General features: G+C 60.4%; 60 protein-coding genes, 1 rRNA gene and 1 other RNA gene (1 of these 62 cut by a window edge). 29 read left to right on the top strand and 33 right to left on the bottom strand.

The window, feature by feature from the left end; translation table 11 throughout:
- A 5S ribosomal RNA gene (gene rrf, locus ACJ8IP_RS19940) occupies positions 1–107 on the top strand; the annotation flags it as partial.
- A 439-nt stretch (positions 108–546) separates the two neighbouring features.
- Complete coding sequence (locus tag ACJ8IP_RS19945; RefSeq protein WP_033644171.1) at positions 547–1,857, top strand: MFS family transporter; 1,311 nt, start codon at positions 547–549, stop codon at positions 1,855–1,857.
- Between the two features lie 36 nt (positions 1,858–1,893).
- Here the strand turns inward: ACJ8IP_RS19945 and pssA are convergent, their stop codons facing one another.
- From pssA to trxC, 4 genes are all read right to left on the bottom strand, one after another.
- Positions 1,894–3,249 carry a CDP-diacylglycerol--serine O-phosphatidyltransferase gene (gene pssA, locus ACJ8IP_RS19950; RefSeq protein ID WP_072627087.1) on the bottom strand — a complete coding sequence of 452 codons (1,356 nt, stop codon included), beginning with the start codon at positions 3,247–3,249 and terminating at the stop codon, positions 1,894–1,896.
- Positions 3,250–3,401: 152 nt separating this feature from the next.
- Entirely contained in the window at positions 3,402–6,050 is a 2,649-nt protein-coding gene (locus tag ACJ8IP_RS19955; protein WP_033644169.1) for a bifunctional acetate--CoA ligase family protein/GNAT family N-acetyltransferase, read from the bottom strand.
- Between the two features lie 48 nt (positions 6,051–6,098).
- On the bottom strand, positions 6,099–6,788 hold the full coding sequence (locus ACJ8IP_RS19960) for a tRNA-uridine aminocarboxypropyltransferase (protein ID WP_047573925.1): 690 nt from the start codon (positions 6,786–6,788) through the stop codon (positions 6,099–6,101).
- A 114-nt stretch (positions 6,789–6,902) separates the two neighbouring features.
- Positions 6,903–7,322 carry a thioredoxin TrxC gene (gene trxC, locus ACJ8IP_RS19965; protein WP_004928868.1) on the bottom strand — a complete coding sequence of 140 codons (420 nt, stop codon included), beginning with the start codon at positions 7,320–7,322 and terminating at the stop codon, positions 6,903–6,905.
- Positions 7,323–7,529: 207 nt separating this feature from the next.
- Here trxC and ACJ8IP_RS19970 point away from each other — a divergent pair, with 207 nt between their 5' ends.
- Entirely contained in the window at positions 7,530–8,618 is a 1,089-nt protein-coding gene (locus ACJ8IP_RS19970) for a tRNA/rRNA methyltransferase (protein ID WP_033644167.1), read from the top strand.
- Between the two features lie 60 nt (positions 8,619–8,678).
- On the opposite strand, the gene emrB is transcribed toward ACJ8IP_RS19970, so the two are convergent.
- From emrB to ACJ8IP_RS20005, 7 genes are all read right to left on the bottom strand, one after another.
- Entirely contained in the window at positions 8,679–10,217 is a 1,539-nt protein-coding gene (gene emrB, locus ACJ8IP_RS19975; protein WP_047025547.1) for a multidrug efflux MFS transporter permease subunit EmrB, read from the bottom strand.
- Between the two features lie 17 nt (positions 10,218–10,234).
- On the bottom strand, positions 10,235–11,407 hold the full coding sequence (gene emrA / locus ACJ8IP_RS19980) for a multidrug efflux MFS transporter periplasmic adaptor subunit EmrA (protein WP_108681821.1): 1,173 nt from the start codon (positions 11,405–11,407) through the stop codon (positions 10,235–10,237).
- A gap of 23 nt (positions 11,408–11,430) precedes the next feature.
- Positions 11,431–12,882: an efflux transporter outer membrane subunit gene (locus ACJ8IP_RS19985; protein WP_033644165.1), complete on the bottom strand. Its 1,452-nt coding sequence runs from the start codon at positions 12,880–12,882 to the stop codon at positions 11,431–11,433.
- A 28-nt stretch (positions 12,883–12,910) separates the two neighbouring features.
- Positions 12,911–13,429 (bottom strand): transcriptional repressor MprA, encoded by a 519-nt coding sequence (gene mprA, locus ACJ8IP_RS19990; RefSeq protein ID WP_004928879.1) that lies wholly within the window; start codon positions 13,427–13,429, stop codon positions 12,911–12,913.
- A gap of 162 nt (positions 13,430–13,591) precedes the next feature.
- On the bottom strand, positions 13,592–13,939 hold the full coding sequence (gene ygaH / locus ACJ8IP_RS19995; RefSeq protein WP_033644164.1) for an L-valine transporter subunit YgaH: 348 nt from the start codon (positions 13,937–13,939) through the stop codon (positions 13,592–13,594).
- A complete protein-coding gene (locus ACJ8IP_RS20000) occupies positions 13,929–14,675 on the bottom strand; it encodes an AzlC family ABC transporter permease (protein WP_033644163.1) in 747 nt (248 codons plus the stop codon). Before ACJ8IP_RS20000 ends, ygaH begins: the two co-directional genes overlap by 11 nt.
- Positions 14,676–14,796: 121 nt before the next feature.
- A complete protein-coding gene (locus ACJ8IP_RS20005) occupies positions 14,797–15,996 on the bottom strand; it encodes an MFS transporter (RefSeq protein ID WP_042785251.1) in 1,200 nt (399 codons plus the stop codon).
- Positions 15,997–16,101: 105 nt separating this feature from the next.
- Between ACJ8IP_RS20005 and ACJ8IP_RS20010 the strand changes: the two genes are divergently transcribed.
- The gene (locus ACJ8IP_RS20010; RefSeq protein ID WP_019455589.1) at positions 16,102–16,980 is read left to right on the top strand and encodes a LysR family transcriptional regulator; all 879 of its coding nucleotides are present in this window, start codon (positions 16,102–16,104) and stop codon (positions 16,978–16,980) included.
- Between the two features lie 27 nt (positions 16,981–17,007).
- Here the strand turns inward: ACJ8IP_RS20010 and proX are convergent, their stop codons facing one another.
- From proX to proV, 3 genes are all read right to left on the bottom strand, one after another.
- The gene (gene proX / locus ACJ8IP_RS20015; protein WP_123061928.1) at positions 17,008–18,009 is read right to left on the bottom strand and encodes a glycine betaine/L-proline ABC transporter substrate-binding protein ProX; all 1,002 of its coding nucleotides are present in this window, start codon (positions 18,007–18,009) and stop codon (positions 17,008–17,010) included.
- A gap of 69 nt (positions 18,010–18,078) precedes the next feature.
- On the bottom strand, positions 18,079–19,185 hold the full coding sequence (proW, locus tag ACJ8IP_RS20020) for a glycine betaine/L-proline ABC transporter permease ProW (protein WP_206358227.1): 1,107 nt from the start codon (positions 19,183–19,185) through the stop codon (positions 18,079–18,081).
- Entirely contained in the window at positions 19,178–20,380 is a 1,203-nt protein-coding gene (proV, locus tag ACJ8IP_RS20025) for a glycine betaine/L-proline ABC transporter ATP-binding protein ProV (RefSeq protein WP_042785248.1), read from the bottom strand. Before proV ends, proW begins: the two co-directional genes overlap by 8 nt.
- A gap of 126 nt (positions 20,381–20,506) precedes the next feature.
- Here proV and ACJ8IP_RS20030 point away from each other — a divergent pair, with 126 nt between their 5' ends.
- Positions 20,507–20,770 carry a hypothetical protein gene (locus ACJ8IP_RS20030; protein WP_127897172.1) on the top strand — a complete coding sequence of 88 codons (264 nt, stop codon included), beginning with the start codon at positions 20,507–20,509 and terminating at the stop codon, positions 20,768–20,770.
- A gap of 16 nt (positions 20,771–20,786) precedes the next feature.
- Here the strand turns inward: ACJ8IP_RS20030 and ACJ8IP_RS20035 are convergent, their stop codons facing one another.
- On the bottom strand, positions 20,787–21,473 hold the full coding sequence (locus tag ACJ8IP_RS20035) for a response regulator (RefSeq protein WP_033644157.1): 687 nt from the start codon (positions 21,471–21,473) through the stop codon (positions 20,787–20,789).
- A gap of 33 nt (positions 21,474–21,506) precedes the next feature.
- On the bottom strand, positions 21,507–23,099 hold the full coding sequence (locus ACJ8IP_RS20040) for an ATP-binding protein (RefSeq protein ID WP_042785247.1): 1,593 nt from the start codon (positions 23,097–23,099) through the stop codon (positions 21,507–21,509).
- Positions 23,100–23,425: 326 nt separating this feature from the next.
- Between ACJ8IP_RS20040 and ACJ8IP_RS20045 the strand changes: the two genes are divergently transcribed.
- Positions 23,426–24,781 carry a 2-hydroxycarboxylate transporter family protein gene (locus ACJ8IP_RS20045; RefSeq protein ID WP_033644155.1) on the top strand — a complete coding sequence of 452 codons (1,356 nt, stop codon included), beginning with the start codon at positions 23,426–23,428 and terminating at the stop codon, positions 24,779–24,781.
- 97 nt (positions 24,782–24,878) lie between these two features.
- On the opposite strand, the gene ACJ8IP_RS20050 is transcribed toward ACJ8IP_RS20045, so the two are convergent.
- Positions 24,879–25,850 carry a patatin-like phospholipase family protein gene (locus ACJ8IP_RS20050; protein WP_072627093.1) on the bottom strand — a complete coding sequence of 324 codons (972 nt, stop codon included), beginning with the start codon at positions 25,848–25,850 and terminating at the stop codon, positions 24,879–24,881.
- A 206-nt stretch (positions 25,851–26,056) separates the two neighbouring features.
- On the opposite strand from ACJ8IP_RS20050, the gene ACJ8IP_RS20055 reads away from it, so the two are divergent.
- From ACJ8IP_RS20055 to ACJ8IP_RS20075, 5 genes are all read left to right on the top strand, one after another.
- On the top strand, positions 26,057–27,001 hold the full coding sequence (locus ACJ8IP_RS20055; protein ID WP_442524502.1) for an MBL fold metallo-hydrolase: 945 nt from the start codon (positions 26,057–26,059) through the stop codon (positions 26,999–27,001).
- 153 nt (positions 27,002–27,154) lie between these two features.
- Positions 27,155–27,895 (top strand): SDR family oxidoreductase, encoded by a 741-nt coding sequence (locus ACJ8IP_RS20060; protein WP_042785246.1) that lies wholly within the window; start codon positions 27,155–27,157, stop codon positions 27,893–27,895.
- A 64-nt stretch (positions 27,896–27,959) separates the two neighbouring features.
- Positions 27,960–28,154 (top strand): DUF1289 domain-containing protein, encoded by a 195-nt coding sequence (locus ACJ8IP_RS20065; RefSeq protein ID WP_046897850.1) that lies wholly within the window; start codon positions 27,960–27,962, stop codon positions 28,152–28,154.
- 77 nt (positions 28,155–28,231) lie between these two features.
- Positions 28,232–28,519, top strand: a complete 288-nt coding sequence (locus ACJ8IP_RS20070) for a CopG family ribbon-helix-helix protein (protein ID WP_033639547.1) — start codon at positions 28,232–28,234, stop codon at positions 28,517–28,519.
- A complete protein-coding gene (locus ACJ8IP_RS20075) occupies positions 28,519–28,806 on the top strand; it encodes a type II toxin-antitoxin system RelE/ParE family toxin (protein WP_033639548.1) in 288 nt (95 codons plus the stop codon). Before ACJ8IP_RS20070 ends, ACJ8IP_RS20075 begins: the two co-directional genes overlap by 1 nt.
- A 43-nt stretch (positions 28,807–28,849) precedes the next feature.
- On the opposite strand, the gene nrdF is transcribed toward ACJ8IP_RS20075, so the two are convergent.
- From nrdF to ACJ8IP_RS20100, 5 genes are all read right to left on the bottom strand, one after another.
- Entirely contained in the window at positions 28,850–29,821 is a 972-nt protein-coding gene (nrdF, locus tag ACJ8IP_RS20080; protein WP_033639549.1) for a class 1b ribonucleoside-diphosphate reductase subunit beta, read from the bottom strand.
- A gap of 8 nt (positions 29,822–29,829) precedes the next feature.
- Positions 29,830–31,974, bottom strand: coding sequence for a class 1b ribonucleoside-diphosphate reductase subunit alpha (gene nrdE, locus ACJ8IP_RS20085; protein ID WP_071845116.1), 2,145 nt, complete (start codon positions 31,972–31,974; stop codon positions 29,830–29,832).
- Positions 31,956–32,360, bottom strand: coding sequence for a class Ib ribonucleoside-diphosphate reductase assembly flavoprotein NrdI (nrdI, locus tag ACJ8IP_RS20090; protein WP_004928930.1), 405 nt, complete (start codon positions 32,358–32,360; stop codon positions 31,956–31,958). Before nrdI ends, nrdE begins: the two co-directional genes overlap by 19 nt.
- Positions 32,361–32,369: 9 nt before the next feature.
- Positions 32,370–32,600 carry a redoxin NrdH gene (locus ACJ8IP_RS20095; RefSeq protein WP_108681809.1) on the bottom strand — a complete coding sequence of 77 codons (231 nt, stop codon included), beginning with the start codon at positions 32,598–32,600 and terminating at the stop codon, positions 32,370–32,372.
- 272 nt (positions 32,601–32,872) lie between these two features.
- Positions 32,873–33,304, bottom strand: coding sequence for a carboxymuconolactone decarboxylase family protein (locus tag ACJ8IP_RS20100; RefSeq protein WP_042785242.1), 432 nt, complete (start codon positions 33,302–33,304; stop codon positions 32,873–32,875).
- A 95-nt stretch (positions 33,305–33,399) separates the two neighbouring features.
- Here ACJ8IP_RS20100 and pdxR point away from each other — a divergent pair, with 95 nt between their 5' ends.
- Entirely contained in the window at positions 33,400–34,824 is a 1,425-nt protein-coding gene (gene pdxR / locus ACJ8IP_RS20105) for a MocR-like pyridoxine biosynthesis transcription factor PdxR (protein ID WP_072627097.1), read from the top strand.
- 67 nt (positions 34,825–34,891) lie between these two features.
- Here the strand turns inward: pdxR and ACJ8IP_RS20110 are convergent, their stop codons facing one another.
- On the bottom strand, positions 34,892–35,200 hold the full coding sequence (locus ACJ8IP_RS20110) for a DUF883 family protein (protein WP_004928950.1): 309 nt from the start codon (positions 35,198–35,200) through the stop codon (positions 34,892–34,894).
- 229 nt (positions 35,201–35,429) lie between these two features.
- On the opposite strand from ACJ8IP_RS20110, the gene asr reads away from it, so the two are divergent.
- Positions 35,430–35,780, top strand: a complete 351-nt coding sequence (gene asr, locus ACJ8IP_RS20115) for an acid resistance repetitive basic protein Asr (RefSeq protein ID WP_004928953.1) — start codon at positions 35,430–35,432, stop codon at positions 35,778–35,780.
- Between the two features lie 195 nt (positions 35,781–35,975).
- Here the strand turns inward: asr and ACJ8IP_RS20120 are convergent, their stop codons facing one another.
- Positions 35,976–36,356 (bottom strand): DUF4440 domain-containing protein, encoded by a 381-nt coding sequence (locus ACJ8IP_RS20120; protein ID WP_004928958.1) that lies wholly within the window; start codon positions 36,354–36,356, stop codon positions 35,976–35,978.
- Positions 36,353–37,735, bottom strand: a complete 1,383-nt coding sequence (locus ACJ8IP_RS20125; RefSeq protein WP_047025557.1) for an MFS transporter — start codon at positions 37,733–37,735, stop codon at positions 36,353–36,355. The genes ACJ8IP_RS20120 and ACJ8IP_RS20125 overlap by 4 nt, the downstream gene beginning before the upstream one ends.
- A gap of 105 nt (positions 37,736–37,840) precedes the next feature.
- On the opposite strand from ACJ8IP_RS20125, the gene ACJ8IP_RS20130 reads away from it, so the two are divergent.
- The 3 genes from ACJ8IP_RS20130 (at position 37,841) to ACJ8IP_RS20140 (ending at position 40,449) form a co-directional block, all read left to right on the top strand.
- Complete coding sequence (locus ACJ8IP_RS20130) at positions 37,841–38,737, top strand: LysR family transcriptional regulator (protein WP_033644145.1); 897 nt, start codon at positions 37,841–37,843, stop codon at positions 38,735–38,737.
- Positions 38,738–38,835: 98 nt separating this feature from the next.
- Complete coding sequence (locus ACJ8IP_RS20135) at positions 38,836–40,008, top strand: MFS transporter (RefSeq protein WP_042785238.1); 1,173 nt, start codon at positions 38,836–38,838, stop codon at positions 40,006–40,008.
- A gap of 102 nt (positions 40,009–40,110) precedes the next feature.
- Positions 40,111–40,449, top strand: a complete 339-nt coding sequence (locus tag ACJ8IP_RS20140) for a DUF2002 family protein (protein ID WP_042785237.1) — start codon at positions 40,111–40,113, stop codon at positions 40,447–40,449.
- Positions 40,450–40,474: 25 nt separating this feature from the next.
- On the opposite strand, the gene ACJ8IP_RS20145 is transcribed toward ACJ8IP_RS20140, so the two are convergent.
- Both ACJ8IP_RS20145 and ACJ8IP_RS20150 read right to left on the bottom strand, forming a co-directional pair.
- The gene (locus tag ACJ8IP_RS20145; RefSeq protein WP_033644142.1) at positions 40,475–40,921 is read right to left on the bottom strand and encodes a DUF1198 family protein; all 447 of its coding nucleotides are present in this window, start codon (positions 40,919–40,921) and stop codon (positions 40,475–40,477) included.
- Positions 40,922–40,988: 67 nt separating this feature from the next.
- The gene (locus ACJ8IP_RS20150) at positions 40,989–41,324 is read right to left on the bottom strand and encodes an MbeD/MobD family mobilization/exclusion protein (RefSeq protein ID WP_033644141.1); all 336 of its coding nucleotides are present in this window, start codon (positions 41,322–41,324) and stop codon (positions 40,989–40,991) included.
- Positions 41,325–41,508: 184 nt separating this feature from the next.
- On the opposite strand from ACJ8IP_RS20150, the gene smrA reads away from it, so the two are divergent.
- A complete protein-coding gene (gene smrA, locus ACJ8IP_RS20155) occupies positions 41,509–42,081 on the top strand; it encodes a DNA endonuclease SmrA (protein WP_033651604.1) in 573 nt (190 codons plus the stop codon).
- A gap of 50 nt (positions 42,082–42,131) precedes the next feature.
- Here the strand turns inward: smrA and ACJ8IP_RS20160 are convergent, their stop codons facing one another.
- Positions 42,132–42,545: a DoxX family protein gene (locus ACJ8IP_RS20160; protein WP_016929826.1), complete on the bottom strand. Its 414-nt coding sequence runs from the start codon at positions 42,543–42,545 to the stop codon at positions 42,132–42,134.
- A gap of 192 nt (positions 42,546–42,737) precedes the next feature.
- Between ACJ8IP_RS20160 and ACJ8IP_RS20165 the strand changes: the two genes are divergently transcribed.
- A complete protein-coding gene (locus tag ACJ8IP_RS20165) occupies positions 42,738–42,968 on the top strand; it encodes a (4Fe-4S)-binding protein (RefSeq protein ID WP_164106917.1) in 231 nt (76 codons plus the stop codon).
- Between the two features lies 1 nt (position 42,969).
- Entirely contained in the window at positions 42,970–43,248 is a 279-nt protein-coding gene (locus ACJ8IP_RS20170; protein ID WP_033644139.1) for a GNAT family N-acetyltransferase, read from the top strand.
- 32 nt (positions 43,249–43,280) lie between these two features.
- Here the strand turns inward: ACJ8IP_RS20170 and ACJ8IP_RS20175 are convergent, their stop codons facing one another.
- Positions 43,281–43,463, bottom strand: coding sequence for a YodC family protein (locus ACJ8IP_RS20175; RefSeq protein ID WP_016929823.1), 183 nt, complete (start codon positions 43,461–43,463; stop codon positions 43,281–43,283).
- Positions 43,464–43,583: 120 nt separating this feature from the next.
- Here ACJ8IP_RS20175 and ACJ8IP_RS20180 point away from each other — a divergent pair, with 120 nt between their 5' ends.
- Positions 43,584–44,099, top strand: coding sequence for a DUF1543 domain-containing protein (locus tag ACJ8IP_RS20180; protein WP_164106871.1), 516 nt, complete (start codon positions 43,584–43,586; stop codon positions 44,097–44,099).
- Between the two features lie 137 nt (positions 44,100–44,236).
- Complete coding sequence (locus tag ACJ8IP_RS20185; protein ID WP_164106872.1) at positions 44,237–44,737, top strand: GNAT family N-acetyltransferase; 501 nt, start codon at positions 44,237–44,239, stop codon at positions 44,735–44,737.
- Positions 44,738–44,796: 59 nt separating this feature from the next.
- Here the strand turns inward: ACJ8IP_RS20185 and ACJ8IP_RS20190 are convergent, their stop codons facing one another.
- Positions 44,797–45,531 (bottom strand): class I SAM-dependent methyltransferase, encoded by a 735-nt coding sequence (locus ACJ8IP_RS20190; RefSeq protein ID WP_164106873.1) that lies wholly within the window; start codon positions 45,529–45,531, stop codon positions 44,797–44,799.
- A 100-nt stretch (positions 45,532–45,631) separates the two neighbouring features.
- Here ACJ8IP_RS20190 and ACJ8IP_RS20195 point away from each other — a divergent pair, with 100 nt between their 5' ends.
- The 3 genes from ACJ8IP_RS20195 (at position 45,632) to ACJ8IP_RS20205 (ending at position 48,346) form a co-directional block, all read left to right on the top strand.
- The gene (locus tag ACJ8IP_RS20195; RefSeq protein WP_108682343.1) at positions 45,632–46,084 is read left to right on the top strand and encodes a GNAT family N-acetyltransferase; all 453 of its coding nucleotides are present in this window, start codon (positions 45,632–45,634) and stop codon (positions 46,082–46,084) included.
- Between the two features lie 118 nt (positions 46,085–46,202).
- Positions 46,203–46,613, top strand: coding sequence for a DUF2946 domain-containing protein (locus ACJ8IP_RS20200; protein ID WP_164106874.1), 411 nt, complete (start codon positions 46,203–46,205; stop codon positions 46,611–46,613).
- Positions 46,614–46,684: 71 nt separating this feature from the next.
- On the top strand, positions 46,685–48,346 hold the full coding sequence (locus ACJ8IP_RS20205) for a DUF2534 family protein (protein WP_199913448.1): 1,662 nt from the start codon (positions 46,685–46,687) through the stop codon (positions 48,344–48,346).
- A gap of 55 nt (positions 48,347–48,401) precedes the next feature.
- Here the strand turns inward: ACJ8IP_RS20205 and ACJ8IP_RS20210 are convergent, their stop codons facing one another.
- Positions 48,402–49,337, bottom strand: coding sequence for a LysR family transcriptional regulator (locus tag ACJ8IP_RS20210; RefSeq protein WP_164106875.1), 936 nt, complete (start codon positions 49,335–49,337; stop codon positions 48,402–48,404).
- A 135-nt stretch (positions 49,338–49,472) separates the two neighbouring features.
- Here ACJ8IP_RS20210 and ACJ8IP_RS20215 point away from each other — a divergent pair, with 135 nt between their 5' ends.
- Genes ACJ8IP_RS20215 through ACJ8IP_RS20225 form a run of 3 tightly spaced genes read left to right on the top strand, consistent with a single transcriptional unit; the run spans position 49,473 to position 51,655 of the window.
- The gene (locus ACJ8IP_RS20215; RefSeq protein WP_025303964.1) at positions 49,473–50,126 is read left to right on the top strand and encodes a DUF3313 domain-containing protein; all 654 of its coding nucleotides are present in this window, start codon (positions 49,473–49,475) and stop codon (positions 50,124–50,126) included.
- Positions 50,127–50,164: 38 nt separating this feature from the next.
- The gene (locus tag ACJ8IP_RS20220; RefSeq protein ID WP_025303963.1) at positions 50,165–50,509 is read left to right on the top strand and encodes a DUF3302 domain-containing protein; all 345 of its coding nucleotides are present in this window, start codon (positions 50,165–50,167) and stop codon (positions 50,507–50,509) included.
- 9 nt (positions 50,510–50,518) lie between these two features.
- Positions 50,519–51,655, top strand: coding sequence for an HlyD family secretion protein (locus tag ACJ8IP_RS20225; RefSeq protein ID WP_164106876.1), 1,137 nt, complete (start codon positions 50,519–50,521; stop codon positions 51,653–51,655).
- A gap of 132 nt (positions 51,656–51,787) precedes the next feature.
- Here ACJ8IP_RS20225 and ssrA read toward each other — a convergent pair.
- Positions 51,788–52,151: a transfer-messenger RNA gene (gene ssrA / locus ACJ8IP_RS20230) on the bottom strand.
- A 49-nt stretch (positions 52,152–52,200) separates the two neighbouring features.
- The gene (smpB, locus tag ACJ8IP_RS20235; protein ID WP_016929804.1) at positions 52,201–52,683 is read right to left on the bottom strand and encodes an SsrA-binding protein SmpB; all 483 of its coding nucleotides are present in this window, start codon (positions 52,681–52,683) and stop codon (positions 52,201–52,203) included.
- A gap of 161 nt (positions 52,684–52,844) precedes the next feature.
- On the opposite strand from smpB, the gene ACJ8IP_RS20240 reads away from it, so the two are divergent.
- The gene (locus ACJ8IP_RS20240) at positions 52,845–53,279 is read left to right on the top strand and encodes a type II toxin-antitoxin system RatA family toxin (RefSeq protein WP_004929096.1); all 435 of its coding nucleotides are present in this window, start codon (positions 52,845–52,847) and stop codon (positions 53,277–53,279) included.
- Positions 53,272–53,377 carry the beginning of an RnfH family protein gene (locus tag ACJ8IP_RS20245; RefSeq protein ID WP_004929098.1) on the top strand. It continues 179 nt past the right edge of the window, so 106 of the gene's 285 nt are visible here — the first part of the coding sequence; it begins with the start codon at positions 53,272–53,274; its stop codon lies beyond the right edge, outside the window. Before ACJ8IP_RS20240 ends, ACJ8IP_RS20245 begins: the two co-directional genes overlap by 8 nt.

Here is a 53,377-nt window from a genome sequence, read left to right on the forward strand (position 1 = left end):
AATAGCGCGGTGGTCCCACCTGACCCCATGCCGAACTCAGAAGTGAAACGCCGTAGCGCCGATGGTAGTGTGGGGTCTCCCCATGCGAGAGTAGGACACTGCCAGGCATCAAATAAAGCAAAAAGCCTCATGCGAAAGCATGGGGCTTTTTGTTTTGTCTGTTATCTGGCGTTCTGCTCGAGCATGGGCATGCGAAAGGCCCGTCGGGAACGGGCCTTAACGCCGCTTGCGGCGGCCCCGGAGGGGAGAGTCTCAGGATGAGACGAATTGTGTAGGACACTGCCAGGCATCAAATAAAGCCGAAAGCCCTGAACTGACGTTCAGGGCTTTTTGCTTTGCGTAAAATGGAAAATCCCCGTTGTAATCCGCTTCAGCTTTCATCGTACTGTTTAATATTCATCACAAAACCAACGCATTGTTTCTCTGAATGTCAGATATTCTTCGTCCGCTATTAAGTTTGGCTGTTAACTTGTAAGTAACAATAAAGTAACAACCAGGGCGACAGGAAGCCAAATTTCATCATTGTTATGGCTCGGAGAATACATCATGACAGAAACAACCTCGGCTCTTGGGGATGAGCACGGCGTCGAACAGGGGGCGCTGGATAACAAGAAACGCATTTTCGCTATCGTCGGGGCTTCATCAGGCAATCTGGTGGAGTGGTTTGATTTTTACGTTTACTCCTTCTGTTCCATTTACTTTGCCGCCTCGTTCTTCCCGGCGGGCAACAGCACCACGCAGCTGCTGCAAACCGCCGGGGTATTCGCCGCCGGCTTCTTTATGCGGCCGATTGGCGGTTGGCTATTCGGTTATATTGCCGACAAGCATGGTCGAAAAAATTCCATGCTGCTTTCGGTCTGTATGATGTGCGCCGGATCGCTGGTGATCGCCTGCCTGCCGACGTATGAATCGATCGGCAGCTGGGCGCCGGCGTTGCTGCTGATCGCCCGCCTGTTCCAGGGGCTGTCGGTAGGGGGAGAATACGGCACCAGCGCGACCTATATGAGCGAGGTGGCGATCAAGGGGCGACGCGGCTTTTACGCCTCGTTCCAGTACGTGACGCTGATCGGCGGGCAACTGTTGGCGCTGCTGGTCCTGGTGATCCTGCAGCAGATATTGCCCGCCGAAGAGCTGAAAGCCTGGGGATGGCGCATTCCGTTTGCCCTGGGTGCCGTGTTGGCGGTAGTTGCGCTGTACCTGCGCCGTTCGCTGAATGAAACCTCCGATGCGAAGACGCGTAACCACAAAGATGCCGGTTCGCTGACGGGGCTGTGGAAAAATCGCAAGGCGTTCCTGATGGTGCTGGGCTTTACCGCCGCCGGTTCGCTGACCTTCTACACCTTCACCACCTACATGCAGAAATATCTGGTGAATACCGCCGGTATGGACGCCAAGCTGGCCAGCGCCATCATGACCGTCGCGCTGTTCGTCTTTATGCTGCTGCAGCCTGCGGTAGGCGCGTTTTCGGACAAAATCGGCCGTCGCAGCTCGATGTTGATCTTCTCGGCCTTTGCCACGGTGTTGACGGTGCCGATCCTGTTCGCTCTGAAAGAGGTGAGTAATCCTTATATGGCGTTTGGCCTGATCGTGCTGGCGCTGTTCATCATCAGTTTTTACACCGCGATCAGCGGGCTGCTTAAAGCCGAAATGTTCCCGCCGGAGGTACGTGCTTTAGGGGTGGGCTTGTCTTATGCGGTGGCGAACGCCATGTTCGGCGGCTCGGCGGAATATGTGGCGCTGTCGCTTAAATCGTTTGGCGTGGAGAACGCCTTCTTCTGGTATGTCTCCGGCATGTGCCTGCTGGCGCTGCTGGTCTCGCTCCGGTTGCATCGCAAAGGCAAGGAGATACAGCTGTAATAAAAACCCCGGCCTTGGCCGGGGTCAGCATACCGCTTACAGGATACGGCTGATCAGCCGATCGATGCGGATACGGCGCAGACGCCGAATCAGCTTACGCACCTTGATCGGATACTGCTGAATGCTTTGCAGTTCCTGATAATGGCCGACTACAGTGGTATGAGTACGGATGCATTCCAGCTCTTTCTGCCGTTGCTCGCGCAGCTCTTGCTTGGGATCGTGGATCAGAATGGCGTTTTCCAGATCCAGCCGCCAGGCGCGCGGGTTGAGGTTATTGCCGGTAATCAGCTGCCACTCTTCGTCTACCCACATGCCTTTCAGGTGATAGCTGTTATCGCCATCCTTCCACAAACGCACGATCAGTTGGCCGGTGTCGATGTAACGCTGCAACCGGCTCAGGAAGCGGCGCAGGTTGATCTCATACAGGTAGGGCAGCGCGCCGATGATTTTGAACGGCTGGTCTTCCGGAATATAGAAATCGTTGGCGGTTTTATCGCCGACGATGATTTCCACCTGCTTGCCCTGTCGCAGCAGATAAATGATGTTGCGCACCAGCAGCGCCGGCAGGTTGAAATAGGGGGTGCACAGCGTCAGTTTCTGGTCGGTGCATGACATCAGGTGATGAATGGTTTTATTCAGCACGCTTTGTTTGCCTAGCCCAACCATCGGCGTCACCGCCAGCTCATCGTTGCCGGCTTTGCCGCGGAAGTGGTAACCGGCGCGGCGTAGGGCGAAACGGAACAGACGGGTTTCGTTTTTGATCTCCGGGCTTTTCGGCCGATCGCTGCGATCCAGGCGTTGTACGGCGCCGGCGGTGAGCAGATGCTGCTTGATGTAATCGATCAGAGTATCGGCCAGCACGCCGTTGGTGATCAACTGGTAGCGATCGTAACGGTATTTCTCATGCTGATGCAGATAGACGTCGTTGATGCTGGCGCCGCTGTAGATCACGGTATCGTCGACCACAAAACCTTTCAGATGCAATACGCCCAGTGCTTCGCGAGTATTGACCGGCACGCCGTAGATTGGCACCGATTGCTCCGGATGCTGGCTGGCCATGGCGCAGTACCAGTCGGCGTTGGTATTGGCGGCGGCGGCGCCGATGCGCCCGCGCTGTGCGCGGTGCCAGTCGACAAGCACGCAGATTTCCAGCTCGGGCCGCCGCTTCTTGGCTTGATACAGCGCGTTGAGGATCTCACGCCCGGCGTCGTCATGCTCCAGATACAGAGCCACCAGATAGATACGTTGGGTGGCGTTGGCGATGGAATCCAGCAGCGTGGCGCGAAAGTCGGACGGCGCGTACAGAGTACGAACATCAGCAACCGTCTGGGGGAGTTTGGGCAGTTGTGCAAGGTGTTGTTGATGTTTGCTACGTTTAAATTTTGACAACATCACAGTGCGCTTCTTCTCTCATGATTGATGGCCGGAACGCCACAGACTTAAAAACAATAAACCGAATAATCGGGCGATAATACCATTAGTTGCCTCGATTGTGCGTATGTTTTGGCGTTAAGTGGTGGATTCGTAGCGCATTGCGACGCAGGTCACTGCGCGTCGTCGGCCTGCAGCGGCAGCGTCAGATTGACGATGCCGTCCTCAAGCTGCACCTCGATGCCAAAGCCCAACCGCTGCGCCAGCGCGATCATGCCGCGGTTATTCGGCATGGTGATGCCGCTCAGGCGGGTCAGGCCATGCGCGCGCGCATAGGCGATCATTTTCTCCAGCAGCTGGCGGCCGAGCCCCACGCCTTTCAGGTCGGAACGCACCAGCACGGCGAACTCGGCATCGGTGTTGTCCGGATCGGACAGCGCGCGGGTCACGCCGATAATCTCGTCTGCCCGCACCGCCACAAAGGCCATTTCCCGATCGTAGTCGATCTGCGTCATGTTGGCCAAATCGTCATGGGTAAACTCGTTGATCTCGCTGAAGTAGCGGTAATAGAGATCTTCCTTGGTCACCCGGTCGATGAAATGCTTCAGCGCCGGCTCGTCTTCCGGCAGGATAGGGCGGAACAGGCATTGGCTGCCGTCTTTCAGCGCGATGGTTTCTTCCAGCTCATGCGGATAAGGCCGAATCGCCAGCCGCGCCTGCGGATCGCCGCTGAACGGTGCGAGCTGCATCGAAACGTCCAGCAGGGTGAACTCGCTGCCGGAAGCCAGCACCGGGTGAATATCCAGCCGGGCGATCTCAGGGCAGTCGAGGATCAGGTTGGAGACCTGCACCAGCAAACGGCTCAGCCCGGGGATATCTAAAGGCCGCAGTGCGCTGCGCCCGCGGATCTTGCCGCCTTTCACCGCCTGCAGCACCAGATAACGCGCCAGCGCCATATTCAACGGCGGCAGCGCGACCGCGACCTGATTTTCCTGGCGCCACTCTACGCCGCCTTCACCCAGCATGATCAACGGGCCGAAAATGGCATCCTGCTCCACGGCGATGCGCAGCTCCTGGGCGCCGGCGCGGTTGGCCATGCTCTGCACCAACAGGCCGTGGATGCGCGCCTGAGGATAGGTACGCTTCACGCGGTCGAGGATCGCCTCCGCCGCGCGTTGCACTTCGGTCGCGGTGCGCAGGTAAAGCATCACGCCCTGAACTTCCGATTTGTGCGGGATATCCGGCGAGCGCAGCTTCAGCGCCACCGGGTAGCCGATCTGCTCGGCGATGTGCACCGCTTCGGCGCTGTCTTCGGCGATCCAGGTCGGCAGGGTGCTCAGATCGTAGGCCTGCAGAATAGATTGCACCTCGTGGGTATCCAACTGGGTGGCGCCTTCGGCCAGCGCCTGATGAATCAGGCGGTGGGCATCGGCGGTATTGGCGGTCAGGCCGACCGGCAGCGCGGGCGTCTCCTTCAGTTGCTTCTGGTTGCGGCGGTATTCCACCATATGCATAAAGGCGGTGACCGCGCCTTCCGGCGTGCGGTAAGTCGGAATGGCGGCTTCGGTAAACAGCCGGCGCGCCTCTTGCGAAGAGTATTCGCCGCACCAGTTGGTCAGCAGCGTGATGCGCTTGCCGCGCGCATGGCGATGCAGCGCGTCGATCAGCCGCTGCGCCGTGGCGGTGCCGGGCGCAGCCGCGCTCGGCGCGTGGATCAGCAGCAGCGCGTCATAGTCGTGGCTGTCGAGCAGCGCTTCGAGAGCCGCCAGATAACGCTGCGGCGTGGCGTCGTCGCGCAGGTCGAGCGGGTTGCCGGCGCGAATGAAGTCCGGCAGCGCGTCGCTCAGCGTCGCCAGGCTCTCCTCGCTCAGCGTCGCCAGCTTGCCGTTGCGGCCGAGCAGTTCGTCCAAGGCCATCGCCGCCGGCGCCGCCCCGTTGCTGACGATCATCAGCCGTTCGCCGCGCAGCGGATGCATATGGCTGAGGGTTTCCACCGCCGAGAACAGCTCATGGGTATCCTGGACGCGCAGCAGGCCGGCGCGCTGGATGGCGGCGTCATAGGCGGCGTCCAGCCCCAGTTGGCTGTTGAGCAGTAATTGCGCCTGTTGGCTACGGCCGCTTTTGATCACCAGAATGGGCTTGTTGCGCGAGGCGCTGCGCGAGGCGGAGAGAAAGCGCCGCGCATCGCTGATGTTTTCCAGATACAGCAGGATGGCGCTGGTCTTGCTGTCGCGCGCCAAAAAGTCGAGCAGGTCGTCGACGTCGATATCCAGGCTGTCGCCCAGCGCGATGAAATAGGAGAAACCGACTTCGCGCTGCTGTGCCCAGTCGAGAATGGTGTTGGCCACGGCGGCGGACTGCGAGATAAACGCCAGCTTGCCCTTTTGGATCGGCACCGGCGAGAAGCTGGCGTTGATGCCTTGCCACGGCGCCAGCAGCCCCAGACTGTTGGGGCCCAGCAGCCGCATGGCGTAACGCTGCGCGCAGGCTTTGAGCTCGGCGAACTGTTCCGGCGGCGAAGAGAGCACGATGGCGGTTTTGCAGCCGCGTTGGCCCAGCGCTTCAATCAGCGCCAGATTACGGCTGGCGTGGGTGCAGATGATCGCCAGATCCGGCGTCAGCGGCAGGCTGGCGACGTCGGGATAGGCCATGACGCCGCATACCGCCTTGTAGCGCGGCGTCACCGGCAAGATGGGCCCGCCGAAACCGCCGGCCAGCAGGTTGCTCATCATCAGGTTGCCGGCGCGGCCCGGCTGCTGCGAAGCGCCCAGCACGGCGATCGATTTGGGACGTAGTAGCGCTTCTAACCCTCGCTGGCTCATGCACGGCTCCTTTTGGCAACGTTACGCCTGATTTTAGGCGCTTTATGGCTACATTGCTGTGACCGGTGCCTCCGGTCGGGTCGGTTTTCCCGCCAGATACTGTTGACGGAAATAGCGGAAATGCTGATTCAATCCGTCGGCGGCCGGCATATCGCCCGCCTGTTGCAGCAGGGCGGCGGCCACTTCCGCCGTGCAGTGTTGCTCGGCGCGGCTGGCTTCGCGCAGCTGGTAGGCCGATGCGGCGTCGACGTTGAGTGAAAACACCGGGAATTGATTGAGGTACGGGCTTTTACGGAACATTTTGCGCGCTTCCGCCCAGGTGCCGTCCAGCATGATGAACAGCGGCGGTTTGCCGCCGACGGGCAGTTCGCTGAACACCGGCCGCTCGGCGTCGGCGTAGGACGCGGGGAACACCACGTAAGGCTGCCGTGTCGGATCGTTGATGGCCGCCAACAGGGCGGGATCGACCTCGGTACGCGACCAGAGGAACGCCTGGGTGTCCGGCAGGATATCGGCGATCAGGCGCCCGGTGTTGCTGGGCTTGAGCGGCTCGGCGCCGAACATGATCAGGCAGAAACGGCTGCCGGCCTGCTGCGGGCGAATGGTGTCGCACAGGCAGTTTTTATGCGGCAGCAGGCAACCCTGACAACGCGCCACTCGGCAACCGCGCGCCAGAAAGGGGCGGGTGGCGCGGTCTAAACGGAATTGGCGCAGGCGAAGTACGGCGTTGTCGGTCATAACGATCCTGGGGAAAAACCGCTATTGTAACGCAGAAAAAAGCCCGCCGGGAGGGGCGGGCTCGATCGGGGCGCGTTCGCGCGCGATGGCGGGATACGGCCTATACTTGCCGAATCACACTAACTCGTTGAGCCAGTTGTCAAACGGCGCCTTCGGCATCGCGCCGTTGAGCATGTCGACCATCTTGCCCTGACGGAACACCATGATGGTCGGGATGCTGCGGATGCGGAAACGGGCGCTCAGTTCCGGCTCGGCTTCAGTGTTCACTTTCACGAAGCGCACTTTGCCGGCGCGCTCTTCGGCCACGTCTTCAAAGATCGGCGCAAAGCTGCGGCACGGGCCGCACCACGGCGCCCAAAAATCGACCACGACCGGCAGATCGTCCTGCAGCAACTGGTCCAGCGTGGCGGCGGTGGCGTTGATCACTTCACCGTCGAAGAGCTCATGGCCGCAGCGGCCGCATTTCGCGTTGTCCGCCAGACGTTCTTCCGGCACACGGTTGGTGGCATTGCAAGCTGCACAAACTGTATTCATGTTGACCTCGGGTACTGAGAAAGCCGGGTCCCCGCAACGCGGTTGCGGAGATGTTTCTTTAATGCTGACGATTATCGGCAAAACCCGGCGCATGAACAATGAGGTTTGTTCAATGGATGTGATAGTTGGGAGCTTTTAGCGCAAGTTGGTGGCTTCATGCACCAACATCAGGTAATCTTCGCGCCCTGCGCGTTGGTGGAGAAGACAATGAACGATTCATTTAGTGGCAAGAACGGTAAGGTCAAAGTGATGTACGTCCGCAGCGACGACGACAACGGCGACGACCGCAACAAGAATAAACGTCCGGCCGGCAAAGGCCGTCCGGCTGACGGTGCGCGCTCGGGCCGCACCGGTCAAGACAAGGCGCGCGGCGGCAATGACCGTCGCGGAGCCGATTCCCGCCGCAGTGAAAGCGATCGTCCTCGCCGTCCGGCGCGCTCTGAAGATCGCGGCGGCAACGAGTCGCCGTGGAGAACCGTGTCGCGCGCGCCGAGTGAAGAGCCGGCGTTCGATCACGGCGGCATCAGCGGCAAAAGCTTTATCGATCCGGAACAGCTGCGCCGCCAGCGCGCGGAAGAAACCCGCGTTTACGGTGAGAACGCCTGTCAGGCGCTGTTCGCCAGCCGCCCGGAAGCGATCGTGCGCGCCTGGTTCGTGCAGTCGGTCACGCCGCGCTTTCGTGAAGCGCTGCGCTGGATGGCGGCTAACCGCAAAGCCTACCACGTGGTGGATGAGGAAGAGCTGGCCAAGGCTTCCGGCACCGAGCACCACGGCGGCGTCTGCTTCCTGATCAAAAAGCGTCAGGGCCTGGATGCGCAGACCTACCTGAAAACTGCGCCGGCGACCGACTGCGTATTGGCGCTGGAAGAAGTCGGCAACCCGCATAACCTGGGCGCCATCGTCCGTTCGTGCGCCCACTTCGGCGTCAACGGCGTGCTGCTGCAGGATCCGGCGTTGCTGGAATCCGGCGCGGCGGTGCGTACCGCAGAAGGCGGCGCGGAGCACATCAAGGCGATCAACGCCGATGATTTCCTGTCGGTGCTGGATACCTTCCGCAAGGCGGGTTACACCATCGTCACCACCTCCAGCCACAAAGGCACCGCGCTGGCGCAGGCCAAGCTGCCGGCCAAGATGGTGCTGGTGCTGGGCCAGGAGCGCGACGGCCTCAGCGACAGCGCCTGGCAGCAGGGCGATATGAACGTGTCTATCGGCGGCACCGGCAAGGTAGAAAGCCTGAACGTTTCCGTGGCGACCGGCATTCTGCTGGCGGACTGGTGGCGTCAGAATCAGGCGTGATTTTCATTACGTCGAATAAAAAAACGGGCGCCTCAGGGCGCCCGTTTCGTTTATTGAAGCTTAGTGAGCGCCGCCGCCCCCGCCGCCGCCGGAGCTGAATGGCGGTTTCGCTACCCACACCAGCGCCAGCAGCACCAGGAATACCCCGGCCGACAGCCAGAAAATCTCGTTGGCGGAGATGATCAGCCCCTGTGCCGTGATCTCGTTGGCGATATACGCCGACGCCTGCTGCTTGCTCATGCCGAGCTGCTCGAGCTGCCGGTACATCTCCTGCGACTGCGGGTTGTACGGGTTGACGAACTCCGTCAGTTGCGAATGGTGCTGCGATTCGCGCTGCGTCCACAGGGTAGTGGTGATCGAGGTGCCGATCGAGCCCGCCAGGGTTCGCGTAAAGTTCGACAGGCTCGATGCCGCCGCCATGCGTTCCGGCGGCAGGCCGGACAGCGTGATGGTGGTCAACGGCATGAAGAAGCAGGCGATGGCGAAACCTTGAACGAACTGCGGCCAGGCCGAAGCGCCGAAGTCCATGCCCGGTTCAAACGTATAGGCGCGCCAGTAGAAGCACACGGCATACATGATGAAGCTGAAGGTCACCAGCTTGCGCATGTCGAGCCGGTTGCCGAACTTACCGATGATCGGCGACAGCAGCACCGGGATCAGCCCGACCGGCGCCGACGCCAGCCCCGCCCAGGTGGCGGTATAGCCGTACACCTCTTGCAGCAGCTGCGGCAGCAGAACGATGGCGCCGAAATACAGCATGTACGCCAGGCTGATGCACAGACAGCCGATGGTAAAGTTGCGCGACTTGAACAGCGACAAATCCACCACCGGATGATCGTCCGTCAGTTCCCAGACCACCAGGAACAGCAGCGCCACGACCGCCACGACGGTCAGGGTGATGATCTCGGTCGAGTTGAACCAGTCCAGCTCCTTGCCCTGATCGAGCATCACCTGCAGCGAACCGATGCCGACGATCAACAGCACCAGGCCGACGGTGTCGATCGGCTTGATCTCGGTTTTGGTTTCTCGCCCCTTCAGCGTCGCCATCGCCGCCAGGATAACGAAGGCGCCGATCGGGATGTTGATGAAGAAGATCCAACCCCAGTGGTAGTTGTCGCTGATGTAACCGCCGAGAATTGGCCCGAAGATCGGCGCGACGATCACGGTCATCGACCAGAGCGCCAGGGCCATCGCTCGCTTGGCGGGCGGGTAGTTGTTCAGCAACAGGCTCTGAGACAGCGGGATCAGCGGCCCGGCCACCACGCCCTGGATCACGCGGAAGAAGATCAGCATGCCGAGGCTGTTGGAGATGCCGCACAGCCAGGAGGCGAGAACGAACAGCGCGGTGGACCAGAGGAACAGCCGCACTTCGCCGATGCGCTTCGCCAGCCAGCCGGTGATCGGGATCGAGATGGCGTTCGCCACGCCGAACGAGGTGATCACCCAGGTGCCCTGCGAGTTGGAAGACCCGAGGTTACCGGCAATGGTGGGGATCGCCACGTTGGCGATGGTGGAGTCCAGCACCTGCATGAAGGTCGCCATGGCGAGCGCGACCGTCATCCAGGCAAGCTGGGCGCCTTCAAGCGGTTTCTGTGGCAAGATGGCCTCCCGCGCGCTTAGCCGGCGTTCGCATGGATCACGTCGGCGATCAGCTGGTTAACCGGCGCCAGATTCAACGCCAGCGCGTCGCTCTGATACAGCGGTTTGTCGCGCACCACGTCAGACAGCACGCGGCCGTCCAGGTTGGCGGTGTCGACGGTCACCAGCGTCGAAAGACCGATGCGCAGCGGATGATCGGCCACCTGCTTGGCGTCGAGCTCAATACGCACCGGCAGACGTTGCACCACCTTGATCCAGTTGCCGGTGGCGTTCTGGGCCGGCAGCAGCGAAAAGGCGCTGCCGGTGCCCATGTCGATACCGACCACTTTGCCTTGATACACCACGTCGTCGCCGTAGACGTCGCTGACCACCTTCGCCGGCTGGCCGATGCGCATATTGGCGATCTGCGTTTCCTTGAAGTTGGCGTCAACCCAGATGTGATCGGCCGGCACCACCGCCATCAGCGGCGAACCGGCGGCGATCTGCGCGCCGACCTGCACGCTGCGGCGCGAGACATAGCCGGTAATCGGGCTGATCACTTTGGTACGCTGCAGCGCCAGCCAGGCGTCGCGCATCTGCGCGGCGGCTTGCTGGATCGCCGGCTGCTGTTCCAGCGGGGTGTTCAGCACCATCGCCTGGTTGGCGTTGTATTGCTGCACCGCCACTTCCAGCGCGGCTTTGGCGCTGTCGACCGCATCGCGAGCGTGTTGCAGCTCTTCGCGGCCGATGGCGTCAACGCTGCCCAGCACCACGCGACGTTTCAGATCGTTCTCGGCCTTGCTCAGATCGGTCTTGCGCAAGGCGATGTTGGCCTGATACTGCTTGCTGTTGATGATCAGCTGGTGGGTCTGACGCACGCTGTTGGCCAGGCCGGTTTTGGCGCGTTCAAACGCCTGCTCGGCATCGGTCGGATCGAGCGTCAGCAGCACGTCGCCCTGCTTGACGTAGTCGGTGTTGTCGAAGTTGACGCTGTTCACGCTGCCGGACACCTGGGCCATGATCTGCACCTGGTTGCCGGAGACGTAGGCGTCATCGGTTTCCTGGTGATGACGCAGCACCAGGAACCAATACACTAAATAAGCCACCCCTATAACAATGAAAATAACCGTCAGCAACAGCAGCCAAAATTTGCGCTGCTTCTTTTTGCCGCTCGGCTGCTGCGGGTTTTGGGTTTCCGCGCTTGCGCTCATGGTGTTCTCCAAGCCTTATATTATTATGCTTTCGAATCCGCTGCGGCCGGGGCCTGATAGCCACCGCCCAACGCGCGGATCAGTCCTATCTTCGCCTGCAGTAAATTGCTGCTGGCATTCAACTCCGCCTGTTGCTGCTGCAATAGCTGCGTCTGGCTGGTCAACAGATCGTCGCGCCCGATAATCCCTGCCTGGTAACGGGCGTTGGCGACCTGATACACCTGTTGCATCGACTGGGCCGCGGACGCCGCCTGCAGCTGCTGTTGTGCAGAGCTCTGCTGGATGGTGATGGCGTCGGCGGTTTCCTGTACCGCATTCAGGATGGTTTGGTTGTAGGATTCCACCGCTTCGTCATACAGCGCGGATTCCTCACCCAGCTTGCTGCGCAGGGCGCCGGCGTGGAAGATCGGCAGCGAGATCGCCGGCATCACGTTCCAGGCCTGGCTGGCCGCTTCAAACAGATTCGGGCTGGTGCCACTGGTATTGGTGGTCATCAGGCCGGCGAAGGCTGAAATGGTCAGGCTGGGGTAAAACTCTTTACGCGCGGCGCTGACGCGCTGGCTGTAAGACTCCACCAGCTGGCGTTGCGCGGCGATGTCCGGGCGTTTGCCCAGCAGATCCGCCGTCAGTTCGCCCTGCGGCGCCATCAGGTTGTCTGCAGGCAGCGGCACCTGACGCAGGTGCTGCATGGCGTTCGGCCCCTGGCCCGCCAGCGCGGCGAGCTGGTGTCTGAGCTGTTCGATTTGCGACTGCAGCTGCAGAATTTGCTGTTTGGCGACGTCGGACTGCGCCTGGGTTTGTTGCGGCACGTCGACGCCGGTCAGGCCGGCCTGATAGCGCTGTTGGCGCAGCGCGGTCAGGCGCTCGTTGTTGTTCACTTCCTGCTGCAGCAGCTTCTCGAGCGCGAGATTGCTCTGCAGCTGATAGTAGGCGGACGCCACCGAGCTGGTCAGCGTCAGCGCCGCCTGTTCCTGCTCGGCGCGCGCTGCGTTCACTTGCGCCTTGGCGGCGTTCACCTGGTTGCGGTATTTGCCCCACCAGTCGAACTCGTACGCCAGGTTCAACCCCAGCGAGTTGGAGCTTGAATAGATCGGCTTATGCGGATACCCCAGCCCCATATTGACGTTTTGCGGCACGCGCTGACGCTGGGTGCTGGCGTTCAGATCCAGGTTCGGCCCGTTGGCGGCGTTGGCTTCGCCTACCACGCTCTGCGCTTCGCGCACGCGGGCGGCGGCCTGACGCAGGGTCGGCGAACTTTGCAGTGTTTGCGTCATCAAGGCGTCCAGCTGCGGATCCTTGAGGGCGCGCCACCACTGCGGGCTGACGGCCAGCGAACTGACTTTCGGCTGAGCCAACTGCAGGCTCTGCGGATCCATCAGCGTGGATTGCGGGGCAATATTATCGGTAGAAGCACACCCGGCCAGCAGCAACACGGCGAACAGCGGGGTGAATCTCCAGTGAAATGGGGATCGCATAAGTAGGTACCTGAACAGAAATTGTGAATTAGGGTAACTGTTCTGTGATTTCCATTTGATCCAGACGTGCCAGCAATTTGCGCGTCAGCTGTTCCAGCTGTTTTTGCTCATCGTCGGTCAGCGTGGACCACAGGAAATGCAGACATTGGTGCTGCGGCGGCAGCAGTTGACTGAGAAATTCTTCCCCCTGCGGCGTCAGATGCAGATGCAGGCAGCGGCGATCGTTGTCGCTTTCCCGGCGTTCGATCCAGCCGCGCTTCTCCAGCTCGTCGGCGATGCGGGTCGCATTGGTGCGCGAGGAGCCCAGGGCAGAGCTTAGCTCAGAAGGTTGGATGCTGTGGCTTTCCTGCGCATCCAGGGTAATCAGCGCCATAAACAGTGTTTCGTTAATCCCCTGCGCTTTCAGCATCTTATTGCGATTTTCCAGCAGCTTGCCTTGCATGTGCATGCACAGACGGGTCAGCAGGATTTCCTGATAAGGGAAATCTTTCTGCCGCGTGGCGCGGAAATTCAGCATTTGTTCTATGGGGGCAAACGAGCTTTCCATAATTTAGGGCCTCATTAATTTCGTTCGAGATAGTAACGACGGTGACAAATAATGTAAATGTTCAGCCGTGCGGATAATTTAGCAATTCGTGTCATTTGTCAGTGTTTGTAAAGATGTGACGCCTGAAAACGCCAGTGTGAAGCCAAACGGTCGGAGGCGGCGTCAGCCAGGGCCGAAAAACATTAACAATTTTAATGTGACGCCAAAGGCCGTCGCGCCGAGCAGCGTCGACAGAATGATGCTTTTACTGCGGTAGAAACACAGCGCCAGCGCGGCGAACCCCGCTAACGTCGGCAGCAGCTTGTCCGGTTCGCGCATCACCACCGGCGTGCTGGAGACCACCAGCAGGGCGCAGATGGAGGCGATGCCGATGCTGTCGAGCAGCAGGGCGGCTTTGCCGCGTTTGATGCCGGGCTGAGCGCGCGCCGGCGCCAGCCGCAGCGGCAGATAACGGAACAGGTAGTTGGCGCAGCCCACCACCAGGCCGATCACCAACACATCAGTGTTCATGGCTGGCCTCCGCGTGCGGGGGTTGGAACAGGGCGGCGGCGCAGCCGGCGCCGATGCCGGCCAAAATGGCGACCGGAATGGAGAACAGCACCACGCCGAGCAGCGCGCCGGCCAGCGCGGCGGCGATGGTCAGGCTCTGCGGGCGCCGGAAAGCGGCCAGCAGGAAACTGAGAAACAGCGCCGGCAGCATGAAGGCGAGCGAGGCCTCGATCACCGGGAACTGCTCCAGCGGGCCGTTGCCGAACAGCGCGCCGAGCGCGGTGCCGGCTACCCAGGAGAGCCAGGAACAGAGCGCGATGCCCAGCATCCAGTTTTCGCTCCAGCTGCGGTTATTGCGCATCAGCCTGGCGGTGGCGGCGGCGAAGACCTCATCGGTCAGGCCAAAGGCCCACAGCGCCGTTTTGCCGGGCGACAGGCGCGAGACGATGCGGTGACGCAGCGCCGGGCCATACAACAGGTGGCGCACGTCCATCGCCATTACCGTCAGCGCGGAGACCCACAGCGACATGCCGGCGCTCAGCAGGGCGGTGATCACGAACTGGCTGGCGCCGGCGTAGATGATGCAGGAGAAGAAAATGCTTTCCAGCGGGGAAAAGCCCAGTTTGACGGCGCTGAGGCCGAAAGCGAACGCCACCGGGACATACCCGATGACGATCGGCAAACTGTCGACGACGCCGTTGGCGAAGGTGGCGCTGACGGCGGGCGGAGTAAGGCTGTCTGCAGCTTGGCTTTGCATGGTTGTGGGTCGCAGGGTAGATAGGTCGTCAATAGTTTATGCCCAGAACATTACCAGAGAGTAAGTAATGTTTATACCCTGCACCGCTAATAAATTTCTTTAGTGACTATTTGCACGATAATCAGATTGCCGCCGGCCCCTGCGGATCGTGATGCTTGCCGAGCCACCAGGTCAGCAGGTTGAGCAGGCATAACACCCCTCCGACGGCGGCTACGCCGTACCAGCCTGCATGCTGATAGGCGGACGCGGAGAGCAGCGAACCGAGGGCGCCGCCGATAAAGTAGCTGGTCATGTAGCCGGCGGTCAGGCGGTTGCGCGCCTCCGGCATGATGCGATACATCACGCTCTGGTTGGTGACGTGTACCGCCTGCACCGCCAGATCGAGGATCAGGATGCCGGCGATCAGCGCCCACAGCGATTGTTTAGCCAGCGCGATAGGTATCCAGGACAGCAGCAGCAATACCAGGCCGACGGTGGTGGTCAACCCGGCCTTGCCTTTGTCCGCCAGATGCCCGGCGCGCGAAGCGGCCAGCGCTCCGGCGGCGCCCACCAGACCGAACAGTCCGATCACCCCTTCGGAATAGTTGAACGGCGGCGCGGCGAGCAGAAAGGCCATTGAGGTCCAGAGCACGCTGAAGTTGGCGAACGACAGGGCGCCGAGGATGGCGCGGGTGCGCAGCAGCGGCGTGCGGCAGAACAGGCTGAAGATCGAGGCCAGCAGCTGCGGGTAGTTCAGCCCGGAGTGTTGCTTATAGCGCGGCAGCGCGCGCCACAGGATCAGCGCCATCAGGATCATCAGCACGCTGGCGACCCAGTAGATGGTGCGCCAGCCGCCGAACGACGCCAAGGCGCCCGCGACGGTGCGCGCCAGCAGGATGCCGAGCAGCAGGCCGCTCATGATGATGCCGACGGTCTTGCCGCGCTTTTCCGGGTGGGCCAGCGTGGCGGCCAGCGGCACCAGGATCTGCGCCACCACCGAGAACAGCCCGGTGAGCGCGGTGCCGAGGATCATCATCGGCAGCGTGGCGGAAGTGGCGGTGAGCAGCATGCCGCCGGCGGCCAGCAGCGTCATGAACACGATCAGCCCGCGGCGTTCGAACATGTCGCCGAGCGGCACCAGCAGCAGCAGGCCGGTGGCGTAACCGAGCTGCGCGGCGGTGACGATAAAGCCGGCCTGGTTGACCGACAGGTTGAAACCGGTGGCGATGGTTTCCAGCAGCGGTTGCGCGTAATAGTTGCTGGCGACCGCCAGGCCGGTAGCGATGGCGATCAGCACGGTCAGCGCCGGGCTGAGGCCCGGATGGGCGTTTTGTTGGCTCATGGTTTTTTCATCACGGGAAGAAGATAGCGCGCAGTATCCGGCAACGCGCGTCCGGAAACCAATGTATAATTTTCATTTGATTTATCTCATTTCAAGATAGATGCCATGAACCTGAAACAGATCCGCTATGCGCTGGCGGTGGCGGAAGAACAGAGTTTCACCCGGGCGGCGCAGCGCTGCCATACGGTGCAGTCGGCGCTCAGCCACCAGATCGCCAAACTGGAAGAAGAGCTGGGCTGTACGCTGTTTGAACGTACTTCGCGCCGGGTGCGCTTGACCCCCGCCGGCCAGGCTTTCATACCCTCGGCGCAGCGACTGTTGGCGGCGCAGCAGGCGCTGGTGGAGGAGGTGACCGCCGCCGGCGATGCGGTGTCCGGCACCCTGACCATCGGCACGATTTCAACCATAAACGCGATTGATCTGACCGAAAAGCTCGACAAGTTTCATCGCCACTATCCGGCGGTGAACATCCGCCTGTACGTTGGCATGAGCGAAGCCCTGCTGGAGGATGTGCGTCAGCAGAAGTGCGATATGGCGTTCGTCGGCATCTGGCCCGGCGATGTCGATCTGCTGCCGATGTCGCACCGGCAGTTGACCGATGAGCCGCTGGTGGCGCTGGTGGCGCCGCAGCACCCGCTGGCCAACCGCGAGCGGGTTAACCTGCAGGCGCTGGCGGAAGTGCCGCTGGTGGATTTCTACAGCGGCACCGGCGCGCGGCGCCAAACCGATCGCGCCTTCCTGGCGGCGGGCATCCGCCGGCACGTCAGTTTTGAGATCGATCATATCGAATGGCTGGAGAATCTGGTGCGGCGCGGGTTGGCGGCGGGCATCGTACCGATCTCGACCGCGCAACGCTTAAGCGCGCTGGTGTCGATTCCGATTGAAGACGGGCCGCGGCGCCAGGTGTATTGCATCTGGCCGCAGCCCTTGTCGAACGCCGCCGCCCGTTTTTTACAGTTCAGCGGCATCGATCTGGCGGGGTAGGGGCGCGGCAGAGGCGCCCCCGCTCGGTTACGGCTTCGCCGCTGCGGCGGCGGTTTTCACCCAGCCGTCGAAGGTCGCCTGATGCGCCTTGATCCAACCGTTGACGTGGTTTTGGATGTCGGCCTCCGAAGCCTGGCCTTCATGCATGCGCAGGTTTTGCGCGTTGATGTCGGCGATCGGCAGCTTCATGGTGGCGAACAGCTTGGCGGCCGCCGGGTTGGCTTCGGCCCACTGCTTGTTGGCGGCGATGCGCATGGTGTTGACCGGGAAGCCGTAGTTGGCGCCGTTAGGCAGCTTGGTATCGACGTTCTTCTGCTCGCCCGGCAAGGAAGAGAACGGTACCTGCAGCCAGACCACGTCGCGGCCCGGCACCATCACATCGCTGACCCAGTACGGCGTCCAGGTGTAATACAGCACCGGTTTGCCCTCTTTGTAGCGGGTGATGGTGTCGGCGATCATCGCCGCGTAGTTGCCCTGGTTGTGTTCGACGGTATTGCTCAGGCCATAGGCCTTGATGTGGTGGTTGATCACCGCCTCGCAGCCCCAGCCCGGGGTGCAGCCGGTCAGATCGGCCTTGCCGTCGCCGTTGGTGTCGAACAGCTTGGCGATCTTGGGATCCTTGAGCTGTTCGACGTTGGTGATGTGGTACTGCTCGGCGGTTTTCTTGTCGATCAGGTAGCCCTGCGCGGCGCCGTTGACGTAGACGCCTTCGCGGTAGAACTTGGCGTCGCCGCCGGCGGCCTTGTACTGATCGGCGTGCAGCGGATCCCAATTGACCGCGATAAAGGTGGCGTCGCCGGAGGCGATGGAGGTGTAGGCGACGTTGTAATCCACTTCGCGCGGTTCCTTCACGTCGTAACCCAGTTTTTCCAGCGCCTTGCTGACCAGCAGCGTCTGGAACGTCTCTTCGGAAATGGTGCTTTGCACCGGCTGTACCGCTATTCCCTTGCCGGGTAAATCCGCCGCGATGGCGCTCTGTGAGCCAATCAGTGTCGTCAGGGCGAGAGCCCAGATGCCCGTGGTGCGCATAGTGTTTCCCCTCTTTTGATGTCGTGGTGCCCTGGCCCGCCGGGGCCGCAGCCGCCGGCGGGAAAAGCGTCAGGCTTGTTTGATAAATGGACGGGTAAACAGCCCGATGGGGCCGCGACGGTACCAGCGGCCGATGCCCTTGCTGCGGCGATCGCGCCCCAGCGATTGGGTGAGGCGATCGAGAATGATCGCCAGGATCACGATGCCGACCCCGCCGATGGCGGCCAGGCCCATATCCAGCCGGCCGATGCCGCGCAGCACCATCTGGCCCAGACCGCCGACGGCGATCATCGAGGCGATGACGACCATCGACAGCGCCAACATCAGCGTCTGGTTCACGCCGGCCATGATGGTCGGCATCGCCAGCGGCAGCTGCACCTTGAACAGCAGCTGGCGCGGGCTGGCACCGAAGGATTCGGCGGCCTCGATCAGATCCTCCGGCACCTGCTTGATGCCAAGAATGGTCAGACGCACGATCGGCGGCAGCGCGAAGATAATGGTCACCACCACGCCCGGCACGTTGCCGATGCCGAACAGCATGACGATCGGCACCAGATAGACGAAGGCCGGGGTGGTTTGCATGGCGTCGAGCAGCGGCCTAATCACTTTGGCGGCATGCTTGCTGCGCGCCAGCCAGATGCCGAGCGGCAGGCCGATAAGGATGCAGAAGAACAGCGCGGTCAGCACCAGCGCCAGCGTAACCATCGCCTGCGACCAGGCGCCGATGGCGCCGATGGCGACCAGAGAGAGCAGCGTCGCGGCGCCCATGCCGAGGCCCGCGATCTGCCAGGCGACCAGCGAGAACACCAGAATGGCGATCGGCGCCGGCATGCCCAACAGCAATTGCTGGAAGCCGCTCAGGATCACGTCTACCGGCACGCGGATGCCCTGGAACAGCGGGCGGAAGTGCAGCACCAGCCAGTCGATACCTTGCGTGACCCAGGAATCAAACGGCACCCAGGCTTTGTGGAACGGATCAAGCAGGCTGAAGTGCTCAGGCTGCGCCGGGGCGCTGCTGAGCCAATCGGCGCCTTGCCCGGCGGCGTCATGAGCGGCCGGTGGCGGCGCGCTGGACCAGGCGTCGCCGGCGTTGGCGGCGGCATCGTGAGCGTGGGCCGCGCCGGCATCGGCCGGTGCGGTAGCCCAGGGATCTTGGGTTTGCGTGGTATCACTCATTGGCTGAGCCCTCCTTGTCCAACGCCTGCAGCAGCATGGCCTTGGAGATGATGCCGAGATAGTTATGTTCTTCGCCCACCACCGGCACCGCGCACGGCGCCTGGGCGACCAGGGAGATCAGATCGCTGAGCGGCGTGTCGGCCGGCACGGCGGCGGGGGCCTCAAGCAGGGCATCGTCCAGCGTTTGATTGGCGGACAGCGCCTTTTTCAGCGACTCTATCGACACCACGCCGATAAATTTCTTCCCGCGTTCAACAACATAACCATAATCACGGTCCTCATCGCGCAGCAGCTGCAGCGCCGAGCGGGGGCCAAAACCGGGGGTTTTGCGGATCAGCGTCACCGGACGCCGCTGGGCGATATCCTTGGCGCTGAACACATGACTGATGTCCACGCCGCGGAAGAAGGTGCGCACGTAGTCGTTGGCCGGATTATTGAGGATCTCGTCCGGCGTGCCGACCTGGATCACCTCGCCGCCCTGCATGATGGCGATGCGATCGCCAATGCGCATTGCTTCGTCCAAATCGTGGGAAATAAACACGATGGTGCGCTGATGCTGAGCCTGTAATTTCACCAGCTCATCCTGCATTTCGGTGCGAATTAACGGATCGAGCGCCGAGAAGGCTTCGTCCATCAATAATATATCCGGGTTATTGGCCATCGCGCGGGCTAATCCCACGCGCTGACGCATGCCGCCGGATAATTCATCCGGATAAGACAGCGCATAATTCTCCAGCCCGACCTGACGCAGGGCGTCCAGCGCTTTTTCCTGGCGTTCCTGCAGCGGTATTCCGGCTAATTCCATGCCAAAGGCGGTATTATTCAGAACATTCATGTGCGGCATTAGCGCGAATGACTGAAATACCATGCTGATCTTATTTCGCCGCACGGTGCGCAGCGCGGTGTCGGATATTTTGGCGATGTCCTCACCGTCGATCAGCACCTGACCGCGGGTGGGTTCTATCAGACGATTGAGAAGGCGTACCAGGGTGGACTTGCCGGAACCGGAGAGCCCCATGATGACAAATATCTCGCCTTCTTCAATGGCCAGAGTGGCGTCTTTTACGCCGAGCGATAAGCCGGTTTTTTCAAACAGCCGATCTTTTGTCAGACCTTTATCCAGCAGTTTGAATGCGCGTTCCGGGTGCTCGCCAAATATCTTATACAGGTTCTTTACTTCGAGTTTAATTGCCATGCAATTTGCTGTTTCCTCTGGTTTAATTAAAGCGTTATGGGCTGTCCTTAGCAAAATAAAAGAGCTTTTTACCCTAACACAGTGAATATCTGAGACAACCCTCAATGTCATTTAAATGGGATATTAGTGGTTTACATCAAGGTTTTAATTAGTTATGGTAATTTGGCCCGTGACTCAAAATTAACGGCCATTATTCGCCATAATGGTTTGGTTTTTGGGGAAATAATACGGTGTGGCGCAGAGAGATATTTGGGCGCCGCGCCTGCCGTTCGGATAATAAAAAACCCGACCAGAGGCCGGGCAAAAGTCATCAGTATTTCATCAGTTTTAACGACAGGTGCCGATATCGAGGGGGATATCGTCGAGCGTCATGTTATCGCCTTAGTATGACAGCCAGATGGCAGCCTCAGGCCTTGCGATACAGCCTGCGCGGATGGCCGATATTGCCGTACAGCATCTCCACCCGCACGAACTGGGTGGCGACGCAATATTCCAGATAACGGCGAGCGGTGGTTTTGCTGATGCCGACCTGTTCGACCACGTCTTCCACCGCATGCGCCACCGCCGGCTGGGCGATAAACAGCGCCTGCACCAGCTCCAGCGTGTTGGTTTCTATGCCTTTGGCGCTCGGTTCGCTGGAGAACTGCTTCGACTGCAGGTTGTACAGCGCATCGACATTGTCCTGATCGATGATTTTGAAGGTGCGCTGGGTCTGCACGAACTGCATGAAGCGCTCGAGCGAGTTGCGCAGCCGTTTGTAAGACACCGGCTTGATGATGTAGTCGAAGGCGCCGTTGCGGATCGCCTGGCTGCAGGTATGCATGTCGCTGGCGGCGGTGATGAAAATCACTGAACAGGCGGGATTCTTTACCGCCGGTTCTTCCATCAGCTCAATGCCCTGGCCGTCCGGCAGAAAGTTGTCCAGCAGGATCAGTCGCGGCTGATGCTCGTTGGCTTTGGCCCGCGCTTCGGCCAGCGTGGCGGCGTAGGCCACCACCCGCAGGTTGAAATTTTTCTCGATGAACTCTGCGTGCAGCGTCGCCAGTTGCGGCTCATCTTCCACGATCAGAACGTCCAGTGTTTGGTGTGACATAATCGGGTGCTCAAAAAAATCGGGTTATGGGTTTTATTTAGGGATAAATATAGAGAATATCGCGCCGTGCGGCTCGTTGTCCGACACTTCTATGCTGCCGTGCGCCTGCGCCACGTGGCTGGCGACCAGATGCAGGCCGATGCCGTGGTCGCTTTTATCCGCTTTGGTGGTCACGCCCTGTTCAAACAGCGTATCACGAATCTCCTCGGCGATGCCGGTGCCGCGATCCGCCACCTCGATCACCAGCTCGTCGCTGCCGTCGCTGATATAGAGTTCGATCGCGTCGTGCGGAGCCGGGCAGTGCAGCGTCGCCTCCACCGCATTATCCAGCAGGTTGCCGACGATCGACATCAGTTCGGTCTCATTCAGCGCCGCCGGGATCTGCCGCAGCTGGCAGGCCGGATCGAAACGCAGTTCGATGCCTTTCTCTCTGGCGCTGGAGTATTTGCCCAGCAGCAGCCCGCACAGCGCCGCCGAACTGAAGCGCTGCGAGATGAAATCGAGGATCTCCTGCGCGCCCTCCGACTGGGCTTCCACATAGCGGATGGCCTCGTCGTAGCGCTGCATATGCAGCAGTCCGGCCAGCGTGGCGGTCCAGTTCAGCTGCTCGTGGCGCATGATGCGCAGGTTGTCGGCATAGCGTTTCACCTGGCTGAGCTGGCTGCTCAGGGTATTGATATCGTTCTTGTCGCGGAAACTGATCACCCAGCCTTGCAGCTCTTGCTCCTGCATGATGCGCACCCGGCTGGCGATCACCCGCACGTGGTTGAAGCGGCACACCTCGTCATGGGTGTCGTGCTCCAACTGCGCGACGGCGAAAAAGTCCGGCTGGGCCTGGATCACGTCGCCGATCGGCCGGCCCAGCAGGCCGGTGGCGGGCTGATGCAGATCCAACAGCTCACGCGCCGCATGGTTGATGGTGATGATCCGCAGCTGCGGATCGATGGCGATCACGCCCTCATAGATGGCTTCCAGCAGCGCTTTTTGCTGGCGCACCAGCAGCGCGATCTCTTTCGGCTCCAGCCAGAACATTTGGCGTTTGAGGTTTTTCGATAGTAGCCAGGAAAAAACGAACAGGGCGATCAGCAGCAGCACGATGGAACCGATAATTTGCGTTAATGTCCTGGCATTTAAATTATCGATATGCGATTTCAAATAGCCGACGGAAACGATGCCGATGACGTGATTATTTTCATCCAGAATCGGCGCCTTGCTGCGTAATGAAACGCCGATGCCACCCTTGCGAATGGAAATAATGCTTTTTCCTTCCAATACTTCTTTATTATCACCGCCGATCATCGGCGTGCCCAGGCGGCCCTCATATTCGGAATGATAGAGATGACGGGCATGATTATCACCGATGACGATATAGCTGGCGTCGCTGCTGGCGCGGATTTTTTTCATCAACGCAGCGATCCTGGCGGCGTCGTTTTTTTCTACGGCATCCACCAACGAAGGGATAAGGGCGATTTCACGCGCCTGCACCTGGGCGCGGGCGCCGAGATCGCGGTGCAGCTGCGCATCCAGCTGGTAATAGGTGTAGGCGCCGATGCAGCTCAGCAGCAGGCAGGAGAAGGCCACCAGGCACAGAAACAGCTTGATTTGAAATGAGAGTTTAAGGCGCATGGAGGAGCTTCACCGTAAAGAGATCCTGAAGCCTTACCCTATCACGAGATACGGGGTGTGTAATATTGCGCCCGATCAACTTGTGATCCCTCACACGGGATTAGCGTGAACCGGACGAGAATTGTTCGTCTGCGATAAAGTTGATAAGCTTTAAAATAAAAACGGTATTAACGCCATTAAAACCACGCTGATTTTTACATAATCTTAATTAACCCCATAGAAACCATAACCACCATTAAAAACCCTTTTTAATTTTGAACATAATCACAGCAGATAATCCGTGCGCTTCTCTATGATGGCTGAACAAACTAATAAGAGGCCAGATTATGAGCACAACAGATGATTCTTACCTCGTAGCCAAAGACAAGGCCGCTGATATTCCTCTGCGTGAGAAATGGTGGCGGATACTGGACAATTATAAAGTAGGGATTATTCCGTTACCGTTCTTTATTCTGGCCGGCGTATTGATTCTGCTCGACTGCCTGGAAGGCAAGTTGCCGAGCGATATTGTGGTGATGGTGGCCACCCTGGCGTTCTTCGGCTTCGCCTGCGGCGAATTCGGCAAGCGCCTGCCACTGATCGGCAAAATGGGCGCGGCGGCGATCTGCGCGACCTTCATTCCTTCCGCGCTGGTGCACTATGGCCTGCTGCCGGACGTGGTGGTGGAGTCGACCACCAAGTTCTACAAATCGACCAACATTCTTTACCTCTACATCTGCTGCATCATCGTCGGCAGCATCATGAGCATGAACCGCCAGGTGCTGATCCAGGGCTTCCTGCGCATCTTCATCCCCATGCTGTGCGGCGAGATCGTCGGCATGCTGGTGGGGATGGGCGTCGGCATGGCGCTGGGCCTGGAACCGTTCCAGATCTTCTTCTTCCTGATCTTGCCGATCATGGCCGGCGGCGTAGGTGAAGGGGCGATCCCGCTGTCGATGGGCTATGCCGCGATCCTGCACATGGAGCAGGGCGTGGCGCTGGGGCGCATTCTGCCTATCGTGATGCTCGGCAGCCTGACCGCTATCGTCATCGCCGGCCTGCTCAACCAGCTGGGCAAGCGTTATCCGCACCTGACCGGCGAAGGCAGCCTGATGCCGAGCAAGCAGGGTGAAAGCGACATGAGCGCGGTTGAAAAAATCAGCGGCAAGGTGGACGTCAGCACCATCGCCTGCGGCGCGCTGTTGGCCATTCTGCTGTATATGGTGGGCATGCTGCTGCACCGTCTGATCGGCCTGCCGGCGCCGGTGGGCATGCTGTTCGCCGCCGTGGCGGTGAAGTTGGCGCACGGGGTGTCGCCGCGCATTCAGGAAGGCTCGCAGGTGGTGTACAAATTCTTCCGCACCGCCGTGACCTATCCCATCCTGTTCGCCGTCGGGGTAGCCATCACGCCGTGGCAGGAACTGGTGGACGCGTTCACCGTACAGAATCTGATCGTGATCGTCACCACCGTCAGCGCGCTGGTAGCGACCGGTTTCTTCGTCGGCAAGAAAATCGGCATGCACCCTATCGACGTGGCGATCGTCTCCTGCTGCCAGAGCGGGCAGGGCGGGACCGGCGACGTCGCGATCCTCACCGCCGGCAACCGCATGTCGCTGATGCCGTTCGCCCAGATCGCAACCCGTATCGGCGGCGCTATCAACGTTTCGCTGTCGCTGCTGGTGTTGGCCAAGTTCTTCGTATAACTCCTATAAATCCTTAGCGTTACTTTGCCTTTCCCCGCCCCCGCGGGGATTTTTTTTGCCCGCGCGCCGGCCCGACGCGCGGGCGGGGAACTGCCGGTTACGCCGCTTGCTTCATGGCGGCGTCATACCACGCGAAGTAGCGCTCTACGCCGCGACGGCCGGATTCGATCAGCGCGCGTTTCTTCTCCTCGCTGATGCCGAACTCCAGCGTGCCGACGTCGAGCGTGTCGACATACACGGTGCGCTTCCAGTCATCGCTGTCCAGATGCACCTTGGTTTGGATGTCCAGCATCACGTTGGCCACCGCCAGGGTGAAATCAAACAGGTTGTTGACCGGCGTGCGCGGGCCGGCCTGACCGGCGGCCTGAGCGATTTCACTGGCGGAGTCCAGGCGAATGCCCAGCGTACGGGTGTTGATGCGCTGGCTGGTGCTGTCGATGTAAGGCGGCGTGGCGGAGAAGTCATAGTCGAACAGCCGCACCGGGTAGTTGTCGATCATGCCGCCGTCGATGCACAGGTCGCCCAGGGCATTTTTCTTCGCCACGAAGGCGAACGGGAACGACATCGAAATGCGCAGGCCATCCGCCACTTTCATGCGCGGCGTGGTGCGATGCGAATAGACTTCGCGCTGGCCGCTGTTGAGGTTGGCGCCGATAAAGTAAATCGACTTGAACCCTTTCGCCGTTTTCATTGCTTCGAACTGTTCGAAGGTAATATCCGGGTTGCCGGTACATTGCTTGATAATATCGCGCGACCATTGATAAAAATAATCACCGGGCGCAATGCCGTATTGATTGAACAGACGATAGGCGTCCTGGAGCGTACCGAAAAAGCCGCCGTTATAATCGAGGAATTTTTTAAAATCCATCGCCGACAGAATCTTGGTCACGTCGGCCGAGCTGCAGCCCAGCCCGACCAGCAGCGCGGCGATGGCGCCCGCTGAGGCGCCGGAGGTTTGCTTGATCTGCGGCATGATGCCTTTGGCTTCCAGCAATTCCAGTGCGCCGCCATAGGCGATGCCTTTTACGCCGCCGCCTTCAAAGACCAGGTTTTCGAATTGATAGCTCATCATATTTCCTTACTCGTGGTTTAGGGAGTAAGAAAAATAACGAAGCGGCGCACGAGAAAATATGGATTGGGGTTGTGTGGCTCGGCAAACAAAATTATTCATAATGAATATATTATTTATATATTTATCAAAGGCATTTATTAAACAGGCGCATCGGGCTTTTTGCGTCAATACTTAGCGCTGTTCAATTCTCACAAGGAGTCATCATGTTCTGGAAACGTTGTCTGTTGGGCGCGGCGCTGGCCGTTATGTCGTTACAGGCCGGCGCCGCCGCGCCGCAGGCCAAAACCCCGACGCCGGGATTTTACCGCATCATGCTGGGCAGCTTTGAAGTGACCGCGTTGTCCGACGGCATTATTCGCCTGCCGGCGGATAAGCTGTTACTGGGCCGTACGCCGCAGCAGATCGCCGCCGGGGTAGCCGAGCAGCATCAAAGCCTGCCGGTGGTCACGTCGGTCAATGCTTATCTGATCAATACCGGCGACAAGCTGGTGATGATCGACAGCGGCGCCGGCCAACTGCTGGGCGACGGCCTGGGCAAGCTGGTGGATAACCTGCGTGCGGCGGGCTACCAGCCGGAGCAGGTGGATGAGATCTACCTGACCCACATGCACCCGGACCACCTCGGCGGCCTGACGCACGACGGCAAGGCGGTATTCCCCAATGCGGTGGTGCGTGCCGCCAGCCAGGACGCGGACTTCTGGCTAAGCGCGGACAAACTGAAACAGGCCAGCGCGGGCAGTAAAAGCTACTTCGAAAGGGCTCAGGCAGTGATCAAGCCGTATCAGGCGGCCGGCCACTTTAAGCCGTTCAGCGGCGACGGTGAGCTTTCCCCGGGCATTGCCGCCTTTGCCGCCCACGGCCATACGCCGGGGCATAGCGTGTATCAGGTGACCAGCCAGGGCCAGAAGCTGTTGCTGCTGGGGGATCTGATCCACGTGGCGGCGGTGCAGATGCCGCATCCGAAGGTGGCTATCAGCTTTGATAATGACGCCAAGGCGGCGGTCGCTCAGCGGCTGCGGATATTTGGCGACAGCGCGCGGCAGAGCGAGCTGGTGGGGGGCGCACACCTGTCGTTCCCGGGGTTGGGGTATTTGAACCGCCAGGGCGACGGTTACGCCTGGGTGCCATTGAACTACGGCGCGCTGTAATGGAGATGGCCGCCCAACGGGCGGCCATCGTAAGCGCCTTGGGGACATTGTTCGATAATTTGGGATGATGATGCCAGAGAATCGGGGCTTATTCGCCGTGATAAAGAGTGCATTATTAACGTTACCCTCGTCGTTTTCTTTAAGGATCTCCCGATGAATCAGAAAACTCCCTCCGTCGCCATCGTTACCGGCGCATCGCGCGGCATTGGAGCGGCCATCGCCGAGCGTCTGGCCGCCGATGGCTTCACCGTCATCATCAACTATTCGGGCAACCCGGCGCCGGCCGATGAGCTGGTGCGCAAGATTGAACAGGGCGGCGGCCGCGCCTTGAGCGTCAAAGCCGACGTCAGCGATGCATCTGCGGTCGCCCGCCTGTTCGACAGCGCCGAACAGGCGTTTGGCGGCGTCGACGTGCTGGTCAATAACGCCGGGGTGATCGCGCTGGCGCCGGTGGCGGATATGCGTGACGAAGACGTGGATCGCCTGCTCGACATCAATCTGAAAGGCAGCTTCAATGCGATGCGCGAGGCGGCGAAGCGCCTGCGCGACAATGGCCGCATCATCAACTTCTCCTCCAGCGTGGTGGGGTTGCTGCAGCCGGGTTACGGCATGTATGCCGCCAGTAAGGCGGCGATCGAAGCGCTGACCAGCGTGCTGGCGAAAGAACTGCGCGGCCGCAATATCACGGTGAACGCCGTCGCGCCGGGACCGACCGCCACCGGTTTGTTCCTCGACGGCAAAACCCCGGAGCTTATCGAGCGGCTGGCGAAGATGGCGCCGCTGGAGCGCCTGGGCACGCCGGACGATATCGCTGCGGCGGTGGCCTTCCTCGCGGGGGCCGACGGCGGTTGGATCAACGGCCAAACCCTGCGCGCCAACGGCGGCATCATCTGATTGACGACGCACCGCCGCAGGATCGGGTATCCTGTGGCGGAACTCATCACATCAAGGGCAGCGTATGGCGGGCGACAATCAGCAGTTTCATCCCGGCGTCAGGTCGCCCTGCGTCAGCCTGTGTCGGATCGACGACGAAACCCAGCAGTGCCGCGGATGCCGGCGCACGCGGGCGGAGATCGCCGCCTGGCCGACCGCCAGCGACGCGGAGAAACGCGCTATCTGGCGGCGGCTAGAGCTGCGTCAATCGGTGAAATAATCCTCTGCATTATTGCGCTGCCAGACTGCATGTAGCACAATTGAGCTACATGTGATTGACCGACGTGAGGAGCGATTATGTCGACGACGACCATTCGTATTCCAGATGAGCTTAAAGCCCGAGTCGCTGCCGTCGCCGAGCAGGTTGGCGTAACGTCTCACAGCTTTATTTTGCAGGCAATAGCGGAGAAAACGCAGCAGGAAGAGTTGCGCCGCGACTTTGAGAATGAAGCGGAAAAACGCTATGCCAAGATAATTGCGACGGGAGAGACGGTCTCTTGGAAAGAGATGCGCGGTTATTTGGAAAATTACGCAGCGGGTGATACTGCCGCTGTCAAACCTCCGGTTAAAAAATTGGGGCGCTGATGGCAAATGTCGAGTTGGCGCCAGAGGTCAGGGATGATATCGAACGTATTCTCGCTCATTTGGCTCAGTATGGCGCTGCGGATTCAGGGCGGCGCATTCAGGAAATCATCCAGGCAATTGCGGTATTGGAACATAATCCATTGATCGGACGGTCCCTTGGCGCAGGGCTGCGTGAATTGATTATTGGGCAGCAAGCTCGCGGTTATTTGGCGCTCTACAAATACATTCCTGATATCGATACGGCGTTTGTTCTGGCGATCCGCAGTCAGAAAGAACAAGGGTATTGAATGCACGATACCGGCCTGAAAGACCGGCATCGCTGTCATGTCCTCAGAAATCCCAGTCCTCATCCTCGGTGTTGACCGCCTTGCCGATGACGTAGGACGACCCTGAACCGGAGAAGAAGTCGTGGTTTTCGTCGGCGTTCGGCGACAGCGCCGACAGGATCGCCGGGTTGACCTCCGCCATCGCCGGTGGGAACAGCGCTTCATACCCCAGGTTCATCAGCGCTTTGTTGGCGTTATAGTGCAGGAAGGTCTTCACGTCTTCCGTCCAGCCGACGCCGTCGTACAGTTCCTCGGTGTAGCGCACCTCGTTGTCGTACAGGTCCTGCATCAGATCGAAGGCGAAATTTTTCACCTGTTGGCGCCGTGCGGCGTCCACTTTCTCCAGCCCTTTCTGGAACTTATAGCCGATATAGTAGCCGTGCACCGCCTCGTCGCGAATGATCAGGCGGATCAGATCGGCGGTGTTGGTCAGCTTGGCGCGGCTGGACCAGTACATCGGCAGGTAAAAGCCCGAATAGAACAGGAACGACTCGAGGAACACGCTGGCGACTTTTTTCAGCAGCGGATCGTCGCTGCGGTAGTGCGCCAGAATGATGCCGGCTTTCTTCTGCAGCGCGCGGTTTTCCTCGCTCCAGCGATAGGCGTCATCCACGTCCGGCGTTTGGCACAGGGTAGAGAAGATTGAGCTGTAAGAGCGGGCGTGCACCGCCTCCATAAAGCTGATGTTGGAGTACACCGCCTCTTCGTGCGGCGTCAGCGCATCGGCGATCAGGGCCGGCGCGCCGACGGTGTTCTGGATGGTGTCCAGCAGCGTCAACCCGGTGAACACCCGAATGGTCAGCTGCTGCTCCTTCGGCGTCAGCGTGGCCCAAGAGGGGATATCGTTGGACAGCGGCACCTTCTCCGGCAGCCAGAAGTTGGAGGTCAGGCGGTTCCACACCTCCAGATCCTTGTCGTCTTCGATGATGTTCCAGTTGATGGCGCGCACCAGCGGCGCCGATGTTACGGTCGTCATAAGTTGCCTCACAGCGCGCAGGACACGCAGCCCTGCACCTCGGTGCCTTCCAGCGCCATCTGGCGCAGGCGGATGTAGTAAATGGTTTTGATGCCTTTGCGCCAGGCGTAGATCTGCGCGCGGTTGATGTCGCGGGTGGTGGCGGTATCGCGGAAGAACAACGTCAGCGACAGCCCCTGATCGACGTGTTGCGTCGCGGCGGCATAGGTATCGATGATTTTTTCCGGGCCAATCTCGTAGGCATCCTGGTAATACGCCAGGTTGTCGTTGGTCATGTACGGCGCCGGATAGTAAACGCGGCCGATCTTGCCTTCCTTGCGGATCTCGATGCGCGAGACGATCGGATGGATGCTGGAGGTGGCGTTGTTGATGTACGAGATGGAACCGGTCGGCGGCACCGCCTGCAGGTTCTGGTTGTACAGCCCGTGCATCATCACCGACTGGCGCAGCGCGCGCCACTCATCGCGGCCCGGAATGGCGATGCCGGCGGCGGCGAACAGCTCGCGCACCCGCTCGGTCTGCGGCAGCCAGTCGCGTTCGGTGTATTTGTCGAAGTACTCGCCGCTGGCATAGCGCGAGTGCTCAAAGCCGTCGAACGCGCCGCCGCGTTCGATCGCCAGCCGGTTCGAGGCGCGGATGGCGTGATAGGCCACGGTATAGAAATAGAGATTGGTGAAGTCGATGCCTTCTTCCGAGCCGTAGAAGATGCGCTCGCGCGCCAGGTAACCGTGCAGGTTCATCTGGCCCAGACCGATGGCGCGGGCGCTGCGGTTGCCTTCGGCGATCGACGGCACCGAGCGGATATCGCTCATGTCGGCCACCGCGGTCAGCGCGCGGATCGCGGTCTCGATCGCCTTGCCGAAGTCCGGCGCGTCCATGGTTTTGGCGATGTTCAGCGAGCCGAGGTTGCAGGAGATATCCTTGCCGATGCGATCGTAGCTCAGATCCTCGTGATAGGTGCTGGCGCGGTTGACCTGCAGGATTTCCGAACACAGGTTGCTCATGTTGATGCGCCCGGCGATCGGATTCTCCCGGTTGACCGTGTCCTCGAACATGACGTAGGGGTAGCCGGATTCGAACTGGATCTCCGCCAGCACCTGGAAGAACTCGCGCGCGTTGATGCGCGACTTGCGGATGCGCTTGTCGTCCACCATCTCGCGGTATTTTTCACTGACGCTGATTTCAGACAGCGGCGTGCCATACACCCGTTCGACGTCGTAGGGCGAGAACAGGTACATTTCTTCGTTGTTCTTCGCCAGTTCGAAGGTGATATCCGGGATCACCACCCCCAGCGACAGCGTTTTGATGCGGATCTTCTCGTCGGCGTTTTCCCGCTTGGTGTCGAGAAAACGCAGGATATCCGGGTGGTGAGCGTTGAGATACACCGCGCCGGCCCCCTGGCGCGCGCCGAGCTGGTTGGCGTAGGAGAAGGCGTCTTCGAGCATTTTCATGATCGGAATGACGCCGGAGGACTGGTTCTCGATGCGTTTGATCGGCGCGCCCACCTCGCGAATGTTGCTCAGCATGAAGGCCACGCCGCCGCCGCGTTTCGACAGCTGCAGCGCGGAGTTCACCGCCCGGCCGATCGATTCCATATTGTCTTCGATGCGCAGCAGGAAGCAGGAGACCAGCTCACCGCGCTGGCGTTTGCCGCAGTTGAGGAAGGTCGGCGTGGCCGGCTGGAAGCGGCCCGAAATCATCTCTTCCACCAGATCCTGCGCCAGGGCGGTGTCGCCCGCCGCCAGCGTCAGCGCCACCATGCACACCCGGTCTTCGTAGCGTTCCAGATAGCGCTTGCCGTCGAAGGTTTTGAGCGTATAGCTGGTGTAGTACTTGAAGGCCCCGAGGAAAGTCTCGAAGCGGAATTTTTTGGCGTAGGCCTGCTGGAACAGCTGCTTGATAAACGGGAATTCGTACTGCGCCAGCACCTGCGGCTCGTAGTAGCCTTCTTCCACCAGATAGCGCAGCTTTTCCTCCAGGTTATGGAAGAACACGGTGTTTTGGTTGACGTGCTGCAGGAAGTAGTGCCGCGCCGCCAGCCGATCTTTATCGAACTGGATCCGGCCTTCCGCATCGTAAAGATTGAGCATCGCGTTGAGCGAATGGTAATCCAGGGCGCCCGTCTCGGGCCTGGTCAGTTCTGTCGTTGCCAAAATGCGGTTACTCCCTGTCTAACGTTTTCAACGTCTTGCGTAGTGCCGAGCAGCTCGAAGCGGTACAAGAAAGGCACCTGGCATTTTTTGGCGATGATGTCGCCGGCGATGCCGTACGCTGCGCCGAAGTTGGTGTTCCCGGCGGCGATGACGCCGCGCAGGTATGAACGGTTTTGCGGAACGTTGAGAAAGCGGATCACCTGGATCGGCACCGCGCCGACGGCGCTGCCGCCGCCATAGCTGGGCACGATCAAGATATAGGGCTGTTCCATCAGCAATTTGCTGCGGGCGCCGGCGATCGGAATGCGGATCGCCGGCAGGCCCAGTTTCTCAACGAATCGGTGGGTGTTCTCCGAGCTGCTGGAGAAATAGACCAGCGGATTCATCGTCGGGCCTCAGCAGGTGAGCGCCAGCGCGCCGATTTTGTCCGGCCGGAAACCGGCCCAGTGATCGTCACCGGCGATAATCACCGGAACTTGCTGATAACCTAAGGATTTAACGTGGTCCAGCGCCTGCGGATCCTGGGTGAGGTCGATCACCTGATAATCAATCCCCTGTTTATCAAATGCGCGATAGGTGGCGTTGCACTGGACACAGCCCGGCTTACTATAAATAATAATGCTCATGATTCGCATTTACCTTTAGGCTGAAGGAAAGGCGGACAAGTCAGAGAACGGAGCATTGTTCCTGGCGTTTCTGACGGCGTTATCAGCCGAACAATATTCCCTGCGGCTGATAGATAAAATACTATATGTTGATATTTATTTTATCAACCGCGCTATATATGGTGTTTTTTCGGGTTTTGCGCGCAGGCCGCGCCGGGGCTGGAAAAGGCGAGGGGAAAAATTTTTGCGGGTGTGAAATTCCCCCTCTCGGTGAAGAGGGGGAGGCGAGCGCATTACTGGCGCATGCTGACGGCCAGCCGATTGAAGGCGTTCATGATGCTGATGGCGAAGGTCAGATCGGCGATCTCGGTATCGCTGAAGTGCGCCTTCAGCGCCTCGAAAGCGCTGTCCGGCGCGCCGGTGGCGGCGATCAGCGTAACCGACTCGGCCCACTCCAGCGCCGCGCGTTCACGCTCGCTGAATTCATGGCTGACGCGCCAGCCCGCCAACGTATCCAGCTTGGCATGGCTGAAGCCGCTTTCGCGCAGCGCTTTGCCGTGCATGTCCAGGCAGTAGGCGCAGCCGTTGATCTGCGAAACGCGCATAAACATCAACTCGATGGTCGCTTTGTCCAGGGCGCCTTTCTCCAGCGCCATCAGCGCGCTCACCATATTTTTGTACGGGGCGGGCGCCAGCTCGGCATAGTTCAAACGTGGCTTAATCATGGTCAACCTCAATTGATAGTAACGAAATCATGGCGCTACTTTAGCGGCCTTATGGTCTATGCTATAGGGCCATAAAATGATTATTTAACCGGGCCATGATGCCACCGTTCCTGACTTCATTGCGGCTGGACAGCCGGCTCGCCGAGCCGCTGTACCGGCAGATTTACCAGCGGATTAAAGACGCCATTGCCCAGGGCAGCCTGGCGGCAGGCAGCCGGTTGCCCTCAGTGCGCGGGTTGGCGAGCGATTTGGGCGTGGCGCGCGCCACGGTGGAAAGCGCCTACGCGCAACTTATTGCCGAAGGTTTCTTGCAGAGCCGGGGGCAGGCGGGCACCTATGTCTCGCCGCAGTTGCCGCACATGCCGCCGGGCGCGATGCCCGCTGCGCCGCCGCTGGCGACGATAGCGCCCGATCCGCTGCAGCCGCAGGGCATGCTGCAGCCTTTCCAACTGGGCGTGCCGGCGCTGGATGCGTTTCCTCGGGCGCTGTGGCAGCGCATTGTCGCCCGCCAGCTGCGCGGTTCCACGGCGGCTTCCCTGGCGCTGCCGCCGGCCGGCGGCCTGCCTGAACTGCGTGAGGCGATCGCCCATTATCTGCATTTGTCGCGCGGCATCAGCTGCCGGCCGGAGCAAATTTTCCTCTGCGCCGGTTATCCGGCGTTGCTGGACTGGGTGACGGAGACGCTGTTGCACGCCGGCGACGCGGTATGGATCGAAGATCCCGGCTATCCGGTCACGCGCCCGCTGTTGCGAGCCGCCGGCGTCAGGCCGGTCGCCGTGCCGGTGGATGAACAGGGCATGGACGTGGCCGCGGGTATGCTGACGGCGCCTGAGGCGCGGCTGGCGGTGGTGACGCCGACCCATCAAAGCCCGCTCGGCGTCTCGCTCAGCCTGGCGCGGCGGGTGGCGCTGCTCGACTGGGCGCAGCAGCGCGGGGCCTGGATCCTTGAGGATGACTACGACAGCGAGTTTCGCTATCACGGGCGGCCGCTGCCGCCGCTGAAGAGCCTCGATGTTCAGGGGCGGGTGCTGTACGCCGGCACCTTCAGCAAAACGCTGTTCCCGGCGCTGCGCATGGCTTATTTAGTGGTGCCCGTCGGCCTCACGGAGGCCTTTGCGCGCAGCAGCCGGCTGCGCGGCTGCGGTTGCCCGCCGCTGCTGCAGGCCGGCGTGGCGGATTTTATCCGGCAAGGGCATTTCTATCGCCACCTGAAACGCATGCGGCCGTTGTACCGCCAGCGGCGCGAGTGGCTGACGCTGGCGTTGGAGCGGCAACTGGGGGCGTGGCTGACGACGGTGCCGCAACAGGGCGGCATTCAGCTGTTGGCCCGGCTGCGCGACGGCTTGGCGGATGCGCCGTTGGCGGCGCAAGCCTGGCAGCAGGGGCTGGCGGTGCAGGCGTTGTCTGACTGGCGAATCGACCATCCGGCGGGGCAAGGGTTACTGCTGGGGTTCGCCAATTTCAGCCGGCGAGAGGAGGCGGAGCGGGCGGTACAGGGGCTGGCGCAGCTGTTTCGCTAAAATTAAACGGCCCGCGATTTCCGCGGGCCAGACGCACATCTGTTTTATCTTTATGACTGCAGGGGTGTTAACGCCGGGCAAGCAGCACGCCGAGCACGATGCCGACGGCGGCACCGATCCCTACGCCCTGCCAAGGTTTGTCACGCACATAGCTGTCGGCTTGATCGACCGCGTCGCGCGCATGCTGTGTCAGACTGGTGGAACCGTTGAATCGCGCTCGCGCGTCGCGCAGCACGCCTTTCGCCTTGCTGTGCAGCTCTTTCAGTTCCTCTTTGGTCTTGTCACCGGACTCGCGCAACACTTCATCCAGCGTATCGGCCAACAGAGTCACATCCTGATCGATATCGCGTTCTGTTCTTTCCGCTTTCTTAAACATTCAGCTCTCCATTTCGACACATGTCTTTTAAGTGTAGACCATGCCGAGATTTGTGTGGCCGATCACGGAAAAAAACCGCCGTCACGCAGGTGTTTGCCGGCACCTGGGCTTTGTACATTTGGTTACTCGGCGAAACCAATCACTCACGGAAACGGCCGTTTGATTCCACTAGTATCTGTTTCAACGGCTCCACCGGAGCTTACCGAAACAACACTCTGAGGATTTAAAGATGAAAAAAGTATTAGCGCTGATCGTTGCTGCCACTATGGGTCTGTCTTCTGTTGCTTTCGCTGCTGATACTGCAGCTACTGCTCCGGCTACCACCACCGCGCCAGCTGCGACCACCACTACCGCTGCGCCAGCGGCTGCTGCTGAAAAAGCGCCAGCTAAAGCAACGCACCACAAGAAAGCCAAGCACCACAAAAAAGCGCCAGCCCAGAAAGCTCAGGCCGCTAAAAAGCACCACAAAAAAGCGCCAGCTCAGAAAGCCCAGGCTGCTAAAAAACACCACAAAAAAGCGCCAGTGCAGAAAGCTCAGGCCGCTAAAAAACACCACAAAAAAGCCGGTAAAAAAGCTTAATTAAGTGATGTTTGCGGAACCGGAAGGTTCCGCACGCTCCAGTCCGTACTCCAGACACCCGGTTCTTCCGGGTGTCTTCTTTTGAGGCGACGCACGATGATCAATCGCTATCTGTTTGAAGTTATTTTCAGCGCGGTAACCCTGTGCGGGGTGATCGTCGGTTGGGAACTGTTTCTGGCCGGCAGCTTCCTGTAATTATTGCGCCGCGGCGGTTTCGTGCAAATGCCGCCAGCCGAGCGCGTCGGGCAGGCGTTCAAACACCACCGTGGAGTAGCGCAGCGTGGCGCTTTGCCCCGGCAGACTCTGTTTTTCCCGGTAGCTGACTACCGCGCCAGTCGGCCATTCGGCCACCAGCTTCATCTCTTCTATCTCGATTTCCAGTCCCGGTTTGGCGGCGCGATGCGCGCGGAAAAAAGCGCACAGCGCGGTGAAATCCAGCGGGGCGCCGTTCAGCGCGATCATGCTGAAATCCGGCGTAAAGCGCGCCAGCAGCGCTTGCTCCTCTCCGGCGCCTTTGCCCAGCCAGCGTTCAATGGCGATGTGGGCGTCGATCACTTCGGTAAAATACGGGTTCATAAAGCATCCTGTTGAGCGTTGAGTTGGCGCACGATGGCGCGGTTGGCGAGGCGCAGACACAGCAACAGCGGGATAAGTGCGCTGGCGCCCGCCAGAATGAAGCAGGTTCGGTAAGCCGCCGCGGGCGGCAACACGGCCAGCAGCAGATTCAGCAGCAGGCTGAGCAGCGCCACGCCGAGGCAAAAACTGAGCTGGCGGTTGATATTCCACAGTGCGCTGGCGTCCGCCAATTGGCCGTCGGGGATCTGCAGAAACGCGCTGCTCTGCGCGGTGCTGCTGCACAGACTGCCGCCGAACCCCATCAGGGCGAAGGCGGCGATCTGCAACGCGTGCTGCCCGGCCTGATCGATCTGCGCCAGCGTCAGCATGCCGGCGCCTTGCAATAGGCAGCCGGCGATCAGCAGCGGCCGCGGGCCGAGGCGATTAAAGCTTTTGCCGGTCAACGTGATGGCCAGGAACGACGCCAGCGCCCAGGGCAGCATCAGGCCGCCGACCTGCGCGGCGGGCATCCCCAGCTGGTTTTGCAAATACAGCATCGCCACCAGGCTGACGCCGATGAACAGGCCGGGAATGCACAAATAAACCGCCATGGCGTTGCGCAGCAGCGGATCGCCGACCAGCCGCAGGTTCAGCAGCGGCTGCGGGGTGCGCAGGCTATGGCGCAGATAATAGGCCAGCACCAGCAGCCCGGCGGCCAGCAGCGCCGCGCCGGAAACCTGATGACCGGCTTCGCTCAGCCGGGTCAGGCCGAGCAGCAGCAGCGTCAGCGCCGCGCAGGCGCTCAGTAATCCTGTCGCGTCGAGCGGTTTGCACGCCGCCGTCGGCGTTTCCGCACGTAGCCACAGCGCCGCCAGCGCCAGGGCCAGGGCCGCCAGCGGCAGGTTGGCGAAAAACACCCAGCGCCAGTCCAACCGATCGACGAGCCAGCCGCCCAGCGCCGGTGACAGCGCCGGCGCCAGCAGCCCCACCAACATGATGGCGGCCGACAGCCCGGCGCGTTCATGGCTGCGGTACAGCTGATAGGTCAGGGTCTGGCCGATGGGGATCAGCAAACCGCCGCCCATGCCCTGCAGGGTGCGCCAGCCGATCAGCGCGCCGATGCTGTCGGCGTTGCCCGCGCCGAGGGTGGCCAGCATGAACAGCGCCAGCGAGAGCAGAAACACCCGCCGCCCGCCGATGCGCTGCGCCAGCCAGGCGCTGAGCGGGATCACCAGCGTCAGGCCGAGAATATAGCCGTTGCTGACCCACGCCAGCTGGCTGACCGACGCCGCCATCGCCTGGCCGATGGCGGGGTAGGCGACGTTGGCGATAAACATATTGATCAGATCGACGAAAAAGCCGAGCAGATAGACGATTGCCACTTTGCTGCGATAAGACATGGTGCCTCCGGTTGAAGGCGAGCAGTGTATCGGGGGGAAAAGTGCGGATAAATCGGCGGCGGGCGATTACACTGTCAAAATGATTTTGACAATAAGGGCGGCGAAATGCTGAATTTGCAGCGTCTGGCGATCTTCGCGGCGGTGGTGGAAGCGGGCAGCTTTACCGCGGCGGCGGCGGCGCTGGGGCAAACCAAGGCGGTGGTGAGCTTTAACGTCAAGCAGCTGGAGAATGAGCTGGGGGTGTCACTGCTGGCGCGCAGCACCCGCCGATTGTCGCTGACCGATGCCGGCGAACGCTTCTACCAGCGCAGCCTGCAGCTGTTGCAGGAGGCCGAGAACGTGCTCGACGACGTGCGACGCGATCATCACGGGCTGAGCGGCGTGCTGCGCATCACCAGCACGCCTGAGTATGGCGCGCAGGTCGTGGTGCCGGCGCTGGCGGCGTTTTCGCGGCAGCATCCGCGCCTGCGCATCCAGCATGTGTCTTCCTCTTATCATGCCGATCTGATCTCTGAGCGCTTCGACGTGGCGATCCGCCTGGGCCAGCTGGCGGATTCCAGCCACCGCGCGGCGCTGATCGACAGCTTCGCCATCTTTCCGGTGGCGGCGCCGAATTATCTGGCCGAGCGGCCGATTCATTCGCTGACGGATCTGGCGCAGGCGCAGTGGATCGCCCACAGCCGGCTCAGTTCGCCCCTCAGCTGGCAGGTGGTCACGCCGCAGCGCGACGCGGTGCTGTTCAAGGTCGCGGATGCGGCGACGCTCACCGGCGACAGCGCCGCGGCATTGCTGGCGTTCGCCCTGCATGGCGCCGGGGTGGCGCTGCTGCCGGCGTGGCTGGCGCAGCCCGACATAGACGCCGGCAGGCTGCAACGGTTGCTGCCGGATCACCGTTTCCCCGAGCAGAGTATCTATGCGCTCTACCCGAACACCCGCCACGTGCCGGAGAAGGTGCGGGCGTTTATCGATTTTCTGCGTGCGCGGGTGGCGGCAAACCGTTAGCGAAATAATAATTCGTTATCACTCTCTCATTTATCATCAAATCTCGTCGGGGTATGCTGGAGGGCTTCGTCTACCCCGTCCGATGCGAGCCGCCTTCGATGACCGCAGAAAATAACCTCCAACTGAACCGACGTATTTTGTCCGTGGTGATGTTCACCTTCGTCTGCTACCTGACCATCGGCCTGCCGCTGGCGGTGTTGCCGGGGTTTGTGCATGACCACCTGGGCTACAACTCGGTGCTGGCGGGCCTTATCATCAGCGCGCAGTACTTCGCCACGCTGTTCAGCCGCCCGCATGCCGGGCGTTACGCCGATCAGTTGGGGCCGAAGAAGGTGGTGCTGTTCGGCCTGGCCTGCTGCGGCGCCAGCGGCCTGTTTTACGCGCTGGCGTTCGGCGTTGACGGTTGGCCATGGCTCAGCCTGCTGCTGCTGTGCGTGGGACGGGTGTTTCTCGGCGTCGGCGAAAGCTTCGCCAGCACCGGCTCCACGCTGTGGGGCATCGGCCGGGTTGGGGCGATGCACACCGCGCGGGTGATCTCCTGGAACGGCGTCGCCACCTACGGCGCGATGGCGGCCGGCGCGCCGCTCGGCGTGTATCTGAATCAGCAGTGGGGCTTGGCCGGGGTGGCGGCGCTGATCGTGCTGGCGGTTGCGGTGGCGCTGTTGTTGGCGAGCGGCAAGCCGGACGTCTCGATCGCCGCCGGGCAACGCATCGCCTTTCGCGCGGTGTTCGGCCGCATTTGGGCCTATGGTCTCGGGCTGGCGATGGGCACCGTCGGCTTCGGCGTGATCGCCACGTTCATCACCCTTTACTACGCCGACAAAGGCTGGAGCGGCGCGGCGTTTTCGCTGACGCTGTTCAGCTGCGCCTTCGTCGGCATTCGCCTGATCTTCAGCAATGTCATCAACCGCCACGGCGGGTTGAAGGTGACGCTGGCGTCGTTTCTGGTTGAGATCGTCGGGCTGCTGTTGATTTGGCAGGCCGGCGAGCCCTGGATGGTGCAAACCGGCGCATTGCTGGCCGGCGCCGGTTTTTCGCTGGTGTTCCCGGCGCTGGGCGTTGAGGCGGTGAAACAGGTGCCGCCGCAGAATCAGGGCACGGCGCTCGGCACCTATTCGGCGTTCCTCGACCTGGCGTTGGGCATCACCGGCCCGCTGGCCGGGCTGCTGATTGGGCAGGCGGGCGTGCCGTCGATTTATCTGGCGGCGGCGCTGCTGGTGGCGCTCGGGGTGTTGCTCACTCTGCGCCTGCTGCAGCGCAGCCGGGCCTGATTCAGGAATAGTCCGAAACCCGGATTCCTCCCCAGAAAATCATTGTTTCGGTGAATGATTACGGTAAGGTCGCTCAGCGGTCCAGAATGAGAGGAGGAATCGATGTATTTACGGCCGGATGAAGTGGCTAAAGTGTTGGAGAATACCGGCTTTGAGCGTGATTATGTCACCGATCAGGCCTATGGTTACCGCAAGGGCGCACACTACGTGTATGTGAATCGCGAAGCGCGGATGGGCAGAACCGCGTTGGTGATCCACCCGGCGTTGAAAGAGAGAAGCGTGCATTTCGCCACGCCGACCTCGCCGGTGCGCACCAGCGAGCAATATCTGGAATTTCCCCTGGATTTAAGCAGCGACGCGCCGAATCAGCGTTACGGCATCGCACACGGCTTCAGCTCGCGCGAAGCGCTGTCGCGTTACCTCTACAGCATGTTCCTGTAAACGGTCCCCCGCCAGGGGGACGCTATCAGCCGTGGGCCAACGCTTCGCGGTTGAAACGCTCGTTGTAGGCGCGGCGGAACTGCGCCAGTTCAAACGCATCGATATCCAACTCGGCGAAGTAAAACAGCGCCGCTTCGGTGTGCTCGGCGTGCAGCTCCGGCGACAGCCCGGCGCGCAGCAGCACGTCGCGCCAATGGCCAATCTGCTCGTCGTCCGCCTGTTTGATGAACGTCAGGTAGATGAACAGCAGGTAAGCGGCCTGGTGCATCTCTTCGGTATAGCCGTTGTTCAGCATGCGGATAAAGGTCTGGCTTTGGCGGCCGCCCATTTCCTGGATCATCGATTCGATCAGCATCGGTTTGACCCTCAGCAGATGGGCCAGCGAATCGATGGCTTTACGGGTGTCGGACGTCAAAATGCGGTAACCGATGATGAATACGACGATCAGGGCGGCGAGGATGATCCAGGTCATTTAGGCTTTATTACACTCTCAATACGCCAGAAGAGGGGCGGGAGGCGCTGTGCGACAGCGCCCGCTATCAATGCTGTTCGCCGCTGAAATTACCGACCGCGCTCTGTTGGCGCAGGTGGTGATTGAAGGTGGCCGCGTCTTTGGCCAGCGCGTCCAGATGGGCGCCGAGCATTTTGATCTGCTTGACCAGCGCATGCTGCTCCGGCACCGAACTGGCGGTGCTCAGTTTGCGCGCCAGTTGTTCATTCTGCGCCCGCAGCGCGGCTTCGCGCTGTTTGGCTTCTTCCAGCAGTTGCTGCAGCGCCTGGTAGCTCCGCTGCCATTCGCGGTGTTGCCGTTCGAAGCTGCTCTGCAACTCATTCATCGCATTTTGAAACTGGATTTCCAGCTCGCGCATTGTCATGGGCTCGATCCTTTGCGGCACTCAATGATGGCTTAGCAGTATAGCGAAAACTGCTCGCAAGCTCACCCGTTGACGACAATTGAGACAAATGCCGCTGACAATTCCCGGCTTGCAACCGCGCCAAGGCGTCTTACAATCGTCCCCATCCCCGGCCGTAAAGGCTGCCGTTCAAGAGAGGTGGAACATGAGCGAGCAGGAAAAAGACTTTTTTGAACAGGCGATGGCAGACGTGGTGCCGCTGGCGAGCAGGCGGCAGACGCTGTACCTCAAGCCGCAGGAGGCGGTGGACAAAAGCGCGCGGCGCGAAGCGCAGCGGCTGCGGCAGGAAAACTTCCTCAGCACCGATTTCCTCGAGGTGATCCCCTGCGATCGGCCGCTGGAGTTCAAAGGGGAAGGCATTCAGCAGGGCGTGCTGGACAAGCTGCGCAATGGGCGTTACCCGCCGCAGGCGTCGCTGAATTTGCTGCGTCAGCCGGTTGAAGCCAGCCGGCAGGCGCTGTTCCGCTTCATTATGCAGGCGGAGGCGCAAAATCTGCGTTCGCTGCTGATCGTGCACGGCCGCGGGCGGCAGAACGAAAGCCATCCGAATATCGTGCGCAGTTACGTCGCCAAATGGCTGGCGCAGTTTGAACAGGTGCAGGCGTTTTGCCGCGCCTTACCGCGCGACGGCGGCGAGGGCGCCTGCTATGTCACGCTGCGTAAATCGGCGCAGGCCAGGGCGGAAAACTTTGAGCGCCACGCCAAGCGCAGCCGGTGAAAGGATAGCCGAAATAAAATGGCCGGCGCATATCGCCGGCCATCGATGAATTATTTATTAAATATTTTATAGTCCAGCGAATAACGGCCGGCGCCAGTCACCGCCAGCAGCAGCAAACCGCCAATGATGCTGATGTTTTTAAAGAAGTTGATTTCGTTGCCCATCATTTCCATGCCGGTCATTTTCCAGAACGGATGGCCGATAAACGCGGTGCCCAACACATACAGGGCAAAAATGACCGCGATAGGGCGAGTAAACAGGCCGAGAATAAGCGCGATGCCGAAAATAAACTCCACCACCACGGCGACAATCGCCGCCAAATAAGGCATCGGCGTGCCATAGCCTTCCATCGCCGTGACGGTCGCACCGAAGTTGACCAGTTTCATCCAGCCGAAAATGATAAACAGAACCATCAGTAGAATGCGGGACAGCAGAATTACGCCGTCTTTTGAGCTATCACCCATTTCGAACTCCTTAGCCACTGTCGGAATTATGTTGTCTTGCTGATTAAAGATTAGAACAATTTACGTTTTTTTCTAGCTGCGGCGGGCGGTTGCGCCACTTTTTTCGGCGGACGAGAGGCGTGGTGAAGCCAGCGGCATTGCCTATACTTGAGCCTGGAGCAAAAACAATAAAACGGGCAATGTGAGGCCATGATGGATGAAGAATTGACCGCCGCCGGTTACCGCCGTTATTCCGGCGACAAGATTGACGTTTATTTTAACAGCGCGATATGCCGCCATTCCGCCAACTGCGTGCGTGGCAACGCGGCTATTTTTACCCTGAATCGCCGGCCGTGGATTATGCTGGACAATGCCGAGCCGGCCGAGGTGAAACGCGTTATCGATACTTGCCCCAGCGGCGCACTGAAATATAGGGAGAAATAATATGGATCATAAAATACTGGCGGACGAGAAGCGTTTTTATATCAATGACGAGCACGGCAAGTTGATCGCCGAGATCTCTTTCGTGCCGAGCGGCGACAAGCTGACCATTATCGATCACACCTGGGTGGATGAGTCATTGAAGGGGCAGGGCGTCGGCAAAAAGCTGGTGGCGCTGGTGGTGGAGAAAATGCGCGCGGAGCAGCGCAAAATCATTCCGCTGTGCCCGTTCGCCAAGCATGAGTTCGATACCACCCCAGCCTATCAGGACATTCGCGCCTGAGGCGATAACGGGGCGCGGCGCGCCCCGGTCATTCAGCAGACGCCGAAATCGCCGTCTTCGTGGTACAGCGCCACCTCGTTGGCCTGCACCTCCGTACGCTGCTCTTTACCCAGTTCATTCCAGCTGCAAACCAGGGTTTCGCCGTCGATCGCCACCACGGTCATCTTCGGGCCGCCGGTGGTGCGTTGTACAAAATCACCGATATTGAATGCCATGCGTTCCTCCACAACAGATTAAACCTCATCTATTGATAACACAGAATGGCGCCGCCGTTGGCAGGCGTTTCGTTATGTATTAAATTACACAGCGACTATTACCAGGAAGAGCAAACTAACATGCCGGGATTATTGATGTTTTATGTGGGCGGTACGGCGCCGGGCGCCAATATTGAGTTGCACGACGTGCAGTTCGCGGCGGCGGATCGGCCGGAAGAAGCGTATCCGCTGCTGCGTGAAAAGTGGTTCGGCGATAAGCGCAAGGTGCATGTCGACGGCTATGCGCGCATCGACTGGGCGGACGGTTACGACGTGAGTCTGGAGCCTGCGCCGTTTACCGGTGAAGAGAAGCTGTTTTTCGTTAACGTGGGCGGCTACCGCAGCGATGAGCTGGCGGAATTGCACCAGTTCGGCCTTTTTGTGGCGCGCTCCGCCGACGAGGCGAAGGAGAAAGCCAAACGGGCGCTGCTGACGGACAGCGCGCAGCAGCACAAAGATGATCTGGCTGAGGTGGACGACTGCCTGCTGCTGCAGGCGCTGCAGGGCTACCACGTTCATCTGCGCGCCAACCCGCACGGCAAGCCCGCCCGGCCGCTGTGGCAGGGGTATCTGCCGATCGGCGAACCCGCGTTATAACGCCGCTTCGCACGCCTGCGGCAGGTTGAGATCGAGGCGTTTCCAATCCAGATGCATGATATTGAAAATGCCGTTCATGCAGCATGAGAGGCGCTGTATGCTGGCAAGCACAGCCATCCACTCACACGGGACTTGCCATGACCATTGAGATTTACCCGGCGCAAAAAAGCGACGCCAAACTGATTCTGGATATGATTATCGAGCTGGCGGTGTACGAAAAGGCGCGCGAGCAGGTGCGGGCCAGCGTGGAGGACATCGAACGCAGCCTGTTTGGGCCGGGCGCCTGTTCCGAAGCGCTGATTTGTACGGTGAACGGCGAGCCGGCGGGCTATGCGGTGTTCTTTATGAGTTACTCCACCTGGCTGGGTAAAAACGGCATCTATCTGGAAGACCTGTACGTGGCGCCAAAGCATCGCGGCGCGGGCGCCGGTAAAACGCTGCTGCGGCACATCGCCCAACTGGCGTGCGAGCGGCAGTGCGGCCGCCTGGAGTGGAGCGTGCTGGACTGGAATCAGCCGGCCATCGATTTCTACCTCAGCATCGGCGCGCAGCCGCAGGACGAGTGGGTGCGTTATCGTATGGAAGGCGAGGCGCTGACGCACTTCGCGGCGCACGGGGCGGCGCTGCCGGTACAATAGCCGTTGGGGGGAGGCGGCCTCCCCAACTGTGGTGGTGTGAACGGTTTACTGCGGATCAATCAGGCGGGTTTGCGGGCGGCGAGAATGAAGATCATCGGGCGTTCCTGCTCTTCGTCCAACGCCGGATTAGCGGCGATTTGCTGCGCGCTGGGGCCCCATTCGTTCAAATGCTGGATGATAAACCCTTGCTGCGCCAGCGGGTTGATATAGCTGCCGAGCGTGCGGTGCTGCTTGATGACGCCTTCCGCCAGCCAGTTGGAGACGCGCCGGCCTTCCCGTTGGTAGCCGTTGACCGGCCAGGATTTCTGCCCGTTGCCGTCGGTCAGCCAGCCCTGCTGCGCCGGGGCGGTGTAGATCGGGTGCTCGGCGGTGAAGATGAACTGCCCGCCCGGTTTCAGCGCGGCGTAAACTGTGGCGAACAGGGCGGCCAGATCCTCGAGGTAGTGCAGCGTCAGCGAGCTGTAGACCAGATCGTAGCTTTCCGGCGGCAGCTGCAGCTGCGCCAAATCCTGCCGACGGTACTCGATGCCCGCGTCGGCGGTCATCTCCCGCGCCTTGGCCAGCATTTTTTCCGAAACGTCCAGCCCCAGCACGCTGGCTGCGCCCTGTTCGCGGGCGCTGCGGCAGAACCAGCCGTAGCCGCAGCCGAGATCGACCACGCTTTTGCCCTGTAAATCCGGCAGGATGCGGCGGATGGCGGGCCATTCCGGCGCGCCGTCCAGGCCGTGCTGCGAGCGGCTGAGCTGCGCATAGCCGTCGAAGAAGGCCTGATTGTCATAGATATTTTGCGTCATGATGACTCCTTGGGGTGAATGACGGCGGCGGAATGCCGCTGCCATACCGTGCATATTGCTGCATAATTCTACGCTGACAACATGAATAACGGGAATGACGATGGACATGATTTCGGTGCGGCAAGCGCCCGAGCTGGCGCCGCGCGCCATTGCGTATTTTCAGCGGCACTGGGCCACGGCAGAGACGCTGATGATGTATGAAGACGCCATCAACCGCAGCCTCGGCGCCGCCAACCCGCTGCCGCAGTGGTACCTGCTGATGGAAAATGACCGGATCCTCGGCTGCGCGGGGCTGATTACCAACGACTTTATCAGCCGTGGGGAATTGTATCCCTGGCTGTGCGCGCTCTACGTAGAAGAGACGCAGCGCGGCAGGGGCTTCGGCGCCAAACTGATTGAGCATGTAGCGGCGGAAACCCGCCGGCTGGGCTTCCCGCAGCTGCACCTGTGCACCGATCTGGAAGGGTACTACGAACGCAGCGGCTTCGTTTATAACGGGCTCGGCTATCATCCCTGGGGCGAAGCCTCGCGGGTCTACTCGCGGGCGCTGTGATCGCCCTCGCCGGGGGCGGGTAAGACAAACCTGACTTTTCTTTCACCTCATCGCGCATCGCGGGTTACACTGGCCGCTTGTTCGCCACCGACCGGGTTAATTCGCCGCCGCGATGAGAGTGCCACGTCAGCTACAGCAACGCTTTACCGCCTGCATCGCCATTTTGGCGGTGCTGTTGCTGTTTGTGGCGCCGATGGTGTCGAAATCGCTGACGCACCACCCGATGATGGGCGGCATGACGCAGACGGCAGCCGCCATGCCGCACGACATGCACGGGATGGCGATGCCCGCCGCCGAACATGCCGGCCACCACGGCATGGACCCGGCGGAGATGATTTTCTGCGGCTATTGCGAGCTGCTGATCCACGTGCCGCTGCTGCTGTGGGCATTCGTCCCGCTGCTGTGGCTGATGACGCGCATCGCGCGCCTGCCTTGCGCGCCGCGCATCGTCCCACCGCCCATTCGGCGCCTTGCTCTGCGGCCGAGCCCGCGCGGGCCGCCCGGCCAGCCGTTTTTCCCTAATGCTTGATCATGGGTAACGCCGTCCGTATCGCTGCGGACGGTTTGCCTGCGTGCACAGTTTGAAAAACGAGAAAGGCCATGTCTTCAATAACCAAAACTCCACCTGCTGCATCGCCGCGTGGCGCGATGCTGAACCTGATCAGACGGCTGCATTTCTATATCGGCCTGCTGGTTGCCCCTTTTATTCTGGTCGCTGCACTGACCGGCACGCTGTATGTGTTGACGCCGCAGCTTGAAGAGGCGCTGTATCGCGATGCGCTTTTCACCGAACCGCACGGGCAGGCGAGATCGCTGGCTGACCAGATCGCCGCCGCCCGCCGTGCGGCGGGTGACGAGGCGCGCATTTACGCCGTGCGTCCGGCTCCCGGCGCAATGGACACCACCCGCGTGCAGTTCGCGAGTGCCGATCTGGGCGCCTCCGAGTCGCGCGCGCTGTTTGTCGATCCTTACACCCTGGCGATCAAGGGCGACATGACGGTGTACGGCACCTCTGGCGTGCTGCCGCTGCGCACCTGGCTGGACAAGCTACACAGCAGCCTGCTGCTCGGCGACCTGGGGCGTAACTACAGCGAGCTGGCGGCCTCCTGGCTGTGGGTGGCCGCGCTGGGTGGCGTGGCGCTGTGGCTGGCGACGCGGCCGAAGCGCAAGCTGAAAAGGGCGAAAGGGGGCTTCGCCGCTAACCGCCATTGGCATATCACGCTGGGCGTGGCGCTGCTGGCCGGGCTGCTGTTCTTCTCGGCTACCGGGTTGACCTGGTCGCAGTGGGCCGGCAGCAACATCGACGCACTGCGGGCCAACCTGGGCTGGCTGACGCCGCAGGTCAACACCAGCCTGCAGGCCGATGCGCCGCAGACGCCGGCCGATCCGCACGCCGAGCACCGCGGGATGATGCCGGGCATGAAGATGGGCCCTGCCGCGCAGGCCAATGCGTTGAACGGTGATTGGGAGCGGGCGCTGCACGCCGCGCGCGCCGCCGGGATCGACGCCGCCAAGGTCGAGCTGCGCCAGCCGAAAGGCGAGGGCAAAGCCTGGACAGTAACCGAAGTGGATCGCAGCTGGCCGACGCAGGTGGACGCGGTTGCCATCGCGCCGCAAAGCTTCGCCGTCATCGATCAGGTGCGGTTCGACACCTTCCCACTCATCGCCAAGCTGACCCGCTGGGGCATCGACGCCCACATGGGCATTCTGTTCGGCTTGCCGAATCAGCTGCTGCTGGCGGCGTTCGGCCTCGGGCTGTGCTTAACGATCGTGCTGGGTTACCGCATGTGGTGGAGTCGCCGCCCGGCGGCGGGGACGCAGCATCCGGTGCAGACCCTGGTTGCCGTCTGGCTGGCGCTTTCCCTGCCTGCCCGCGCCGTCACGCTGCTGGTAGCAGCGGCGCTGGGTTATTGCCTGCCGGTAATGGGCGTGAGCCTCGCGGCGTTGCTGCTGGTGGACGTAGGGCGCTGGCGCGGCCAGCGGCAAGGGCTTCGGGACGAAACGCCGGAAGCGGCCGCCCGCCGCGCCGAGGTGCGTAAGTTTCGCGCGGCGGTGGCGACAGTGGCGGTGGCGGTCGGCTGCGTGATGGGCCGGGCGATCCTCGGCGGCACCGTCGAACAGTTTCAACTGCCGATCGGTGACTGGAGCGCACAGATGGTGATCATGCAGAGCCTGATGGTGCTGCTGTATACGCTGGTGTTCACCCTGCTGCTTTCCATTCCGCTGTGGTATTTCTTCCTGGGGGAAAAAGAGGGGCGGTGAGGTATTTTGCGCTGATGTGATGCGTTAGACCCCGCTGCGGCGGGGTTTTTTTGAGCTATATCAGCCGGTGTGCGTGCAGTTTGACGCTTTCCATGATGCTGTCCATCGTCACCTGCACGCGGTGCGGCAACACGCCGCGCCGGCGGTAGATCAGGTAGGCCTGCATATCGATGCCGCGCTCGCGCGCCAGGCAGGGCAGCAGCATGCCGGCATCGAGCTCGGCGGCGACGGAATAATACGGGGCGTAGACGATGCCCAGGCCCTGTTTGGCCAGCTCGATCGCCGGCAGAATGTTATCGCAGACGCTGGCGCCGTTGATCTCGACCTGCACCAACTCCCCCTGCGCACTGTAGCCGCTCCAGGTATTGCGGATGCCGCCCAGCATGCGCAAGGTAATGCAGCGATGCTGCGACAGTTCATCCAGCTCATTCAGCGGCGAGCGGGCGATGTAATCCGGCGCGGCGAACAGCCCGACGCGAAAACCGGTAAAGGGCCTGGCAATCAGGCTTTCGTTTTGCGGCTGGAAAAAGCTGATCAGCAAATCGCAGTCGCTGTCGAATACTGCGCCATATTTTTTCTCGCGTTCGTCGGGGTTGCGGGTTACCAGATCGACAGTCAGCGCCGGCGCAGCGTGCAGCAGCGGCGGCAGCAAATAGCTGGCCAGGAAAGCGTGGATGCCGATCGGCGCGCCGAGCGTGACCATGCCGTTCAGGCTGCGCTTATAGGTGCCGGCCATATCGAGCAGATCGCTATGCTCGTTCAGCAACTGCGAGGCGCGCCGCAAGAATTGTTCGCCGAACTCGGTCAGTGACAGAGTGCGCGGGCCGCGCAGGAACAGCTCCAGTCCGAGCCGCCGCTCCAGCGCGGTGAGGGCGCGCGACACGTTAGACTGCGGCATATCCAACAGCTGCGCCGCTTTGCTGACGCTCGCCGTTTCGGCAATGACGCGGACAATCCTGAGTTCTTCAATGCGGAAGTCTTTCTCTTTCACTGGCCGGCTCGCATGAGTTTGTATATCAAAAATGATATACACCTTTGGCGGCATTGTCATATGACTTATCACGGGTGGGTGGGTATCATTCGATTTGATTATTTGCTATCCACAAAAATAAAGAGAAACCCGTCAATGAAAGTGACAAGAGCGGTTATTTTACCTGCGCTGTTATTACTGGCCGCGTGCTCTTCCGCCGTGACCGAAAAAGAAAAATACTCGACCTTTCTGACCAATTATAACGATATCAATAAAGGTCAATCCGCGTCCGGCAAAGACGTTTTATATTGGAAGGATAAGAACGTCGATTTTTCCCGTTATCAATATCTGGTGTATCAACCGATGATCTATTTCCCGCGGCCGAAACCGAGCGAGATGGTGAGCCAACGCGCGCTCGACAATATCCTGAATTACACCAACCAGCAGTTTAAGCAGGCGATGGGCACCCATTTTACGCTGGTGGACATGCCGCGTGAGCATACCCTGATTTTCCGCGGCGCCATCACGGCGATCGACACGCAGAAGAAAGGGCTGCAGGTCTATGAAGTCTTGCCAATCACGCTGCTGATCGCCGCGACGCAAAGCGTCACCGGGCACCGTACTATGGAGAGCGCGGTCTATATGGAAGGCGAGTTTATCGATGCCGCGACCAATCAGCCGGTCATTAAAGTGGTGCGTAAGGCTTCGGGAGAAAATCTTAATAATGAGAAAGCACAGCTGAAAGTCACCGACGTGAAGAATGCCATCGATACCATCGCCAACGATATCAGACAATATAACACGCTATAGAGATTATTTATTTCCATTATTCTCAACCAGGACTTTACATGTTTCTTAACTATTTTGCTTTAGGCGTACTGATCGCAGTATTCCTGATATTATTCTACGGCGTCATTATTATTCATGACATTCCTTATTTACTGGCGAAAAAGCGCCGCCATCCGCATCAGGATGCGATTCACGTCGCCGGTTGGGTCAGCCTGTTTACGCTGCACGCCATTTGGCCGCTGCTGTGGATCTGGGCGACGCTCTATCGGCCGGAACGCGGCTGGGGCATGAGTGAAAGGCCGGAACCCTCAACGGATCTGCAGGCGCGCATCGCCGTGCTCGAAGCGGAATTACAACGCCTGCAGGAAAAGCCGACGGCGGTTCCCGGCCCCACGGTAAGTTGAGCGTAGCCTATGGATTTGCTCATTATTCTCAGCTACGTGGCGCTGAGCTACGGCGTATTTAAACTGTTCCGCATTCCGGTCAACAAATGGACCGTGCCGACTGCGGTGCTTGGCGGAATATTTATCGTCGGCGCCTTGATTCTGACGATGAACTACAACCATCCGTACAGCGATCGGGCGCAGAAAATTGCCGTGTCGGTGCCGATGGTGCCGCAGGTCTCGGGCATGATCGTTGAGGTGACGGAGAAAACCAACGTGCTGCTGCGCAAAGGCGAGGTGCTGTTCCGGCTCGACGACAGCCGCTACCGCGCGCGGCTCACCAAGCTGGAAGCGGATCTGGCCGGGGCGGAGGCGGAGATCAGAACGCGTCGGGCAGCGCTTAGCGAGTCCGCCGCCAACGTGCAGCGGGCGAACGTGGAGTTTGAGCGCGCCCGTAAAGATTACCAGCGCTACGCGAAAGGGGCGGCCATGCCGGTCAATCCGTTTTCGGAGCAGGACGTCAGCCATGCGCAGCAGCAGTATCAGGCGCAATCCGCCGCGCTGCAGGCGGCGAAAGCCCAGTTCCAACAGGAACAGGCACGGTTGTCCGGGCGCTATAACGGCGAAGACGCCACGATAGCCAGCCTGAAATCGCAAATAGCCGAAGCGCGTTACAACCTGGAACAAACGGTGGTGCGTGCGCCGAGCGATGGTTATGTCACGCAGGTGTTGGCGCGGCCGGGCACGGCGGCGGTGCGCTTGCCGTTCAAACCGGTGATGATCTTTATCCCGCAGCAAAAGCGCCAGGTGGTGGCGGTATTCCGCCAGAACGCCATCCTGCGCTTGGCGCAGGGGGATCAGGCCGAGGTGGTGTTCAACGGTTTGCCGGGACAGGTTTATGGCGGCACCGTAAGCCGGGTGTTGCCGGCGATACCGGACGGCAGCTACCAGGCCAGCGGCGCACTGCAGGGCCTGAGCGCCACGCCGGGCCGGGAAGGGGTGTACGTGATGATCGATCTGGCGGCCAACCCGGATCTGGATCATCTGCCCGACGGCGTGAGCGCCCAGGCGGCGGTCTATACCGGGCACTTCGAGCACGTCTCCGTGATGCGCAAAGTGCTGCTGCGCATGACCAGCTGGCTGCACTATCTTTATCTGGATCACTAGCCTGCATCGGCCCGGGGGAGCTCGGGCCAAGGGGCTTCCCCCTGAATGTGACAAAACAAAAAAGCCCGCAACCGAAGTTGTGGGCTTTTTCGCTATTATCGCCGGGTCTATCTGGTTCACTGGCGACGTATTTGGTGGAGCTGGGGGGATTTGAACCCCCGTCCGAAATTACTACACCGTCGGCACTACATGCTTAGTCCAATCTTTACATTCGCCGGCCAGCTGCGGATGGACACGCTACTGACAGACTAGCCTGATTGAGTTTAACGCTTCAGCCCCAGGCAGGACATCCACGCGATCTCTTTTGGGTTTGACCTCTCTTGATCCCCGTCCTAAGAGCGGAGGCTAGGGAGAGAGGGCTCTAAGCAGGGTATTAAGCTGCTAAAGCGTAGTTTTCGTCGTTTGCGACTATTTTTTTGCGGCTTTTTACGAGGCCAACCGCCCCTCGGCATGCTCCTAGGGCTTCGCAAATCCCGTCGAATCCAGAATCAGCCCCAAGTAACTTTGTGCAGTATACCAGAAGTTTACCTCGATAAGCCAGCGGCTTAACGATTGGCGTGCTTCATGATACGGGCTTTCGCCGTCTGCCATTCGCGATCTTTGATATCATCGCGTTTGTCGTGCTCTTTCTTGCCTTTGGCTACGCCGATCTTGATCTTGCTCCAGGCATTTTTCCAATACAGGGACAAGGCCACCACGGTGTAACCGTCGCGGTTGACGCGGCCGAGCAGGGTGTCCAGCTCGCGTCGGTTCAGCAGCAGTTTACGGGTACGCGTCGGATCGCACACCACATGCGACGAAGCCACGTTGAGCGGGGTGATGGTGGCGCCAAACAGGTAGGCTTCACCGTCACGGAACGTCACGTAGCTGTCGCTGAGGTTGGCTTTGCCTGCACGCAGCGATTTAACTTCCCACCCTTGCAGCGACAGGCCCGCCTCGAACTCTTCTTCAATGAAGTATTCGAAACGCGCGCGCTTGTTTTGGGCAATGGTGGCGGAACCGGGTTTGTGTGCTTTTTTCTTTGTCATAGTGCGTTCATTATACTGGATGCTTCAGCGAAAGAAATCCTTTCCCGTTCAGCACCTGCGCAATTTTTCGCATTTTTGGCGCCCTCATCCCTTAGCAGATTTTTTGTTTGCCGCCAGATAAATGGTATTATCTGTACGTTTTATGTCTTACAGGAAATGATATGCCCCAGATCAGTCGGTCTGCATTAGTGCCGTTCAGCGCCGAGCAGATGTATCAGTTGGTTAACGATGTTCATTCTTACCCCGATTTTCTGCCAGGCTGCACCGGCAGCCGGGTGCTTAACGCTACCTCCAACGAAATGACCGCCGCGGTGGACGTCGCCAAGGCCGGTATCAGCAAGACCTTCACCACCCGCAATACGCTGCTGGATAATCAGAGCATCAATATGCAACTGGTCGATGGTCCGTTCCGCAAGCTGATGGGCGGCTGGCAGTTCACGCCGCTGAGCGAAGAGGCCTGCAAGGTGGAGCTGCACCTGGACTTCGAGTTCACCAACAAACTGATTGAGCTGGCGTTCGGCAAGGTGTTCAAAGAGCTGGCGGGCAGCATGGTGCAGGCATTCACCCAGCGGGCGAAAGAGGTCTACAGTGTCTGACATCCAGGTCGAGGTGGTGTACGCCTTGCCGGAGCGGCAGTACCTGCGCAAGGTGAAGCTGGCCGAGGGCAGCAGCGTCGAGCAGGCGATCCAGGCTT

Origin of the sequence: Serratia sp. CY52157 (genome assembly GCF_052168495.1) — a bacterium.
GTDB classification, from domain to species: Bacteria; Pseudomonadota; Gammaproteobacteria; order Enterobacterales; family Enterobacteriaceae; genus Serratia; species Serratia ureilytica.

Bases quoted from the DNA above. Each gene is read 5' to 3' on its own strand.
- ACJ8IP_RS20040 (WP_042785247.1), bottom strand. From the start codon at position 23,099: ATGCGCCTTAAACTCTCATTTCAAATCAAGCTGTTTCTGTGCCTGGTG.
- ACJ8IP_RS20000 (WP_033644163.1), bottom strand. From the start codon at position 14,675: ATGCAAAGCCAAGCTGCAGACAGCCTTACTCCGCCCGCCGTCAGCGCC.
- ACJ8IP_RS20045 (WP_033644155.1), top strand. From the start codon at position 23,426: ATGAGCACAACAGATGATTCTTACCTCGTAGCCAAAGACAAGGCCGCT.
- ACJ8IP_RS19985 (WP_033644165.1), bottom strand. From the start codon at position 12,882: ATGCGATCCCCATTTCACTGGAGATTCACCCCGCTGTTCGCCGTGTTG.
- ACJ8IP_RS20160 (WP_016929826.1), bottom strand. From the start codon at position 42,545: ATGGGTGATAGCTCAAAAGACGGCGTAATTCTGCTGTCCCGCATTCTA.
- ACJ8IP_RS20065 (WP_046897850.1), top strand. From the start codon at position 27,960: ATGGCGGGCGACAATCAGCAGTTTCATCCCGGCGTCAGGTCGCCCTGC.
- ACJ8IP_RS20075 (WP_033639548.1), top strand. From the start codon at position 28,519: ATGGCAAATGTCGAGTTGGCGCCAGAGGTCAGGGATGATATCGAACGT.
- proV (WP_042785248.1), bottom strand. From the start codon at position 20,380: ATGGCAATTAAACTCGAAGTAAAGAACCTGTATAAGATATTTGGCGAG.
- trxC (WP_004928868.1), bottom strand. From the start codon at position 7,322: ATGAATACAGTTTGTGCAGCTTGCAATGCCACCAACCGTGTGCCGGAA.
- ACJ8IP_RS20010 (WP_019455589.1), top strand. From the start codon at position 16,102: ATGAACCTGAAACAGATCCGCTATGCGCTGGCGGTGGCGGAAGAACAG.
- smpB (WP_016929804.1), bottom strand. From the start codon at position 52,683: ATGACAAAGAAAAAAGCACACAAACCCGGTTCCGCCACCATTGCCCAA.
- proW (WP_206358227.1), bottom strand. From the start codon at position 19,185: ATGAGTGATACCACGCAAACCCAAGATCCCTGGGCTACCGCACCGGCC.
- ACJ8IP_RS20205 (WP_199913448.1), top strand. From the start codon at position 46,685: ATGTCTTCAATAACCAAAACTCCACCTGCTGCATCGCCGCGTGGCGCG.
- ACJ8IP_RS19945 (WP_033644171.1), top strand. From the start codon at position 547: ATGACAGAAACAACCTCGGCTCTTGGGGATGAGCACGGCGTCGAACAG.
- smrA (WP_033651604.1), top strand. From the start codon at position 41,509: ATGAGCGAGCAGGAAAAAGACTTTTTTGAACAGGCGATGGCAGACGTG.
- ACJ8IP_RS20185 (WP_164106872.1), top strand. From the start codon at position 44,237: ATGACCATTGAGATTTACCCGGCGCAAAAAAGCGACGCCAAACTGATT.
- ACJ8IP_RS20125 (WP_047025557.1), bottom strand. From the start codon at position 37,735: ATGTCTTATCGCAGCAAAGTGGCAATCGTCTATCTGCTCGGCTTTTTC.
- ACJ8IP_RS20225 (WP_164106876.1), top strand. From the start codon at position 50,519: ATGGATTTGCTCATTATTCTCAGCTACGTGGCGCTGAGCTACGGCGTA.
- ygaH (WP_033644164.1), bottom strand. From the start codon at position 13,939: ATGAACACTGATGTGTTGGTGATCGGCCTGGTGGTGGGCTGCGCCAAC.
- ACJ8IP_RS20035 (WP_033644157.1), bottom strand. From the start codon at position 21,473: ATGTCACACCAAACACTGGACGTTCTGATCGTGGAAGATGAGCCGCAA.
- ACJ8IP_RS20140 (WP_042785237.1), top strand. From the start codon at position 40,111: ATGTATTTACGGCCGGATGAAGTGGCTAAAGTGTTGGAGAATACCGGC.
- ACJ8IP_RS20005 (WP_042785251.1), bottom strand. From the start codon at position 15,996: ATGAGCCAACAAAACGCCCATCCGGGCCTCAGCCCGGCGCTGACCGTG.
- ACJ8IP_RS20190 (WP_164106873.1), bottom strand. From the start codon at position 45,531: ATGACGCAAAATATCTATGACAATCAGGCCTTCTTCGACGGCTATGCG.
- ACJ8IP_RS19955 (WP_033644169.1), bottom strand. From the start codon at position 6,050: ATGAGCCAGCGAGGGTTAGAAGCGCTACTACGTCCCAAATCGATCGCC.
- ACJ8IP_RS20180 (WP_164106871.1), top strand. From the start codon at position 43,584: ATGCCGGGATTATTGATGTTTTATGTGGGCGGTACGGCGCCGGGCGCC.
- ACJ8IP_RS20110 (WP_004928950.1), bottom strand. From the start codon at position 35,200: ATGTTTAAGAAAGCGGAAAGAACAGAACGCGATATCGATCAGGATGTG.
- ACJ8IP_RS20220 (WP_025303963.1), top strand. From the start codon at position 50,165: ATGTTTCTTAACTATTTTGCTTTAGGCGTACTGATCGCAGTATTCCTG.
- ACJ8IP_RS19970 (WP_033644167.1), top strand. From the start codon at position 7,530: ATGAACGATTCATTTAGTGGCAAGAACGGTAAGGTCAAAGTGATGTAC.
- ACJ8IP_RS20100 (WP_042785242.1), bottom strand. From the start codon at position 33,304: ATGATTAAGCCACGTTTGAACTATGCCGAGCTGGCGCCCGCCCCGTAC.
- ACJ8IP_RS20170 (WP_033644139.1), top strand. From the start codon at position 42,970: ATGGATCATAAAATACTGGCGGACGAGAAGCGTTTTTATATCAATGAC.
- ACJ8IP_RS20165 (WP_164106917.1), top strand. From the start codon at position 42,738: ATGGATGAAGAATTGACCGCCGCCGGTTACCGCCGTTATTCCGGCGAC.
- proX (WP_123061928.1), bottom strand. From the start codon at position 18,009: ATGCGCACCACGGGCATCTGGGCTCTCGCCCTGACGACACTGATTGGC.
- ACJ8IP_RS20120 (WP_004928958.1), bottom strand. From the start codon at position 36,356: ATGAACCCGTATTTTACCGAAGTGATCGACGCCCACATCGCCATTGAA.
- pdxR (WP_072627097.1), top strand. From the start codon at position 33,400: ATGATGCCACCGTTCCTGACTTCATTGCGGCTGGACAGCCGGCTCGCC.
- ACJ8IP_RS19960 (WP_047573925.1), bottom strand. From the start codon at position 6,788: ATGACCGACAACGCCGTACTTCGCCTGCGCCAATTCCGTTTAGACCGC.
- ACJ8IP_RS20195 (WP_108682343.1), top strand. From the start codon at position 45,632: ATGGACATGATTTCGGTGCGGCAAGCGCCCGAGCTGGCGCCGCGCGCC.
- ACJ8IP_RS20135 (WP_042785238.1), top strand. From the start codon at position 38,836: ATGACCGCAGAAAATAACCTCCAACTGAACCGACGTATTTTGTCCGTG.
- asr (WP_004928953.1), top strand. From the start codon at position 35,430: ATGAAAAAAGTATTAGCGCTGATCGTTGCTGCCACTATGGGTCTGTCT.
- pssA (WP_072627087.1), bottom strand. From the start codon at position 3,249: ATGTTGTCAAAATTTAAACGTAGCAAACATCAACAACACCTTGCACAA.
- mprA (WP_004928879.1), bottom strand. From the start codon at position 13,429: ATGGAAAGCTCGTTTGCCCCCATAGAACAAATGCTGAATTTCCGCGCC.
- nrdI (WP_004928930.1), bottom strand. From the start codon at position 32,360: ATGAATCCGCTGGTCTATTTCTCCAGCAGCTCGGAGAACACCCACCGA.
- ACJ8IP_RS20055 (WP_442524502.1), top strand. From the start codon at position 26,057: ATGTTCTGGAAACGTTGTCTGTTGGGCGCGGCGCTGGCCGTTATGTCG.
- ACJ8IP_RS20175 (WP_016929823.1), bottom strand. From the start codon at position 43,463: ATGGCATTCAATATCGGTGATTTTGTACAACGCACCACCGGCGGCCCG.
- emrA (WP_108681821.1), bottom strand. From the start codon at position 11,407: ATGAGCGCAAGCGCGGAAACCCAAAACCCGCAGCAGCCGAGCGGCAAA.
- ACJ8IP_RS20070 (WP_033639547.1), top strand. From the start codon at position 28,232: ATGTCGACGACGACCATTCGTATTCCAGATGAGCTTAAAGCCCGAGTC.
- ACJ8IP_RS20095 (WP_108681809.1), bottom strand. From the start codon at position 32,600: ATGAGCATTATTATTTATAGTAAGCCGGGCTGTGTCCAGTGCAACGCC.
- nrdF (WP_033639549.1), bottom strand. From the start codon at position 29,821: ATGACGACCGTAACATCGGCGCCGCTGGTGCGCGCCATCAACTGGAAC.
- ACJ8IP_RS20050 (WP_072627093.1), bottom strand. From the start codon at position 25,850: ATGAGCTATCAATTCGAAAACCTGGTCTTTGAAGGCGGCGGCGTAAAA.
- ACJ8IP_RS20240 (WP_004929096.1), top strand. From the start codon at position 52,845: ATGCCCCAGATCAGTCGGTCTGCATTAGTGCCGTTCAGCGCCGAGCAG.
- ACJ8IP_RS20215 (WP_025303964.1), top strand. From the start codon at position 49,473: ATGAAAGTGACAAGAGCGGTTATTTTACCTGCGCTGTTATTACTGGCC.
- ACJ8IP_RS20060 (WP_042785246.1), top strand. From the start codon at position 27,155: ATGAATCAGAAAACTCCCTCCGTCGCCATCGTTACCGGCGCATCGCGC.
- ACJ8IP_RS20130 (WP_033644145.1), top strand. From the start codon at position 37,841: ATGCTGAATTTGCAGCGTCTGGCGATCTTCGCGGCGGTGGTGGAAGCG.
- ACJ8IP_RS20145 (WP_033644142.1), bottom strand. From the start codon at position 40,921: ATGACCTGGATCATCCTCGCCGCCCTGATCGTCGTATTCATCATCGGT.
- ACJ8IP_RS20150 (WP_033644141.1), bottom strand. From the start codon at position 41,324: ATGACAATGCGCGAGCTGGAAATCCAGTTTCAAAATGCGATGAATGAG.